Source organism: Variovorax sp. GW458-11-26-14-LB1, assembly GCF_059423965.1.
In genome coordinates, this window is record NZ_JBWKYW010000038.1 from 1 (window position 1) to 55,089 (window position 55,089).

58 protein-coding genes (1 of these 58 only partly in view) are annotated in these 55,089 nt (G+C 69.4%); 22 read left to right on the forward strand and 36 right to left on the reverse strand.

Going from position 1 to position 55,089, the window contains the following annotated elements; all coding sequences use genetic code 11:
- Positions 1–291 precede the first annotated feature (291 nt).
- From dxs to ispC, 10 genes are all read left to right on the forward strand, one after another.
- Positions 292–2,187 carry a 1-deoxy-D-xylulose-5-phosphate synthase gene (gene dxs, locus AC07YS_RS22245; RefSeq protein WP_495269896.1) on the forward strand — a complete coding sequence of 632 codons (1,896 nt, stop codon included), beginning with the start codon at positions 292–294 and terminating at the stop codon, positions 2,185–2,187.
- Positions 2,188–2,221: 34 nt separating this feature from the next.
- Positions 2,222–3,163 carry an SAM-dependent methyltransferase gene (locus AC07YS_RS22250; protein ID WP_495269897.1) on the forward strand — a complete coding sequence of 314 codons (942 nt, stop codon included), beginning with the start codon at positions 2,222–2,224 and terminating at the stop codon, positions 3,161–3,163.
- A 27-nt stretch (positions 3,164–3,190) separates the two neighbouring features.
- Positions 3,191–4,114, forward strand: coding sequence for an SAM-dependent methyltransferase (locus AC07YS_RS22255; RefSeq protein WP_495269898.1), 924 nt, complete (start codon positions 3,191–3,193; stop codon positions 4,112–4,114).
- 124 nt (positions 4,115–4,238) lie between these two features.
- Positions 4,239–5,111 carry a polyprenyl synthetase family protein gene (locus AC07YS_RS22260; RefSeq protein WP_495269903.1) on the forward strand — a complete coding sequence of 291 codons (873 nt, stop codon included), beginning with the start codon at positions 4,239–4,241 and terminating at the stop codon, positions 5,109–5,111.
- A 51-nt stretch (positions 5,112–5,162) separates the two neighbouring features.
- On the forward strand, positions 5,163–6,263 hold the full coding sequence (locus tag AC07YS_RS22265) for a Rieske 2Fe-2S domain-containing protein (protein ID WP_083259397.1): 1,101 nt from the start codon (positions 5,163–5,165) through the stop codon (positions 6,261–6,263).
- A 25-nt stretch (positions 6,264–6,288) separates the two neighbouring features.
- Complete coding sequence (gene ispH, locus AC07YS_RS22270; protein WP_495269899.1) at positions 6,289–7,242, forward strand: 4-hydroxy-3-methylbut-2-enyl diphosphate reductase; 954 nt, start codon at positions 6,289–6,291, stop codon at positions 7,240–7,242.
- Between the two features lie 55 nt (positions 7,243–7,297).
- A complete protein-coding gene (locus AC07YS_RS22275) occupies positions 7,298–8,446 on the forward strand; it encodes a Rieske 2Fe-2S domain-containing protein (RefSeq protein WP_216360110.1) in 1,149 nt (382 codons plus the stop codon).
- 35 nt (positions 8,447–8,481) lie between these two features.
- On the forward strand, positions 8,482–9,471 hold the full coding sequence (locus AC07YS_RS22280) for a terpene synthase family protein (RefSeq protein ID WP_070063787.1): 990 nt from the start codon (positions 8,482–8,484) through the stop codon (positions 9,469–9,471).
- Positions 9,472–9,548: 77 nt separating this feature from the next.
- A complete protein-coding gene (gene ispG / locus AC07YS_RS22285; protein ID WP_070063786.1) occupies positions 9,549–10,847 on the forward strand; it encodes a flavodoxin-dependent (E)-4-hydroxy-3-methylbut-2-enyl-diphosphate synthase in 1,299 nt (432 codons plus the stop codon).
- 10 nt (positions 10,848–10,857) lie between these two features.
- Positions 10,858–12,105, forward strand: coding sequence for a 1-deoxy-D-xylulose-5-phosphate reductoisomerase (ispC, locus tag AC07YS_RS22290; RefSeq protein ID WP_495269900.1), 1,248 nt, complete (start codon positions 10,858–10,860; stop codon positions 12,103–12,105).
- Between the two features lie 94 nt (positions 12,106–12,199).
- Here ispC and phnY read toward each other — a convergent pair whose 3' ends face one another.
- The 4 genes from phnY to psrA all read right to left on the reverse strand — a co-directional run bounded on the left by phnY (position 12,200) and on the right by psrA (position 17,496).
- Positions 12,200–13,657 carry a phosphonoacetaldehyde dehydrogenase gene (phnY, locus tag AC07YS_RS22295; RefSeq protein WP_492737068.1) on the reverse strand — a complete coding sequence of 486 codons (1,458 nt, stop codon included), beginning with the start codon at positions 13,655–13,657 and terminating at the stop codon, positions 12,200–12,202.
- A gap of 21 nt (positions 13,658–13,678) precedes the next feature.
- On the reverse strand, positions 13,679–14,926 hold the full coding sequence (gene phnA, locus AC07YS_RS22300; RefSeq protein WP_495269589.1) for a phosphonoacetate hydrolase: 1,248 nt from the start codon (positions 14,924–14,926) through the stop codon (positions 13,679–13,681).
- A 44-nt stretch (positions 14,927–14,970) separates the two neighbouring features.
- A complete protein-coding gene (locus AC07YS_RS22305; protein ID WP_095747023.1) occupies positions 14,971–16,287 on the reverse strand; it encodes an MFS transporter in 1,317 nt (438 codons plus the stop codon).
- A 114-nt stretch (positions 16,288–16,401) separates the two neighbouring features.
- Positions 16,402–17,496: an iron-containing alcohol dehydrogenase PsrA gene (gene psrA / locus AC07YS_RS22310; protein WP_495269590.1), complete on the reverse strand. Its 1,095-nt coding sequence runs from the start codon at positions 17,494–17,496 to the stop codon at positions 16,402–16,404.
- Positions 17,497–17,671: 175 nt separating this feature from the next.
- Here psrA and AC07YS_RS22315 point away from each other — a divergent pair, with 175 nt between their 5' ends.
- The 6 genes from AC07YS_RS22315 to AC07YS_RS22340 all read left to right on the forward strand — a co-directional run bounded on the left by AC07YS_RS22315 (position 17,672) and on the right by AC07YS_RS22340 (position 23,376).
- Positions 17,672–18,556, forward strand: a complete 885-nt coding sequence (locus tag AC07YS_RS22315) for a LysR substrate-binding domain-containing protein (RefSeq protein WP_070061914.1) — start codon at positions 17,672–17,674, stop codon at positions 18,554–18,556.
- An 87-nt stretch (positions 18,557–18,643) separates the two neighbouring features.
- Complete coding sequence (locus tag AC07YS_RS22320) at positions 18,644–20,197, forward strand: class I adenylate-forming enzyme family protein (RefSeq protein WP_495269606.1); 1,554 nt, start codon at positions 18,644–18,646, stop codon at positions 20,195–20,197.
- 4 nt (positions 20,198–20,201) lie between these two features.
- The gene (locus tag AC07YS_RS22325) at positions 20,202–21,323 is read left to right on the forward strand and encodes an SLC13 family permease (RefSeq protein ID WP_495269591.1); all 1,122 of its coding nucleotides are present in this window, start codon (positions 20,202–20,204) and stop codon (positions 21,321–21,323) included.
- A 38-nt stretch (positions 21,324–21,361) separates the two neighbouring features.
- Positions 21,362–22,054 (forward strand): helix-turn-helix domain-containing protein, encoded by a 693-nt coding sequence (locus AC07YS_RS22330; RefSeq protein WP_495269592.1) that lies wholly within the window; start codon positions 21,362–21,364, stop codon positions 22,052–22,054.
- Positions 22,055–22,118: 64 nt separating this feature from the next.
- Positions 22,119–22,970: a DMT family transporter gene (locus tag AC07YS_RS22335; RefSeq protein WP_495269593.1), complete on the forward strand. Its 852-nt coding sequence runs from the start codon at positions 22,119–22,121 to the stop codon at positions 22,968–22,970.
- A 79-nt stretch (positions 22,971–23,049) separates the two neighbouring features.
- The gene (locus AC07YS_RS22340) at positions 23,050–23,376 is read left to right on the forward strand and encodes a hypothetical protein (protein ID WP_062482731.1); all 327 of its coding nucleotides are present in this window, start codon (positions 23,050–23,052) and stop codon (positions 23,374–23,376) included.
- Between the two features lie 28 nt (positions 23,377–23,404).
- Here AC07YS_RS22340 and AC07YS_RS22345 read toward each other — a convergent pair whose 3' ends face one another.
- From AC07YS_RS22345 to AC07YS_RS22375, 7 genes are all read right to left on the reverse strand, one after another.
- Entirely contained in the window at positions 23,405–24,448 is a 1,044-nt protein-coding gene (locus AC07YS_RS22345) for an NADP-dependent oxidoreductase (RefSeq protein ID WP_369645443.1), read from the reverse strand.
- A 118-nt stretch (positions 24,449–24,566) separates the two neighbouring features.
- Complete coding sequence (locus tag AC07YS_RS22350) at positions 24,567–24,929, reverse strand: DUF3325 domain-containing protein (RefSeq protein ID WP_139705561.1); 363 nt, start codon at positions 24,927–24,929, stop codon at positions 24,567–24,569.
- 31 nt (positions 24,930–24,960) lie between these two features.
- A complete protein-coding gene (locus tag AC07YS_RS22355; protein WP_369645445.1) occupies positions 24,961–25,599 on the reverse strand; it encodes a DUF4198 domain-containing protein in 639 nt (212 codons plus the stop codon).
- Positions 25,600–25,657: 58 nt separating this feature from the next.
- A complete protein-coding gene (locus AC07YS_RS22360; RefSeq protein ID WP_495269594.1) occupies positions 25,658–27,832 on the reverse strand; it encodes a TonB-dependent siderophore receptor in 2,175 nt (724 codons plus the stop codon).
- Positions 27,833–28,003: 171 nt separating this feature from the next.
- Positions 28,004–30,499, reverse strand: a complete 2,496-nt coding sequence (locus tag AC07YS_RS22365; protein WP_495269595.1) for a TonB-dependent siderophore receptor — start codon at positions 30,497–30,499, stop codon at positions 28,004–28,006.
- Positions 30,500–30,586: 87 nt separating this feature from the next.
- Complete coding sequence (locus AC07YS_RS22370; protein WP_495269596.1) at positions 30,587–31,525, reverse strand: FecR family protein; 939 nt, start codon at positions 31,523–31,525, stop codon at positions 30,587–30,589.
- On the reverse strand, positions 31,518–32,057 hold the full coding sequence (locus tag AC07YS_RS22375; RefSeq protein WP_174250314.1) for a sigma-70 family RNA polymerase sigma factor: 540 nt from the start codon (positions 32,055–32,057) through the stop codon (positions 31,518–31,520). Before AC07YS_RS22375 ends, AC07YS_RS22370 begins: the two co-directional genes overlap by 8 nt.
- 179 nt (positions 32,058–32,236) lie before the next feature.
- On the opposite strand from AC07YS_RS22375, the gene AC07YS_RS22380 reads away from it, so the two are divergent.
- From AC07YS_RS22380 to AC07YS_RS22390, 3 genes are read left to right on the forward strand one after another with little or no spacing between them, the layout of a single operon-like run.
- Positions 32,237–33,430, forward strand: coding sequence for an efflux RND transporter periplasmic adaptor subunit (locus tag AC07YS_RS22380; RefSeq protein WP_495269597.1), 1,194 nt, complete (start codon positions 32,237–32,239; stop codon positions 33,428–33,430).
- Entirely contained in the window at positions 33,427–35,403 is a 1,977-nt protein-coding gene (locus AC07YS_RS22385; protein WP_495269598.1) for a MacB family efflux pump subunit, read from the forward strand. The genes AC07YS_RS22380 and AC07YS_RS22385 overlap by 4 nt, the downstream gene beginning before the upstream one ends.
- 8 nt (positions 35,404–35,411) lie before the next feature.
- A complete protein-coding gene (locus tag AC07YS_RS22390) occupies positions 35,412–36,785 on the forward strand; it encodes an efflux transporter outer membrane subunit (protein ID WP_495269599.1) in 1,374 nt (457 codons plus the stop codon).
- Here the strand turns inward: AC07YS_RS22390 and AC07YS_RS22395 are convergent.
- The 10 genes from AC07YS_RS22395 to AC07YS_RS22440 form a co-directional block, all read right to left on the reverse strand.
- Entirely contained in the window at positions 36,766–38,166 is a 1,401-nt protein-coding gene (locus AC07YS_RS22395) for a sensor histidine kinase (protein WP_095950133.1), read from the reverse strand. The genes AC07YS_RS22390 and AC07YS_RS22395 overlap by 20 nt on opposite strands.
- On the reverse strand, positions 38,163–38,861 hold the full coding sequence (locus AC07YS_RS22400) for a response regulator transcription factor (RefSeq protein WP_062478915.1): 699 nt from the start codon (positions 38,859–38,861) through the stop codon (positions 38,163–38,165). The genes AC07YS_RS22395 and AC07YS_RS22400 overlap by 4 nt, the downstream gene beginning before the upstream one ends.
- Positions 38,862–38,911: 50 nt before the next feature.
- Complete coding sequence (locus AC07YS_RS22405) at positions 38,912–39,292, reverse strand: hypothetical protein (protein ID WP_495269600.1); 381 nt, start codon at positions 39,290–39,292, stop codon at positions 38,912–38,914.
- A 5-nt stretch (positions 39,293–39,297) separates the two neighbouring features.
- Positions 39,298–39,789, reverse strand: a complete 492-nt coding sequence (locus tag AC07YS_RS22410) for a DUF4260 domain-containing protein (RefSeq protein WP_495269601.1) — start codon at positions 39,787–39,789, stop codon at positions 39,298–39,300.
- Positions 39,782–40,246, reverse strand: coding sequence for a Spy/CpxP family protein refolding chaperone (locus tag AC07YS_RS22415; RefSeq protein WP_095950136.1), 465 nt, complete (start codon positions 40,244–40,246; stop codon positions 39,782–39,784). The genes AC07YS_RS22410 and AC07YS_RS22415 overlap by 8 nt, the downstream gene beginning before the upstream one ends.
- An 89-nt stretch (positions 40,247–40,335) precedes the next feature.
- The gene (locus AC07YS_RS22420; protein ID WP_062478905.1) at positions 40,336–40,719 is read right to left on the reverse strand and encodes a hypothetical protein; all 384 of its coding nucleotides are present in this window, start codon (positions 40,717–40,719) and stop codon (positions 40,336–40,338) included.
- Between the two features lie 168 nt (positions 40,720–40,887).
- Positions 40,888–42,693 (reverse strand): phosphoenolpyruvate--protein phosphotransferase, encoded by a 1,806-nt coding sequence (ptsP, locus tag AC07YS_RS22425; protein WP_139700413.1) that lies wholly within the window; start codon positions 42,691–42,693, stop codon positions 40,888–40,890.
- Between the two features lie 10 nt (positions 42,694–42,703).
- A complete protein-coding gene (locus AC07YS_RS22430; RefSeq protein ID WP_062478901.1) occupies positions 42,704–42,973 on the reverse strand; it encodes an HPr family phosphocarrier protein in 270 nt (89 codons plus the stop codon).
- The gene (locus AC07YS_RS22435) at positions 42,942–43,397 is read right to left on the reverse strand and encodes a PTS sugar transporter subunit IIA (RefSeq protein ID WP_062478898.1); all 456 of its coding nucleotides are present in this window, start codon (positions 43,395–43,397) and stop codon (positions 42,942–42,944) included. Before AC07YS_RS22435 ends, AC07YS_RS22430 begins: the two co-directional genes overlap by 32 nt.
- A 188-nt stretch (positions 43,398–43,585) precedes the next feature.
- The gene (locus tag AC07YS_RS22440) at positions 43,586–44,122 is read right to left on the reverse strand and encodes a hypothetical protein (protein ID WP_495269602.1); all 537 of its coding nucleotides are present in this window, start codon (positions 44,120–44,122) and stop codon (positions 43,586–43,588) included.
- 102 nt (positions 44,123–44,224) lie between these two features.
- On the opposite strand from AC07YS_RS22440, the gene AC07YS_RS22445 reads away from it, so the two are divergent.
- Entirely contained in the window at positions 44,225–44,722 is a 498-nt protein-coding gene (locus AC07YS_RS22445) for a TlpA disulfide reductase family protein (RefSeq protein ID WP_070061896.1), read from the forward strand.
- Positions 44,723–44,873: 151 nt separating this feature from the next.
- On the opposite strand, the gene AC07YS_RS22450 is transcribed toward AC07YS_RS22445, so the two are convergent.
- Positions 44,874–45,320, reverse strand: coding sequence for a c-type cytochrome (locus AC07YS_RS22450; protein WP_307588257.1), 447 nt, complete (start codon positions 45,318–45,320; stop codon positions 44,874–44,876).
- 161 nt (positions 45,321–45,481) lie between these two features.
- On the opposite strand from AC07YS_RS22450, the gene AC07YS_RS22455 reads away from it, so the two are divergent.
- Both AC07YS_RS22455 and AC07YS_RS22460 read left to right on the forward strand, forming a co-directional pair.
- The gene (locus tag AC07YS_RS22455; RefSeq protein ID WP_062478887.1) at positions 45,482–46,189 is read left to right on the forward strand and encodes a cytochrome b/b6 domain-containing protein; all 708 of its coding nucleotides are present in this window, start codon (positions 45,482–45,484) and stop codon (positions 46,187–46,189) included.
- The gene (locus AC07YS_RS22460) at positions 46,186–46,776 is read left to right on the forward strand and encodes a GNAT family N-acetyltransferase (RefSeq protein ID WP_495269603.1); all 591 of its coding nucleotides are present in this window, start codon (positions 46,186–46,188) and stop codon (positions 46,774–46,776) included. The genes AC07YS_RS22455 and AC07YS_RS22460 overlap by 4 nt, the downstream gene beginning before the upstream one ends.
- A 109-nt stretch (positions 46,777–46,885) precedes the next feature.
- Here the strand turns inward: AC07YS_RS22460 and AC07YS_RS22465 are convergent, their stop codons facing one another.
- The 14 genes from AC07YS_RS22465 to rpsJ all read right to left on the reverse strand — a co-directional run.
- On the reverse strand, positions 46,886–47,392 hold the full coding sequence (locus tag AC07YS_RS22465; RefSeq protein ID WP_070061892.1) for a peroxiredoxin: 507 nt from the start codon (positions 47,390–47,392) through the stop codon (positions 46,886–46,888).
- Positions 47,393–47,475: 83 nt separating this feature from the next.
- On the reverse strand, positions 47,476–47,745 hold the full coding sequence (rpsQ, locus tag AC07YS_RS22470) for a 30S ribosomal protein S17 (protein ID WP_062478880.1): 270 nt from the start codon (positions 47,743–47,745) through the stop codon (positions 47,476–47,478).
- Positions 47,746–47,754: 9 nt separating this feature from the next.
- Complete coding sequence (rpmC, locus tag AC07YS_RS22475) at positions 47,755–47,964, reverse strand: 50S ribosomal protein L29 (protein WP_056577224.1); 210 nt, start codon at positions 47,962–47,964, stop codon at positions 47,755–47,757.
- A 55-nt stretch (positions 47,965–48,019) separates the two neighbouring features.
- Positions 48,020–48,436: a 50S ribosomal protein L16 gene (gene rplP / locus AC07YS_RS22480; RefSeq protein ID WP_007838137.1), complete on the reverse strand. Its 417-nt coding sequence runs from the start codon at positions 48,434–48,436 to the stop codon at positions 48,020–48,022.
- A 52-nt stretch (positions 48,437–48,488) separates the two neighbouring features.
- Positions 48,489–49,400 carry a 30S ribosomal protein S3 gene (rpsC, locus tag AC07YS_RS22485; protein ID WP_062478877.1) on the reverse strand — a complete coding sequence of 304 codons (912 nt, stop codon included), beginning with the start codon at positions 49,398–49,400 and terminating at the stop codon, positions 48,489–48,491.
- A gap of 17 nt (positions 49,401–49,417) precedes the next feature.
- Positions 49,418–49,750 carry a 50S ribosomal protein L22 gene (gene rplV, locus AC07YS_RS22490; protein WP_007838134.1) on the reverse strand — a complete coding sequence of 111 codons (333 nt, stop codon included), beginning with the start codon at positions 49,748–49,750 and terminating at the stop codon, positions 49,418–49,420.
- Positions 49,751–49,759: 9 nt separating this feature from the next.
- Positions 49,760–50,038: a 30S ribosomal protein S19 gene (gene rpsS, locus AC07YS_RS22495; protein WP_062478874.1), complete on the reverse strand. Its 279-nt coding sequence runs from the start codon at positions 50,036–50,038 to the stop codon at positions 49,760–49,762.
- Positions 50,039–50,048: 10 nt separating this feature from the next.
- Positions 50,049–50,873, reverse strand: a complete 825-nt coding sequence (gene rplB, locus AC07YS_RS22500; RefSeq protein WP_056576555.1) for a 50S ribosomal protein L2 — start codon at positions 50,871–50,873, stop codon at positions 50,049–50,051.
- 2 nt (positions 50,874–50,875) lie between these two features.
- Positions 50,876–51,211, reverse strand: a complete 336-nt coding sequence (gene rplW / locus AC07YS_RS22505) for a 50S ribosomal protein L23 (RefSeq protein ID WP_056576559.1) — start codon at positions 51,209–51,211, stop codon at positions 50,876–50,878.
- Positions 51,208–51,828 carry a 50S ribosomal protein L4 gene (gene rplD / locus AC07YS_RS22510; RefSeq protein ID WP_062478869.1) on the reverse strand — a complete coding sequence of 207 codons (621 nt, stop codon included), beginning with the start codon at positions 51,826–51,828 and terminating at the stop codon, positions 51,208–51,210. Before rplD ends, rplW begins: the two co-directional genes overlap by 4 nt.
- Positions 51,828–52,508: a 50S ribosomal protein L3 gene (rplC, locus tag AC07YS_RS22515; protein WP_062478866.1), complete on the reverse strand. Its 681-nt coding sequence runs from the start codon at positions 52,506–52,508 to the stop codon at positions 51,828–51,830. The genes rplD and rplC overlap by 1 nt, the downstream gene beginning before the upstream one ends.
- Positions 52,509–52,744: 236 nt before the next feature.
- The gene (locus AC07YS_RS22520) at positions 52,745–53,299 is read right to left on the reverse strand and encodes a hypothetical protein (RefSeq protein WP_495269604.1); all 555 of its coding nucleotides are present in this window, start codon (positions 53,297–53,299) and stop codon (positions 52,745–52,747) included.
- Positions 53,300–53,315: 16 nt separating this feature from the next.
- Positions 53,316–54,896 (reverse strand): hypothetical protein, encoded by a 1,581-nt coding sequence (locus AC07YS_RS22525; protein ID WP_495275731.1) that lies wholly within the window; start codon positions 54,894–54,896, stop codon positions 53,316–53,318.
- Between the two features lie 151 nt (positions 54,897–55,047).
- Positions 55,048–55,089 carry the final stretch of a 30S ribosomal protein S10 gene (gene rpsJ / locus AC07YS_RS22530; RefSeq protein ID WP_007838118.1) on the reverse strand. It continues 273 nt past the right edge of the window, so the window shows 42 of its 315 coding nt (coding positions 274–315); its start codon lies beyond the right edge, outside the window — the gene reads right to left on this strand; its stop codon occupies positions 55,048–55,050.

Consider the following 55,089-nt stretch of genomic DNA (forward strand, 5'->3'; position numbering starts at 1 on the left):
CCAAAAAACTGATTAAAACCTCGGGGGTAAATAACCTGGGGTATCAAAAAATTTGCAGCCGCATTCGCTTGCGTGCGCCAAATCCATCCCCTACGCTGACCTCCTGATTTCGCCCGACCCGGAATTAAAAACCCGGAGCCGACGCGCTTTCAGGCTCCCTCGGAGGCTTTGACAAGGAAATTGAACCGTCAATTTCCAAGGCATTGTTTCGCCCGAAATTAGCCAGTACCGCATCGCATAAAGAATTCAGTCGCCACGGCCCGCGCGTTTCCATCTCACGGAGAAACCGGAATGCATGCCCTGCTCGAAGCCATCGATTCGCCCCATTCGCTGCGCCAGCTCGGCATTGCGCAATTGCCGGGCCTTGCGGATGAATTGCGATCCTTCATCGTCGACAGCGTGTCCCGCACGGGCGGCCACTTCGCCTCCAACCTCGGCACGGTCGAGCTGACGGTCGCCCTGCACTACGTGTTCGACACCCCGCGCGACCGCATCGTCTGGGACGTGGGCCACCAAAGCTATGCCCACAAGATCCTGACCGGCCGACGCCAGGCCATGCCCACCTTGCGCCAATTCGGTGGTATTTCCGGATTTCCGAGGCGCACCGAATCCGAACACGATCATTTCGGCACCGCGCATTCCAGCACCTCCATTTCCGCCGCCCTGGGATTTGCGCAGGCCGCCCGCATTTCCAATTCGACCGACCACGCCATTGCGGTGATCGGCGACGGGGCCTTGAGCGCCGGCATGGCCTTCGAGGCCATGAACAATACGCAGGCCTGCGGCCGCTTATTGGTGATATTGAACGACAACGACATGTCGATTTCACCGCCCGTCGGCATGCTGCGCCTTTATCTGGGCGGATTGATTTCAGAACGCGCCTATGCCAGCGCCAATGAAGCCAGCCGGCAAAGGTTGCGCGCCATGCGCCCGGCGCTGGCCCCTTGCGAGCCCTCGGAGCTCGGCCTGTCGCCCGCCACCCTGTTCGAGCAGTTCGGCTTCCACTACACCGGCCCCATCGACGGCCACGACCTGGGCGCGCTGATTCCGGCCCTGCAGAAGTTGCAGGCACAGCCGGGGCCGCAGCTGCTGCACATCGTCACGCAGAAGGGCCACGGCTACCGCCCGGCCGAGCAGGACCCGGTCCTGTACCACGGCCCCGGCAAGTTCGACCCCGCCGCCGGCATCAAGACCGCCCCGGCAGCCGCCCCCGCCAGGCCGACCTACGCCCAGGTCTTCAGCGACTGGCTCTGCGACGAGGCCGAGGCCGATGCGCGCGTGGTCGCCATCACGCCGGCCATGCGCGAGGGCTCGGCGCTGATGGACTTCGAGCGCCGCTTTCCCGAGCGCTACTTCGACGTCGGCATCGCCGAGCAGCACGCCGTGACCTTCGCCGCGGGCCTCGCGGCGGCGGGGATGCGGCCGGTGGTCGCCATCTACTCGACCTTCCTGCAGCGCGCCTACGACCAGCTGATCCACGACGTGGCGCTGCAGAACCTGCCGGTCGTGTTCGCGGTCGACCGCGCCGGCATCGTCGGTGCCGACGGCGCGACCCACATGGGTGCCTTCGACGTCGCCTACCTGCGCTGCATTCCGAACATGGTCGTGATGGCCGCGTCCGACGAGGACGAGTGCCGCCAGATGCTGCACACCGCCCTGCGCCACGACGGCCCGGCCGCCGTGCGCTACCCGCGCGGCGGCGGGCCCGGCGCGCTGCCCGTGCGTGCGCTGCAGCCGCTGCGCATCGGCCGCGGCCAGGTGCGGCGCGAATCGACGCAGCCCATGGGCGCGCGCATCGCCATCCTGGCCTTCGGCACCATGGTCGCGCCCAGCCTGGCCGCCGCCGAACGGCTCGACGCTACGGTCGCCAACATGCGCTTCGTCAAGCCGCTCGATGCCGACCTGGTGCTCTCGCTCGCCGAGACGCACGACGTGCTCGTGACCGTCGAAGAAGGCTGCGTGATGGGCGGCGCCGGCGCCGCCTGCCTCGAATCGCTGGCCGCGCAGGGCGTGCTGATTCCGTCGCTGCACCTGGGCCTGCCCGACCAGTTCGTCGAGCACGGCGACTGCGCCCGGTTGCTTGCGGCCCACGGCCTGGATGCCGACGGGCTGGTGCAGTCGATCCAGGCGTTCTTCGATGCCAACGCCCCCGCGTTCCGCACGGCTCGCATGAGCCTCGTTTCCTGAAACCCACCGTGACCGCCAGCCACAGGAGAACCCGATGAGCACAGCCACCGCACGCCGCATCGACGCGCCCGCCCCGCCTTCGCTTCAAGTGATCCGGGGTGCCGAGGCCAACCCGTACCACGCCAAGGTCGAGTACACCTACCAGGACGACCCCGAGGACTGGCGCAAGGCCATCGGCGAGGACCTGATGTTCCAGTTCGGCGTCTACGACGACCCGCGCTCGGTGCCGCCGATCTCGCTCAACGAATCGGGCCTGCGCTACTTCGACCAGCAGATGGAAATCGCGGGCCTGGACCAGCCCCCGCCCTTTCCCATCCGGCGCATCCTCGACGTGGGCTGCGGCTGGGGCTTCGGCCTGCGCTACCTCGCGGAGCACTTTCCGCAATGCCGCCAGCTCGACGGCATCAACATCAGCGAGACGCAGCTCGCGCACTGCGCCCGCTACCACGCCCAGCAGCACCTGAGCGACCGCGTGAACCTGTACCTGTGCGACGCGCAGGACGTCGCCCTGCTGCCCAACCCCGACACGCCCTACGACCTGGTGACGATCCGCGGCGTCATCTCGCACTTCCCGAACGACCTGTACGAACGCTCGATGAAGCAGGTCGCCGCGCGCATGCGCCCGGGCGCCAAGGTCGTCATCTCCGACAACCTCTACAACATCCCGCTGGACAACTACCGCTCCGACATCGAGGACGAGGTCGACCGCCTCGCCTGCAAGCACCGCAAGACACCGGCCTACTTCCGCCGCGTGCTCGAAGAGAGCGGTTTCGCAGTCGAAGACATGCGCGTGCTCCCGCGCAACATCGACGTGGCGCGCTGGTTCACCGACGTGAAGGAAAACATCGAGAAGAACTTCACGCCGGACACCATCCCGCCGCCGCTGGAGGAGCTGCGCGTGATGGCGGTCAGCCTCTCGGTCGCGCTGATCAAGGACAAGTTCTCGACCTACAGCGTCATCGCGCGACGCGTCTGAATTTCCCCCACCAGGAGCGCCCACACCATGCAAGCATCCGCGCAAGCCGTCGGCATCGACGTCATCCACAGCCGCAGCCTCGACCACTACCAGGACAAGATCGAGCAGGTCTACGCCGACACGCCCGACCAGTGGCGCAAGGCGATCGGCAACGAGCTCTGGTACCAGTACGGCGTGTTCGACGACAAGATGGACCCGCACGACCTCCCGCTCGACGCCTCCGGGCGGCGCCACATGGAGCACCAGTTCGAGCTCGCCGAGCAGGCCGGCGCCGACCTCTCGCCGGCCACCGTGCACCGCGCGATCGACATCGGCTGCGGCTGGGGCCCGGTGCTGAAGTTCATTGCGCAGCGCTACCCGCAGTGCGCGCGCATCGACGGCGTGAACGTGAGCCGCCCGCAGCTGGAATGCGCGCGCGAACTCATCGCGCACGAAGGCCTGGCCGACCGCGTGCGGCTGTACCAGTGCAACGCCAAGGACATCGGCGAGCTGCCCGACGCGCGGGTGCCCTACGACCTGGCCATCCTGCGCGGCAGCCTGATCCACTTCACGCCCGAGGTGCTGGAGCAGGCCATGGCCGCGCTGTCGGCGCGCATGCGCACGGGCGGCACGGTCATCATTTCGGAGAGCCTCTACAAGGTGGACCTGGCGACCTACAAGTCGCACATCCCGGACAAGGTCGACCGCGCCGCATCGGGCTACCGCAAGACGCCCGACGGCGTGAAGCAGGTGCTCGAGCGCCACGGCTTCGCGGTGCTCGACCAGCGCGTGCTGCCCTCGAACGCGGAGGTGATCCGCTGGTACGGGCTGGTCAAGGACAACCTGGACGCGCACCACCCGACCAGCAAGACCGCCACGTTCACCGAGCTGCGCGACATCGCGGTGAGCTTCTCGGACGCGCTGCTCAAGGACAAGGCCTCGTCGTTCAGCTTCATTGCGCGGCGGACCTGAGTCCCGCGCACCGACCCGACCCCACCCCGGGAAGACCTGAGTGAACCAAGAAGCTCCGTGGCAGGACGAGGCACGCGCGGTCCCGCGCACCGGCATCGAACCCGCCGGTGCCTTCGACGCGTGGATGCGGGGCACCACCCGCCGCATCGAAACGGCCCTCGGCCTGCACCTGCCGCCGCCCGACACCCGGCCCACGCGCCTGCACGAGGCATTGCGCTATGCCGCGCTCGGCGGCGGCAAGCGCATCCGCCCCTTGTTGTGCCAGGCGGCGGGCGCCCTCGCCGAAGCGCCGCCCGATGCGCTCGACGCCACGGGCGCCGCCATCGAGATGGTCCACGTCTACTCGCTCGTGCACGACGACCTGCCCGCGATGGACGACGACGACCTGCGCCGCGGCAAGCCCACCGTGCATGTGGCCTACGACGAAGCCACCGCGATCCTCGTGGGCGACGCGCTGCAGGCGCAGGCCTTCTTCACGCTGAGCGAACTGCCGCTGCCGACCGAGCGTCGCATCGCGCTGGTGCGCGAGCTGGCGCAGGCCGCCGGCTCTCGCCACCTCGTGGGCGGCCAGGCCATCGACCTGCAAAGCGCGGGCCGGTCGCTGAGCCAGCCGGCGCTCGAACAGATGCACCGCATGAAGACCGGCGCGCTGATCCGTGCGGCCGTGCGCATGGGCGCGCTGTGCGGCCTGGCCGACACGCCGGCCAACGCCGCGCTGTACCGCGCGCTCGACGACTACAGCAACGCCATCGGCCTGGCCTTTCAGGTGGTCGACGACATCCTCGACGCGACCGCCGACACGGCCACGCTGGGCAAGACCGCCGGCAAGGACGCCGACGACGACAAGCCGACCTGCGTGTCGATGCTCGGCCTGGCGGCCTCGCGCGCGCTGGCCGGCGAACTGCGCGAACGCGCCCACGCCGCGCTTGCACCGCTCGGGCCCGGGGCCCGGCGTCTCGGCCAGCTGGCCGACCTGGTCATCCAGCGCGCGCACTGAGCCGCCCGCGCACAGGTGCGTCCCCCCGCCTTCGAACAAGGAGCCTCGGCCATGACTGAACCCTCGACTCGCCTCATGACCGGCCCCCACGCCGGCGAGCACGCCCCGCGGCTCGTGAGTGCCCGCAAGCCGCTGCTGCACACGCGCAGCGCCTCGGGCGACACGCGCATGCCGCTGCCCTACACCAACGGATGGTTCGCCGTGTGCTTCAGCCATGAAGTCAGGCCGGGCGCATTGATCACCGTCCCGTTCATGGGACAGGACCTGGTCGTCTACCGCACGGCGTCGGGCCTGCTTCGCGTCATCGAGCCGTACTGCCCACACCTGGGCGCCCACCTCGGGCACGGCGGCACGATCGACGGCGAGCACCTGACCTGCGCGTTCCACGGCCTGGTGTTCGGTCCCGATGGCGCGTGCGTGCGCGCCTGCCCGGGCCAGACCCCGCCGCGCACAGCGCTGACGAGCCGCTACGCCAAGGAAGCGAACGGCGTGGTCATGGTGTGGCGCCACAGCGAGGACATCCCGCCCGAATGGGACTTTCCGAGCCTCGACCTCGACGACCGCATCTACCCGCAGTACGGACAGCGGGAACTCGACGGCTACGGCGACGCCGTGGGAGAGAACAGCGTGGACATGATCCATTTCGGATCGCTTCACGGCCTCACCGAGGCCGCGATGACGCACGAGATGGAGCAGCACACGCTCACCGTCTCGATCAGCGCGCGCTGGAAGGGCAAGCGGCTGAACATGCGCCTGACCAACTTCGGCCTCGGGCACACCCGGGCGGAAAACGAGATGCCGGAGTTCGGCCTGCGGGTCACGACGCTGGTCTATGCCACGCCCATCGCACCGCTGCGCTGGACCTTCCGCTGGATCGACATCCCCAGCGTCGCGCGGTTCGACGGTTGGCCCTCGCCTGCCAGAAAGCTCGCCTACCGCGTGCTCAACCCCATGGCGCATCGCTGGCTGATCTCGTTCTCCAGCGAGGACATGCCGTTCTGGCGCACCCGCGCCTTCCTCAAGCGCCCCGCCCTCATGGCGGGCGACCGCTCCATCGCCGCCTTCCGCCGCTGGTCCGCGCAGTTCTATCCCGCCACCCCGCCCGGCGACGCGGACACCGAGCCGGTCCTGAGAGCGTCGGCGGAACGATGAACCACCCCCACCAGGAGCTCCCACCATGCGCGTCATCCTTGCCCAGCCCCGAGGCTTCTGCGCCGGCGTCGTGCGGGCCATCGACACGGTGGAGCACGCGCTGCGGCGCCACGGCACACCGGTGTACGTGCGCCACGAGATCGTCCACAACAAGCACGTCGTCGACGGCCTGAAGGCGCAGGGCGCGGTGTTCGTCGAAGAACTCGCCGAGGTGCCCGCCGACGCGGTCGCGATCTTCAGCGCGCACGGCGTGAGCCGCGCGGTGGAAACAGAAGCCCGCGCGCGCGGCCTGCGCGCGATCGATGCCACCTGCCCGCTGGTCACCAAGGTGCACGAGCAGGGGCGCCGCTATGCCGCCAAGGGCTATGCGCTGATCCTCATCGGCCACGCCGGGCACCCCGAGGTGACCGGCACGCTGGGGCAGATTCCCGCGCCGATCACGCTGGTGCAGACCGAGGCCGACGTGGACGCGCTGGTGCTCGATGCCGACACGCCGCTGGCCTACATCACGCAGACCACGCTGTCGGTGGACGACACGCGCGGCATCATCGACGCGCTGCAGCGGCGCTTTCCGCAGATCGTCGGCCCCGACACGCGCGACATCTGCTACGCCACGCAGAACCGGCAGACGGCCGTGCGCGAACTGAGCCAGCAGGTCGACGTGGTGCTGGTGGTCGGCGCGCAGAACAGCTCCAACTCGCAGCGCCTGCGCGAGATCGCAGCGCAGGCCGGCGTGCGCAGCTACCTCATCGCGCAGGGCAGCGAGCTCAAGCCCGACTGGGTGCGCGACGCCGGCGCGGTGGGCGTCACCGCCGGCGCCTCGGCGCCCGAGACCATGGTGCAGGACGTGGTCGCCGCGCTGCGCCGCCTGGCCGAGGTGGAACTGCTGACGCTGCCCGGGCGCGAGGAGCACGTGGTGTTCCGGCTGCCGGCCGAACTCGCCGCGGAGGCCGCCGCCGCCGAGGTGGCCACGCCATGACGCCGGGTGCGCGCATCGCCGCGCCCGCGCACGCCCACCGTCAACGGAGAAGATGATGACGAGAACTGCAGCCCTCCCCCAGGCCACGGCCAGCGACGTCGCCCCGCCCGCATCCGGCGGCATGCCATCGAACAGGCGCAGCACCGTGGGTGAAACACGCGCACCGCTGCCCTACCCCGACGGCTGGTTCTCGGTCTGCTTCAGCCGGGACCTCCCACCGGGCACCGTGCGCACCGTGCCCTTCATGGGCCAGGACCTGGTGCTGTACCGGACGGCCGCGGGGCGCGCCTGCGCCATCGACCCCTACTGTCCGCACCTGGGGGCCCATCTCGGCGTGGGAGGCAAGGTGCAGGGCGAGGAACTGGTCTGCCCGTTCCATGGCCTGGCGTTCAGCCCCGAGGGCGGCTGCGTGCGCACCGGGCAGGGCACCACGCCTCCCGATGCATCGCTCACGCTGCGCTACACGAAGGAAGTCAACGGCGCGGTGATGGTGTGGGCGGACCACGAGAACCGGCCGCCGAACTGGGAGGTGCCCGAGCGCGACCTGAGCGCGTTCGCATCGCCGCCGCAGCACAGCAGCCACGAGATGCGCGGCTATCCCCAGGACACTGGCGAGAACAGCGTCGACCAGGTGCATTTCGGCTGGCTCCACGGACTGACGGACACCGCCGCGACCTACGAGGTGGGCGACTGCTGGATGGAAACGCTGCTGACCGCGCGCTGGCACGGGCAGCCGATGCGCATGCGCATGCGGCAGTTCGGCATGGGCCATGTGCAGGCGGAAAGCGAGATGTCCCGCATCGGTTTTCGCGTGATCACGATGCTGTACTCCACGCCCACCGCGCCCATGGAATGGACCATGAGCTGGATCGACACCTTTGAGCTCGCGCTCTTCGAACGCCTGCCCCGGCCGCTGCGACGGGCCGCCTATGCGCTGCTGGGTCCGGTGGCCAAGCGCTGGCTGGCCAGCTTTGCCCAGATCGACTTTCCGATCTGGAACGCCCGCGCCTTCCTCGGCCGTCCCAAGTTGCTCCGGGGCGATCGCGGGATTGCGGAGTTCCGGCGCTGGTCTGCCCGGTTCTATCCGCCGTCGTCCACCGACAAGCGCGTCTTTCCCATCCGCCCGGTGCCGCCGGTCTCGTCGGCGGCCTCGGGTGCGGGAGCAGCCGGTGCATCGGCAGAGCCCCTCGCGCCTGTTTCCTGACCCACGGCCCACCCCAAGACCACCGGAACCCCACCATGAACTACCCCGACCGCATCGTCTTTCCCGAAGTGAGCTTCCATATCCCGGAGATGTTCTGCAGCGTGCCCCCGAAGATCCACACCGACTACCCGGTGATCGACGAGCGCAATGCCGCCTGGGGCCGCGAGTTCCTGCCGTTTCCGGACGAAGCGACGCGGCTGAAATTCCTGCGCCTGCACCTTCCGATGTGGGATTGCCTGCTGTTTCCGATCGGCTCGGCCGACCGCATCTTCCTGACCTCGTGCGTGACGGGCCTCATCCTGGCCATCGACGACATGCCGCTGGGCCGGCACGCGGTGTGCGGCGACGGCGACGTCGCGCTGCTGGAAGGCCACCCGCTGGCACGCGCGGCCGCGGACATCTTCGGCCGGCTCAGGCAGTCCATGTCGCCGCAGGTCTACCGCCGCTATTGCCTGGAGTGGAAGGCCTGGTTCGACAGCGTGGAAGTGGAGGCCGGGCTGGTGGCCGAAGGCAAGGTGCTGCCGTACGACGAGTTTCTTGCGCTGCGCCATCCCAACACGGGGCTGCTGCCCTACTTCCCGGTCTCCGAGTTCATCTACGACCTGGACCTGACCGAGCTGCTGGCGCAGGACGCCGACCTGCAGCGCGCCATCCTGGCCACCAACGAGCACGTCGCGCTGGTCAACGACCTGCTCTCCCATCACAAGGAGCATGCCGTGGGCGTGACCCTCAACGCGATGGAAAGCCTGCGCATGGCGCACGGCCACAGCCCGCAGGAGGCCGCGGACATCCTCTGCCAGCGCATCCGCGAGGCCGACCGCACGCGCGTCGACGCCTGCGAGCTGCTGCGCCGCCGCTACGCCCATCGCCCCGACGCCGATCGCTTCGGCCTGTACCTGGACAGCTTCGGCCTGATGTGCGCCGGCAACCTGCGCTGGATCCTGGAGAACGACCGCTACGTGGACAGCCGCGGCAACGGCTGGGACTGGACGCGCTCGCGCCACGTCGTGCTCGACCGCCCGTAGCGCCAGGGTGCCGCCACGATGGACCAAGGAGCCTCGACCATGCCCGGATCATCAACGCGCGTCGGCAAGGCCACGCCATGAAACCGCCCGTCGCACGCCGCCTCTCGCGGCAGGTGCGCGTCGGCACCGTGCGCATCGGCGGCGACGCGCCCGTGGCCGTGCAGGCCATGACCAACACCGACACCGCCGACGCGGCCGCCACCGTGGCGCAGGTGGCGGCGCTGGCGCGCGCGGGGGCCGAGCTGGTGCGCCTCACGGTCAACAACGAGGAGGCCGCCGCGCAGGTGGCGCCGATCCGCGACGCGCTCGCGCGCCAGCAGGTGCACGTGCCGCTGGTGGGCGACTTCCACTTCAATGGCCACCGCCTGCTCGCGCAGTACCCCGACTGCGCGCAGGCGCTGGCCAAGTACCGCATCAACCCCGGCAACGTCGGCCGGGGCGACAAGCGCGACGCGCAGTTCTGCCAGCTCATCGAGATCGCCTGCCGCCACGGCAAGCCGGTGCGCATTGGCGTGAACTGGGGCAGCCTCGACCCCGCGCTGCTGGCGCGCCTGATGGACGCCAATGCACAGGCGGCGCAGCCGCAACCGGCCGACGAGGTGATGCGCCAGGCCCTCATCGTCTCGGCGCTGGAGAACGCCGCGCGCGCCGAAGACGTGGGCCTGCCGCCCGATCGCATCGTGCTGTCGGCCAAGGTGAGCCAGGGGCAGGACCTGATCGCCGTGTACCGCGAGCTCGCCGCGCGCTGCGACTACCCGCTGCACCTGGGCCTGACCGAAGCCGGCATGGGCTCCAAGGGCATCGTGGCCTCGGCCACCGCGATGGGCGTGCTGCTGCAGCAGGGCATCGGCGACACCATCCGCGTGTCGCTCACGCCCGAGCCGAACGGCGACCGCACGCGCGAGGTGCTGGTGGCGCAGCAGATCCTGCAGTCGATGGGCCTGCGCGCCTTCACGCCCAGCGTGACCGCCTGCCCCGGCTGCGGGCGCACCACGAGCACCTTCTTCCAGTCGCTGGCCAGCCAGATCGAAGGCTGGCTGCACGCGCAGGCACCGGCCTGGCGTGTGCGCTTTCCGGGCGTGGAAGACATGCACGTGGCCGTGATGGGCTGCGTGGTCAACGGCCCCGGCGAGAGCCGGCTGGCGCACCTGGGCATCTCGCTGCCGGGCTCGGGCGAGCAGCCGGTGGCGCCGGTGTACATCGACGGCGAACGCGCGCTGACGCTCAAGGGCGAGCACATCGCCGACGACTTCACGCGGCTGGTCGAGACCTACGTGGCCGCGCGCTACGGCGCCGATGCCGAGGCGAGCGAGCGACTCGGTGCGTGGATGAAGCCGTCGTCGCGCGAGCGCGTCGTGCCGATCGCTGCCGTCTGAAGGCATCGCCATGGCCACGCAACGCCTCACCCTGCTCGGCGCCACCGGGTCGATCGGCGACAGCACGCTCGATCTCGTGGCGCGCCACCCCGACCGCTTCACGGTGCATGCACTGACGGCGCACCGCAACCTCGACAAGCTGTTCACGCACTGCGTCGCCTTCCGCCCCGAGGTCGCGGTGGTCGGCGACGCGCCAGACGCCATGCAGTTGCAGGCGCGGCTGCGCGCGGCCGGCCTGCGCACCGAGGTCATGTATGGCCCGCAGGCGCTGTGCGAAGTGGCGCAGTCGGCGGGCTGCGACACGGTGGTGGCGGCCATCGTCGGCGCGGCGGGGCTTCTGTCGTCGCTGGCGGCGGCGCGCGCGGGCAAGAAGATCCTGCTGGCGAACAAGGAGGCGCTCGTGATGTCCGGCGCGCTGTTCATGCGCGCGGTGGCCGCGCACGGCGCCACGCTGCTGCCGCTGGACAGCGAGCACAACGCGATCTTCCAGTGCCTGGCGGGCGCGCCGGCCGGCGGCGCGGGCGTGCAGCGGCTGGTGCTCACCGCGTCGGGCGGGCCGTTCCTGCACCGCCCGCTGGAGGCGCTGGACCGCGTCACGCCCGACGAGGCCTGCGCGCATCCCACCTGGCGCATGGGCCGCAAGATCTCGGTCGACTCCGCGACGATGATGAACAAGGGCCTCGAGACCATCGAGGCGCGCTGGCTGTTCGCGATGCCGCCCGAGCGCATCGAGGTGGTGATCCACCCGCAGAGCGTGATCCATTCGATGGTGGCCTATGCCGACCAGTCGGTGCTGGCGCAGCTGGGCCGCCCCGACATGCGCACGCCGATCGCGCACGCGCTGGCCTGGCCCGAGCGCATCGACTCGGGCGTGGCGCCGCTGGACTTCCTGCAGCTCGCCCACCTGAGCTTCGCCGCGCCCGAGCTGAAGCGCTTTCCCTGCCTGCGCCTGGCGCTGGAGGTGCTGCGTGAGGGGTGCGCGGCCAGCGTGACGCTCAATGCGGCGAACGAAGTAGCGGTCGATGCGTTCCTGCACGGGCGCCTGCGCTACACCGACATTGCGCACGTGGTGGAAGACAGCCTCCAGCACGCGCCTGCGTCCGCGCACGAAAACATCGACGACATCCTCGCGGCGGATGCGCATGCGCGCGTGCTGGCGGGTCAGGCGATCCAGCGTGCGGCGTCGCGGTCTGCATCGCCTGCGGTCGCGCTTTCCGAGTCGACCGCCTTGGCCGAAGGCATGGGCGCGCGGCTGTAGCGCGACAGCCACTTGGCCGCCACGGCCAGCGCCATCGAGGGTGGGGTTTCACGCACGGCGCGCGATGCGCCATGCGCCTCGTGCGCCGCGCCGCTCACCATGGCAGCGAGTAGGTTTTGGTGTTGGTGAAGCTCTTCATCGCCTCGAGCACGCCTTCCTTGTAGCCCAGGCCCGAGTCCTTGATGCCGCCGAAGGGCGTGAGCTCCAGGCGGTAGCCCGGCACCTCGCGCACGTTGACGCTGCCCACGTTCAACTCGCGGATGAAGCGCGTGATGTAGTCCAGGCGGTTGGTGCAGATCGAGGACGACAGGCCGTAGGCCGTGCCGTTCGAGATGCGGATCGCCTCGTCGATGTTCCTGAAGCGGATCACGGGCGACACGGGGCCGAAGGTCTCGTGCTTGGCGACGGTCATCTCGGGGTCGACGTGGTCGAGCACGGTGGGCGAGTACAGCGCGCCGCGGCGTTCGTTGCCGTACAGGAGCTTGGCGCCGGCTGCGATGGCTTCGTTGACGACCGCTTCGAACTGCTTGGCAGCCGCCTCGTCGATCACGGTGCCCATGTCGGTGTCCGGGTCCATCGGGTCGCCGTACTTCAGCGCGCGGGTCTTTTCCACCAGCAGTTCGACGAAGCGGTCAGCGACCGATTCGTGCACCAGCATGCGCTTCACGGCTGTGCACCGCTGCCCCGAGTTCTTGTACGACCCGTTGGCGGCCAGCGTCGCCGCCTCCTCGATGTCCGCGTCTTCCATCACGATGATCGGGTCGTTGCCGCCCAGCTCCAGGATCTGGCGCTTGTAGGTGGCCTTGCCCGCGATGTACTTGCCGATGGGCACGCCGCCCGTGAAGGTGACGAGGTCGACGTCGGCATTGGTCAGCAGCTCGTCGGCGATCTCCTTGGGGTCGCCCGTGAGCACCGACAGCATCTGCGGTGGCAGGCCCGCCTCGTACAGGATGTCGGCCAGCAGGAAGGCCGTGAGCGGCGTCTTCTCGCTGGGCTTCAAGACGATGCGGTTGTTGGTCGCAATGGCCGGCGCCACCTTGTGGATCACCTGGTTCAGCGGGTGGTTGAACGGCGTGATGGCGGTGATGGCACCCAGCAGCGGCTCGCGCATCGTGTAGACCTTGCGGCTCTTGCCGTGGTGCGTGAGGTCGCAGGAGAACACCTGGCCGTCGTCCACCAGCGCCTGGTTGGCGGCGAACAGCAGCACGTCGGAGGCGCGGCCCACTTCGTACAGCGAGTCCTTGCGCGACAGGCCCGACTCGAGCGTGATGGTGCGCGACATCTCGTCCAGACGCGAGGCGATGATCTCGCCGGCGCGCATGAGGATCTTGTAGCGCTCGTAGCGCGTGAGCGTGGGCTTGTAGTCGCGGGCGATGCGCAGGGCGTTGCGCACGTCGTCCAGCGTGGCCTTGGGCACGGTGGCGATCACCTCGCCGGTGTACGGGTAGGTGACCTCGATGGTGCGGTCGCGGTGGACTTTCTCGCCCGCGATGCGCAGCGCTTCGCGGTACACGGTGCCGGGCTTCAGGGCGGCGTGGTCGGACTTGCTCATGGAATGCTCCGTCAAATAAGTTCAGGCGGCGGCCACCAGCGGGCCTTGGGCGTGGTTCAGTGCGAGGTCGAGCGCGTCGAAGTTGCGCAGCCGGCGCGTGCTCGCCACGCCCGCGACGGGGCGGTTGCAGATCAGCGGCACCTTCTGCTCCGACACGCCACCGTGCGAACGCAGCGGCACTTCGAGCGCCGTGAGATCGTGGCGCGTGGCCGAGGTGCCGATGACGGTGCGCTGCTCGCTCACCACCACGATGTCGCCGATGCGGTCGGGTGGCAGCTCGAAGCGCTGCGCGGCCTCCTTGCGCGAGAGCACGAGCTGCATGCCGGGGATGCGCTGGATGCGGTCGATCCAGCCGGGCACCTCGTCCTCGCTCGGCACATACACGGTGGCGAACGAGCCGAGCGCGCCGTGGTGCACCACGTACGGATCGGTGATCGGCAGGATCACGCGCGCGCGGTCCGGTCCGTACCAGCCGTCGAGCACGTCCTGCAGGTAGATCACGTTCGGCGAGCCGTCGGCGCCATGCTTGTCGTTCATGCCGTGGTCGGCCGTGAGCACGATGGTGGCGCCGAGTGCATCGAGCTGCGCGAGGTAGCCGTCCATCATCTTGTAGAAAGCGTTGGCGGCGGGGCTGCCCGGCGCGGCCTTGTGCTGCACGTAGTCGGTGGTCGACAGGTACATGAGGTCGGGACGCTGCGATTCCATCAGCTTCACGCCGGCGGCGAACACGAACTCCGACAGCTCTGCGCTGTAGACCGAAGGCACCGGCATGCCGACCATGTCGAGCACGCTGTCGATGCCGTTCTCTTCCATCGTCACCTGGTCCGACTTTTCCGACGAGAAGCAGATGCCCTTCATCTTGTGGCCCAGCAGCTTGCGCAGCTTGTCCTTGGCCGTGACCACCGCGAGCTTCGCGCCTGCATCGGCAAACGCGGCCAGCACGGTGCCGGCGCGCAGGTACTTGGGGTCGTTCATCATCACTTCCTGGCCCAGCTCGCGGTCGAAGAAGTAGTTGCCGCAGATGCCGTGCACCGCGGGCGGCGCGCCGGTCACGATCGACAGGTTGTTCGGGTTGGTGAACGAAGGCACGACGCAATCGGCGAGCAGGTCGGCGCCGCCTTTGCGCATGGCCTCGAGGTACGGGGCCACGCCGGCCGCAATGGCCGCGTCGAGGTATGCGGGCTCGCAGCCGTCGACGCAGACGACGACCACCGGGCGGACCATCCAGCGGTAGCTGCGGCCGTTGACTTCGAGTCGATCGGATTTCATGAAGAGATGCTCCTTGGCAAGTTGGGTGTGGCGGTGCGCGGGCTTCAGCGGCGGATGAACAGCGCAATGAAGGCACTGATGAGGCAGCTGGCCGCGACGATGGGGAACACCACCGAGGTGCTGCCCGAGTGGTCCAGCATCCGGCCGATCAGCGGTTCGCCCAGGCCGGCCAGCAGGTACGAGAAGAAGTTCATGACACCGGTGGCGGTGCCGGCGCGCTTGGCGCCCACGAGGTCGGGGCACAGGGCCCAGAACGACGAGGCCGGGCCGTAGACGAAGAAGCCCGCCAGGAACAGCAGCCCCAGGCCGAGGATGCTGGTGGGCAGCAGGTACATGCCCATCGAGGCGATGGCGCCCAGCAGCATGTACAGCACGATGGCCTTGTAGCGCTTGGAGCCGAACACCTTGTCGGAGATCCAGCCGTTGGTGAGCGCACCGAAGGCCATGCCCACGGGCAGCGCCACCGAGATCCAGGCCGGGTCGATCATGCCGTCGGCGGCCTTGGCCCAGTCCTTGCCCAGGAAGTGCACGGGCACCCAGACGATGAGGCCGTAGCGCGCCGCGTTCTGGAAGCCGATGGCCAGCGCGGCGATCATCAGCTTGGGGTTGCTGAGCACGGCCTTGTAGCGCGACCAGGAGCTTTCCTGCGGCTCGCCGTCGGCCACGCCGGCCTTCTCGGCTTCCTGCGGGTTGTTGTTCGCCACGCCGGTATCGGGCGACTTGAAGCCCAGGTCTTCCGGCCGTTCGCGGGCGATCAGGTAGAAGGCGATGCCGCCCACCAGCATCAGCAGCACGGGGAGCCGGAAGATCCAGCGCCAATCGAGGTGCAGCACGTTGACGACGATGATCGAGGTCACGAACGACAGCACCGAGGCGCAGCCGGCGGCGAACACGTAGAAGCCGTAGACCTTGCCGCGCTCGCCCGCGCCCCACCAGTTCGACAGCAGCCGGCTGCCCGGCGCCCAGCCCAGGGCCTGGAAGTAGCCGTTGATGCCCCAGGGGATCGCCAGGCTCTTGAAGCCGACCGCGAAGCTCACGACCCAGTTGGCGGCGCACGAGAGGATGGCGCCGGCGGTCATCACGCGGCGTCCGCCGAACTTGTCGCCCAGGTTGCCGTTGATGGCCTGCCCGACGGCATAGCACCAGAGCAGCGAGGTCGAGGCCCAGCCCAGCATTTCCTTGGAGAGGCCGAACTCCTTCTGAATGCCGGGGATGGCGAAGCCGAAGGTCTGCCGCCCTGTATAGAAGAAGAAGTAGCAGAACATGGCCGCCAGCAGCATCCGCCACTGCGCCTTGCGGAACGAATTGTCGAGGGGGCGCGCGTAGGTGCCCGCCTGCAGGATGGGATTGGCCGCTTGCATGGTATGTCTCCTTGTCTTGACGGGCGTGGGGCCCGTGGGGCCGGCTCGATGGCCGGCATGCTGTCTGTCGTGTCTGGCTGTCTCTGTCTTTTCTCGCTGCGCAGTCCCTGCCTGTCAGGCCAACGCCGCCGCGCCGATGAAGTTCTTGCCGCGCGCCCCGTCCATGGCCCGCGCGATCATGGCCGCCGCTTCGCTGTCCGCCACGCCATAGTCGGCAAACTCGGTCTTCACGCCAAGCCCCTGCAGGAAAGCCCGCAGTCGCTGCGTGGCGGTCGCCAGGTCGGCGCCGAACAGCAGCTGCAGCGTCCGGTCGCGGTCGGGCGAGCGGGCCCAGGCTTTTTCCAGCACGAGGGGCAGCGTGAACGAGCACGCGATGCCGTGGGCCAGGCCGTGGCGCAGCGTCATCTCGTAGGAGATGGAATGCGCCAGCGCCGTCTTGGTGTTGGAGAACGCCATGCCGGCCTTCAGCGCGGCCAGCGCCATGCGCTCGCGCAGGTCGAGGTTGCCCAGGTCCTTCAGCAGCGCCGGCAGGCAGTCGAAGATGTCGCGCACGGCCGAGACGGCGAAGGTGTCGGAGACCGGGTTGGCGTTGACGTTCCAGATCGCTTCGAGCGCGTGCGAGAGCGCATCGAGCCCCGTCGACACCGTGGTGCCCGCCGGCACCGAGAGCATGAGCTCGGGGTCGACGATGGCGGCCTCGGGCCAGGTGGCGTCCAGGTGCAGCGAGTACTTCTTCTGGTTGCCGGCGTCCCAGATGGTGGCCCACGGCGTCACCTCGCTGCCGGTGCCGGCGGTGGTCGGCACGGCGATCAGCGGCTTGACGCTGGCGGGCACGAAGGGCTTGCCAGTGGCCAGCAGCGCGACGAGCTCGTCGAACTGCCCGTTGGCCGTGCCCACCATCAGGGCCTTGGCCGTGTCGATGGCGCTGCCGCCGCCGACCGCCACGATGGCGTCGCAGGGCGCGTCCGACTGCCAGAAGGTGTTGTACAGCTCGCGCAGGTGGGCGACATCGGGGTTGGGGCGCACGTCGTCGATGACGGTGACGAGCGCGTCGCCCAGCAGCGCCTGCAGGCGATCGACCAGCCCGAGCCCGCGGGCCTCGGGGAAGGTGACGAGCGCGACGCGGCGCCCCGCCAGGAGCGAGGGCAGCCGTGCGAGGCTGCCTCGCCCGGAATGAATGGACACGGGGTTGCGGTAGGCGTGGGGCATGTTTTTTGTCTCCGGTTTCTGTCTGGGCCGCAGTGTCGAAGCGGCGCACCGGGGCGTCCAATCGCATTTCGCGCGTGCGACCCGTCCAAAACCGATGGATGCCTTGGGGAAAGCCTGCATAGGCGCCAGCGCCGCATCTGAGGGAGGCTCGGCGCACGCCCCTCACGATCGCCCCATGTTTCACCAGTACTACAAGTGGATCCGCTGCTTCCACGCCGTCGCCAAGACCGGCGGCTTCACCACGGCCGCGCGCTACCTGCACATCGGCCAGCCCACCGTGACCGACCAGGTCAAGGCGCTGGAAGAGCGCTTCAACGTCGAGCTGTTCCTGCGCAGCGGGCGCGCCGTGCGGCTCACGGCCGCGGGCGAGCAGCTGTATGCGATCACGCAGGGCCTGTTCGGGCAGGAGGAAGAGGCGATGCAGTTCCTGCAGCGCGCCCACAAGCTGCGCACGGGGCTGGTGCGCGTGGGCGCGGTGTCGCCACCCATCGCGCTGGAGCTGGCGCGCAGCTTCAAGCGCAGCCACGCCGGGCTCGACCTGACGGTGTCGATCGGCTCCGAGGCTTCCACGCTCGGCGGGCTGCAGGACTTCGACATCGACGTGGGCATCCTCGTCGAGCCGCCCGAGATCGAGGGCCTGCACCAGGTGCCGTACCGCGTGGAGCGCATCGTGGCCGTGGTGCCCGCGAAGCACCCGTGGGCGAAGAAACGCACCATCGCCACGCGGGACATCGCGGGCGAGCCGGTGATCCTGCGCGAGCCCGGCTCCAAGACGCGCCACCGCGTGGAGCGTGCCTGCGCGCAGCAGGGCGTGCAGATGCACTGCGTGATGGAGATCAACAGCCGCGAGGCCATCCTGCACGCCGTGGCCAACGGCATGGGCGTGGGCTTCGTGACGCAGATCGAGTGCATTCCGCTGCCCGGCCTGAAGATGGTGGAGATCGACGACGACGAGCTCTCGATCAGCTACTCGCTGTGCTGCCTGGCGGTGCGCAAGGACCGGCCACTGATCCGTGCGCTGTTCGAGGTGGCGCAGCAGGGCGACGACACGGCCGACTGAGCAGGGTTTCGTCGCGGGCGGCACACCCTGCGGCGGGCTTCTTCGCTATCCTGCCGTCTGGCCCCAGACGAAGGATCGACCTTGAACTTGCACCCCGCCCTCCAGGACGCCGCCGCGCGCGACTTCGGCACCCTTGCCGACCTGGTCCGCCTCCACGCCCAGCACACCCCCGAGCGCCCCGCGCTGGCCGATGCCCAGCAGACGCTGGACTACCGCGCGCTCGACGCGCTCATGGACCGCATCGCCGCCGCCCTGCAGCGCGACGGCCTGCGCGCCGGCGACGCCATCGCGGTCTGCGCCGCCTCGTCGGTGCCCTACGCCGCCGTGTTCCTGGGCGCGCTGCGCGCGGGCGTCGCGGTGGCCCCGCTGGCCCCCGGCTCGGCGCCCGCCAGCCTGGCGCGCATGATCACCGACGCCGACGCGCGCCTGCTGTTCACCGACGCCTCGGCCGCCGAAGTGGTCGGCGCCGCGCAGGCCACCGGCCTGCCGCACATCGCGCTCGACGGCTCCAACGTCGGCCGCGCGCTCGACGACTGGCTCGCCGCGCCCGGCGCGAAGCCGGAGCCGGTCGACGCGCAGCCCGACTGGGCCTTCAACATCATCTATTCGTCGGGCACCACCGGCGAGCCCAAGGGCATCGTGCAGGGCCACGGCATGCGCTGGTCGCACATCCAGCGCGGTGCCAAGTACGAGTACGGGCCCGAGACGGTCACGCTGCTGTCGACGCCGCTGTACTCCAACACCACGCTGGTGGTGTTCTTCCCCACCCTCGCCTTCGGCGGCTGCGTGGTGCTGATGCCCAAGTTCGACGCGCTGGGCTACCTGCAGCTGGCCGAGAAGCACCGCGTGACGCACACGATGCTCGTGCCGGTGCAGTACCAGCGGCTGATGGCACACCCGCGCTTCGACGCGCACGACCTCTCGACCTTCCGCCACAAGTTCAGCACCAGCGCGCCCTTCAACGCGGCGCTCAAGGCCGACGTGCTCAAGCGCTGGCCGGGCGGGCTGGTCGAGTTCTACGGCATGACCGAAGGCGGCGGCACCTGCATCCTCGAGGCGCACCTGAACCCGACCAAGCTGCACACCGTGGGCCAGCCCGCGCCGGGCAGCGACATCCGCCTGATCGACGAGGAAGGCAACGAGCTGCCGCGCGGCGACACCGAGGTGGCCGGCGAGGTGGTGGGCCATTCGGCCGGCATGATGACCGGCTACCACCGCCAGCCCGCGAAGACGCGCGAGGCCGAGTGGTTCGACGCCACCGGCAAGCGCTTCATCCGCACCGGCGACGTGGGCCGCTTCGACGCCGACGGCTTCCTCACGCTGTTCGACCGCAAGAAGGACATGATCATCAGCGGCGGCTTCAACATCTACCCGAGCGACCTCGAAGGCGTGCTGCGCGGCCATGCGGCGGTGGCCGACGTGGCGGTGGTCGGCATCCCGTCCGAGCAGTGGGGCGAGACGCCCGCGGCCTTCGTGGTGCGCCGCGAGGGCGACGCCACCACCGAAGAGGCGCTGCTGCAGTGGGCCAACGCGCAGGTCGGCAAGACCCAGCGGCTGGCGCGCCTGCGCTTCATCGACGAGCTGCCACGCAGCGCGATCGGCAAGGTGCTCAAGCGCGAGCTGCGCGACCTGAGTGCCTGACCGAGTGACCGCCACAAGCACCGACACCGCCCCGCCCGAACACGGCGGCGGCAACGGCCTGCTGTGGGTGCTCGTGGCCGTCGCGGCCGTGTTCGCCTTCGTGCGCCCCCGCGCGCCGATGGACTGGCTGCGGCTGGTCGACTGGCAAACGGTGGGCGCGCTCGCAGGCCTGCTCGCCATCACCCAGGGCGTCGAGAAGAGCGGCATGCTGCAGGCCGCCGCGCGGCGCCTGCTGGCCCACACGCACAGCCAGCGCGGCCTGGCGATGGCGCTCACGGCCACGGCCGCGCTGCTGTCGGCGCTGGTCACCAACGACGTGAGCCTGTTCCTGCTGGTGCCGCTCACGCGCGTGCTGGCCGTGCAGGCGCACCTGCCGTTGGCGCGGCTGGTGGTGCTGCAGGCGTTGGCCGTGAACGCGGGCTCGGCGCTCACGCCCATCGGCAACCCGCAGAACCTGTACCTGTGGCACCGCTCGGGCGAGAGCTTCTTCGGCTTCATGGCCATGATGGGCCCGACCGTGGCGATCATGCTGTTCTGGCTCTTCGTGGCCGTGTGGTGGCTGGTGCCGCGCACGCCGATCGCGCTGCGCGAGGAGACCGAGGCCGCGCCCGTGCAGCCGCGCCTGCTGGCGCTGGCCGGCGTGCTGTTCGTCGGCTTCGTGGTCGCGCTCGACCGCCACTGGCTGCTGCCCGGCCTGGGCGCGGTGTTCGGCGTGCTGCTGCTCACCTACCCACGCGTGCTGCGCGGCATCGACTGGGCCTTGCTGGCGATCATCGCCCTGATGTTCGTCGACCTGCGCCAGGCCGCCGAGCTGCCCGCCATCGCGGCGCTGCTGGGCCACTGGCCCATCGGCGAGGGCTGGCGCGCCTACCTGGCGGCCATTGCGGCCTCGCAGGTCATCAGCAACGTGCCGGCGGCGATCCTGCTCGACCGCTACGTGCACGACCTGCCCGCGCTGGCGGCCGGCGTGAGCGTGGGCGGCTTCGGCTGCGTGCTGGGCTCGCTGGCCAACCTGATCGCGCTGCGGCTGGCCAAGCTGCCGCACGGGCTGCGCGAGTTCCACCGCATCAGCATTCCGTTCCTGCTGGTGTGCGCGGCCTCGGCGCTGCTGCTGCGGCTGGGGTGATGACAGGCGGCGGGGCGGCGCGGACAATCGCTCCCGCCATGCACACGCCCGCCCCCGTCCTCTCGCTGCGCGACTACACGCAATCTCGCGGCAGCCACGCGCACGACCACTTCCAGGTGCTGCTCGGGCTCGACGGCGTGCTCGAGATCGAAGTCGAAGGCCGCGGTTCGGGCATCGGCACGGGCCAGGCCCAGGTGGTCGCGCCCGGCGACCGCCACGACTTCGAGGCCCGGCGCGGCGGCAGCGTCTGCCTCGTGCTCGACACCCCGCACGCCCCGTGGGCGCGTTGCGTCGAACAGCCGCCGGCCGATGCGCCCCGGCTGCACGCGCTGGCCCGCTACCTCGCGCACTGCCTGCAGCAGCCGCAGCACGCAGCGCTCGCCCTGCAGCACGGGCCGGCGCTGCTGCTCGAGGCCTGGGGTGCCGTCGCCCCGTCGGTCGCGGACACGCGCCGCCGCCGCATCGACTGGCCGGCCCTCGCGGCCTGGGCGCAGGCGAACTGGCACCGGCCGCTGGGCGTCGCCGACCTGGCCGAGGTCGCCTGCCTGAGCCCCAGCCAGTTCGCGCAGCGCTGCCGCGAGGAACAGGGCCGCAGCGCGATGCTGTGGCTGCGCACGCTGCGGCTGGCCCATGCGCGCGAACTGCGGCTCGAGGGCCTGAGCGTGGCCGAGACGGCGCGCCGCACGGGCTACCGGTCGCCGTCGGCGCTCACGGCCGCGCTGCGCCGCTGACTCCGTCGTTGCGCGACGACGCACCGTCGGGCCGCGACGAGCGCGGCGCGTAGCCTCGGCATCCATGCCCGCCACCTTCTACGCCCTGCTCGCCATCGCGCTGTGGGCCACGCTCGCCACTTTCGGCACCGCGCTGTCGCACCTGCCGCCGTTCCTTCTGACCGGGCTGGCGCTGATCGTCGGCAGCGTGCCGAGCTGGCCGCTGGTGCTGCGCGACCGCCGCGCCTGGCGCGTGCCGCCGCGCACGCTGGCGCTCGGGGTGTACGGGCTCTTCGGCTTTCACTTTTTGCTGTTCATCGCGCTGCGACATGCGCCGCCGGTCGAGGCCAACCTCGTGAACTACCTCTGGCCGCTGCTGATGGTGGTGCTGGCGCCGGTGCTGCTGCCGGGCGTGTCGCTGCGCCCGCTGCACGTGGTGGCGGCGCTGCTGGGCTTTGCGGGCGCGGCCATCGCGATCCTCGGCGCGCGCGGCGGCAGCGCGGCGCTTCCCGGCGCGCCCGCCACCTACTGGGGCTTCCTGCCGGCGGCCGGCTCGGCCTTCATCTGGGCCAGCTACTCGCTGTGGACGCAGCGCGTCACGCCCTTCCCGACCTCGGCCATCGGCCTGTTCGGGCTGGTGTCGGGCGCGCTCTCGCTGGCCTGCCATGCGCTGCTGGAGCCGTCGGTGGCGCTGTCGGCCAAGGACTGGCTGCTGGTCGCGCTGTGCGGCCTGGGCCCGCTGGGCGCGGCCTTCTTCGTGTGGGACATGGCGCTCAAGCGCGGCGACGCGCGGCAGATCGGCATCCTGAGCTACCTCACGCCGCTGGCCTCCACCGCCCTGCTGCTGGCCGTGACCGGCCGCGCGCTCACGGCCAGCATCGCGCTGGCGGCGGCGCTCATCATCTCGGCCGCCGTGATGGGCACGCGTGCGAAATGAGACAAATCAGGGCGATGCCCGACAGAGCTTGTCGTTTTTTGTGGCTAGAGTGGAGGCTCAGGAAAAAGGAGTCACCCCCATGGATCAGAAGAACAACAAGACCGAGGATTTCGAGATCACGCCCAAGCTGGTGTTCGACATGAACCTGGCGCTGTACCTCGACCTGGTGGCCGCGCTGGAGGGCGCGGGCGCCGTCACCTACCGGCAGATGGCGGCGCGGGTCCTGAACATCAGCATGGACGCCCGCACCGACGGCGACACCAACCTGTCGACCGTGCTCGAAGGCATCGCCCAGGGCTTTGCAGGCCACGGCGACGGCCTCTCGATCGAACTGCTGAAGGCCGCGCGCGGCCTGCGAGAGGACGATGCGATGGGCGACATTCCGATGCGGCCCACCGACGATTGAGGTTCGGGGCGCCGCGGCGCCCCTTTGGTTATTCCTCGGCGACCTGCAGCACCAGCTTGCCGAAGTTCTCCCCCGCGAACAGCTTGTTCAGCGACTCGGGGAAGGTGTCGAGGCCCTTCACGATGTCTTCCTTGCTCTTCATGCGGCCGTCCTTCAGGTAACCGGCCATCTCGGCGATCGCGATCGGGTAGCGGTCCGCGTAGTCGAACACCACGATGCCTTCCATGCGCGCGCGGTTCACGAGCAGGCTCAGGTAGTTCTTCGGGCCGGCGGCCGGCATGCTGTTGGCGTTGTTGTACTGGCTGATGGCGCCGCAGATGATCACGCGGGCCTTGCGTGCCAGGCGCGCCAGCACCGCGTCCAGGATGTCGCCGCCGACGTTGTCGAAGTAGATGTCCACGCCCTTCGGGCAGTGGGTCTTGAGGCCTTCGCGCACGGCGCCCGCGCCGGCCTTGTAGTCGATGCAGGCGTCGAAGCCCAGTTCCTTGACCACCCAGTCGCACTTGGCGGCGCCGCCGGCGATGCCGACCACGCGGCAGCCCTTGATCTTGGCCAGCTGGCCCACGGTCTGGCCCACGGCGCCGGCCGCGCCCGAGACGACGACGGTTTCGCCGGCCTGGGGCATGCCCACGTCCATCAGGCCGAAGTAGCCGGTCATGCCGGGCATGCCCAGCACGTTGAGCCACTGGGTGATGGTGCCCACGCGCAGGTCGACCTTCACGAGGCCGTTGCGCTTGATCTGGTCCTGCGGGATCAGCATGTATTCCTGCACGCCCAGCGTGCCGTACACGGTATCGCCCACGGCGAACTGCGGGTTCTTCGAGGCCACCACGCGGCCGATGCCGCCGGCGCGCATCACCTCGTCGATGGCCACGGGCGGGATGTAGCTCTTGGCGTCGTTGAGCCAGCCGCGCATGGCGGGGTCGAGCGACAACGACAGCGTCTTGACCAGCACGCCGCCCTCGTCGGGCTGGGCCACGGGCTCGGTGCTGAAACGCCAGTGCTCGCGCGTGGCCGTGCCCTCGGGGCGCTTGGCAAGACGGACCTGGTGGTTGGTGAGGGCGCTGCTCATGGTGTCTCCTTGATGGGTGAATGTGCCGGGCATCGGCGACGCAGCCGCATCGTAGTCGCGGGCCCCGACCCCGCGCGTAGCGCAGGCGACAGCCCGCGCGCGCCCTCCGGGCGCCCTGCTATGGAAGCAGGAGCAGCCCGTACGCCGCCGCCGTGGCGACGCCCAGCACGGAGGCCACGGCGCCGACGCGCCGCGCCCAACCGGGCCGGTAGCTCACGAGGCCGACCACCACGAGCGCGGCGGCCGTGAGGGCGCCCAGCCACAGCACCCAGCCCATGGCCAGCCCGCGCAGCCGCAGCGCGGCGACCAGCGACAGCCCCAGCAGCGCCGCGCCGCCCAGCTGCTGCCAGGGCCGCGACGGCCCCGGCGTGCGGCCGCGCCCGTGGGCGTCTTCGTAATGCCGGTCCATCGCCAGGCTCAGCGTGACGAAGCCGCCGAGCGCCGACGCGAACAGGGCGCACACCAGCGCGAAGGTGCTCACGGGCAGCACCCCCGCGCCGGAAGCCCCGCCCTCACCGGACGACGAAGCTCAGCGTGGCGACGTGGCGCGTCTGCGTGTAGGGCTTGCCGTCCCAGCTGCCCTTGCCGTCCTTGTCGGTGTGGTTCACCTCGACCACGTACTGGCCGGGCCAGGGCGTCTGCAGCGTGACCTGGCCGGCGTCGTCGGTGGTGAACTTCTTCTCCCACTTGGGCGGGCCGAACACGACCACCTCGGTCTTGGGCAGCGGCTTGCCCGCGAGCAGCAGCGTGAAGCTGTTGCTGTTGGCGGCCTGCGGCACGAGCTCGAGCGTGTGGCGCGCGACGGTTTCGGTGCGGCCGGTGCGTGCCTGGTACAGGCTCGCCACGCCCTTGTCGCTGACGTAGGCACCCACGAGGCGCGCGTCGCCGCTGGCGTCGGCCTTGACCACGAAGTGGTCGGCATGGCGCGTGGCCGGCGTCTGCTTGCCGTCGGCGGCGATGCCGCGCGGCGCGCTGACCAGCTTCAGGTGGCCGGCCTCGGTCTCGCGCAGGTCGTCGGCCCATTCGCCGAAGTAGGCCTTGGCCTCGCCGCCCGCGGCGGGCTCGAGCCAGACGAAGTGGGCGTGCGCGGCGCCCGAGAAAACGAACGCGGCCGCCGCGAGGGTGGCAAGGGAGAACAGGGGTTTCTTCATGGTCGATGCTCCTAGGTTGATGGATGGCATGGTTGAGACGGAATGGAAGACGGCTTGTTCAGAACTTGGCGCGCAGGGTCAGGCTCACGTTGCGCGGCTCGCCCCAGAACACGCTGTCGTAGAAGCCCACGTTGCGGTAGTACTTCTTGTCGAAGACGTTGCGGATGTTCAGCTGCGCCGTGACGTTCTTGTTGATCTCGTAGCTGGCCATGAGGCTGAAGACCGCGTACGCCTTCTGCGAGATGCGCGGCAGCGGGTCCTTCATGCTGAACAGCGGCGGCTGGCCGTACCACGACTCGCCGTAGATGCCGCTTTGCGCCGTCATGTCGCCGCCGACCTTCAGGCCGCGCCAGGCGCCACTGAAGCGGTAGGCGGTCGACAGGCGCAGCAGGTGCCTGGGCTGGTTGGGCACGGCACGCGCGCCCTTGGCGGTCTTGGCATCGAGGTACGTGTAGCCGGCGGCCACGTTCCAATCGGGCGTGATCTGGCCCGACACGTCGAACTCCAGGCCGCGCGCCGTCACGCCGTCGCCGCTGGCCACGTAGGCCTGGCCGCCGTCGGGCAGGCGAAAGCCTGCGGGCACGCTGCGGTCCAGCTCGGCCAGGTTCTTCTTCTTGACCTGGAACACGGCCGCCGACGCATTGAGCGCGCCGCCGAAGTATTCGCCCTTCAGGCCCAGCTCGGCGCTGGTGCCGGTCTCGGGCGTGAGGTACTGGTCGTTGCGGTCCTTCGAGGTCTGCGGACGGAACAGTGTGGTGTAGCTCGCATACAGCGAGTGCTGCTTGTCCAGGTCATAGACCGCGCCGACATACGGCGTGACCTCGTCCTTCGACTCCGACTTGCCCGTGGTGCGCGTGTACTGCTGCGCCGTGTTGTAGGCGTGCGTGTAGCTGCGGTAGTTGCTCACGCGCGCGCCGACGATCACGCTCAGCGGGTCGGTGATGCTGAAGCGACCCGCCACGTAGCCGCCGTTGAGCTGCGTGAAGCCCACGGTCTTGGAGCCGTCGGCCAGGAAGATCGGGCGCGGGATGTTGCCGGTCCACGTGCGGTAGTCGGGAATCGACGCCGAATACGGCACGATCGAGCGGCCGCCCGGCGACGTGTAGGTCTGGTTGCCGCCGTTCCATCCGGCGATGAAGGTGTGACGCCGCCCGAACAGGTTGAAGGGGCCGGTGGCATAGAGGTCGAAGTTGTCGTTGACGTACTTGCCTTCGCCGTAGTTGCCGGTCCACAGCGACATGCCCTGGCCCGTGAAGCGGTTGGGGTAGCCGGCGCCGCCGTAGGCCACGGTGGTGTTGTTGGCGCTGGTGGTGCGCGCATAGCCCAGGTGCACCTTCCAGTCGTTGTCGAAGCGGTGCTGCAGCGAGACGAAGGTCGTGTGCTGCTTGTTGGCCCAGGTGCTCCACGGCGTGCTCAGGCTGGTGTTGCGCGGCAGGTTGGCGAGCGTGCCGTCGTGGTTCCAGTACGGAATGGCGCCCCAGGTCGCGCCCGTGGGCTTGTTGTCCTGGAAGTCGATGCCGGCGGTGAGCAAGGTGGAGCGCGTGAGGTCGGCCTCGACGATCACCATGCCCACGGTCTTGCGCTCGTGGTACATGTCCATGTGCGAGTCGCGGTCCTGCCAGGCCAGCGCGGTGCGCGCGCGGATGCGGCCGTCGGCGGTGAGCGGCACCGACAGGTCGACCTCGGCGCGCTTGTGGTTCCAGCGCCCGTAGCTGAGCGAGGCGCTGCCCTGGAACTCGCGCGTGGGGCGCTTGCGCACCGAGTTGATGGTGGCCGACGGGTCGCCCGTGCCGCCCATGAGGCCGGTGGCGCCGCGGATGACCTCGATGCGGTCGTACAGCACGGTGTCGGACAGCGGCGAATTCGGGCCGCGCGGCATGCCGTCGATCTGGAAGTTGTTGATCGAGAAGCCGCGCGCCGAGTAGTTCACGCGCTCGCTGTCGGCCTGCCCGACCATGATGCCGGTGGTCTGGCCCAGCACGTCGTCGATGCGGGCGCTGCCCAGGTCGTCCATGCGCTCGCGCGTGATCACGGTCACCGACTGCGGCGTCTCGCGGATCGACAGGTCCATGCGGGTCGCGGTGGAGGCCTGCTCGGCGGTGTAGGAGCGGCTGCCCTCGGTGCGGCCGCTGCGGTCGCCCGAGACAGTGACCTCGGACAGCGCCGCGCCGCTGGCGACGGGCTGTTGCTGTGCGCCGGCTGCGCCGCACAGGAGCAGGGCGACGAGGGCCACGGGAGACCGCCGGAAGCGGGCGCGTGAAAACGAATGCTGGTTCATGGCATGAAGAAAGGGGGCGACCCGACCCGTGAGATCGGCAACGCCCGTTGGCAAGAGATGGCTAGCGACGCACCCGGCCGCGAAGGGACCGGCAGCGACCTGGCTGCGGAGAAAAAACGCGGTGCGTCAGTAGGTGCCGCGCAAGGTCACGAGCAGGTGGCGCGGGGCGCCGTAGAAGCTGCTGCTGGTGCTGGTGCGGTAGCGCGTGTCGAAGACGTTGTTCAGCGCCACCGACACGGCAAGGTGCTTGTTGATCGGGTAGCGCGCCATGAGGTCGAGCGTGGTGTAGGCCTGCTGCGTGAAGCGCGCATGGCCCGAGGGACCCAGGCCCGTGCTGTAGGTGTCGCTCTGCCAGTTCAGGCCGCCGCCCACGGTGAGGCCGTTGCCGATGCCCGCAATGCGGTAGCTGGTGAAGAGCTTCAGCAGGTTCTTCGGCACCTGCGTGTTCAGGCGCCGGCCGGCGGCGTCGCGTGCCACGCTGTGCGCAAAGCCGCCGCCGACCTGCCAGCCGGGCAGCAGTTCGCCGGCCACTTCGAATTCGTAGCCGCGCGTGGTCGTGCCCTTGGCGGCGCGGTAGGCGGCCGAGCCGTCGGGCGCGAATTCGTTGTCCAGGCGCACGGCGAGGTTGTCCTGCTTCACCTGGAACACGGCGGCGCTGAGGTTGAGCCGGTCGTTGTGGAACGCGCCCTTCACGCCCGCCTCGTAGGCGTGTCCTTCGAGCGGATCGAGATAGGTGCCGCTGCGGTCCTTGCCGGCCTGCGGCTTGAAGATGCTGGTGTAGCTGGCGTAGGCCGACCAGTGCTTGTCGAGGTCGACCACCACGCCCGCGTACGGCGTGACGACGCCCTTCTCGCTGCGCGTGGTGAGGGTGGCGGCGCGCTGCAGGGGGACGGTGCGCGTCACGTCCTTCCAGTCGCTCGCGCGTGCGCCGACGATGACAGAGAGCGCATCGGTGGGCCGCAGCCGCACCGTGGCATAGGCGCCCGACTGGCGCGTGGCGGTTTCCTGGCGGCCGGTCACCGGCTGCTGCGGCTGGGCCGGCAGGTCGCCGTTCCAGCTGTTGAAGTTCGCGATCCACGGATCGAAGCCCGCCACGTTCCAGCCCGCGTACAACGGCGCGTCGCTGTGCGTGCGCGAGGCGTTGTAGCCCAGCACCAGTTCGTGGCGCCGGCCGAAGAGTTCGAAGGGGCCGCTGGCGTACAGGTCGAATGCGTTCTGCACCGGCACCGCGTTCCAGCGGTTCGTCCACAGGCCGAGCCCCGCACCGGTCGCGCGGTCCATGTAGCCGCGCAGCGCGTAGCCGATGACGTCGTCGTAGGCGCGGCGCGAGCGGTTGAAGGCGGCGTGCACGGCCCAGCCGTTGTCGAAGCGGTGGTCGAGCGCGGCGAAATACTGGCGCTGGTCCTGGTACGAGTGGGCCCAGCGCGCGGCGGCGCTGCGCGAGCGGCCGTAGTCGGCCTCGGTGCCGTCGCTGAAAAATAGCGGCAGGCCGGCGCGCGCCACGCCGTCGTTGTCGTGGCGCTGCAGCTCGAAGCCGGCGCTCAGCCGTGTGCTGCGCGCGAGGTCGGCCTCGACGATGCCGTAGAACAGGCGTTTCTTTTCGTGATGGCGCTCGATCCACGAGTCGCCGTCCTGCACGGCCGCGACCACGCGCGCACGCACGCGGCCGTCGGCGGTGACGGGCCCGCCGATGTCGAGTTCGGCGCGCTGCCGATTCCAGGTGCCCGCGCTGAACGAGGCGCTGGCCTGCAGCGCGTTGCCGGGGCGCTTGCGCACGAGGTTGACGGTGGCCGCCGGCGTGCCCACGCCGTTGAGCAAACCGGTGGCACCGCGCACCACTTCGACGCGGTCGTAGAAAGCCAGGTCACCCGTCTGCAGCAGCCAGGTGCCGGCCTGCGGGATGCCGTCGACCTGGTAGTTCTCGACCTCGAAGCCGCGCGCATAGACGGCGTTGGCGTCGGTGCCGGCGTTGCCGCTCTGCACGAAGCTCAGGCCGGGCGCCTGGCGCAGCACGTCGCTGATCTGGCCCAGGCCCTGGTCGTCGATGCGGTCGCGCGTGAGCACGCTGACCGACTGCGGCGTCTCGCGCAGGCTGAGTTCGAGCCGCGTCGCGGTGCCGATCGCGCCGTCGGTGGTGTAGGAGCCGGTGCCTTCGGTGACGGTGCCGGTGTCGCGACCGCCGGTGACCGTGACCTCGCTGAGCGCACCGCCCGCGGGCGCTTCGGCCTGCGGCTTCGGACCCGGCGGGCGCTGCGCCGCGACGCGCAGTGCGTAGCCGCCCGAAGCACCGCGCACCGCTTCGAGGCCGCTGCCTTCGAGCAGCTGCAGCAGCGCCTCGCGCGCCGTGTAGCGGCCCTGCAGCGCGGGCGCACGCTTGCCGCGCACGACCTCGGCATCGACGCCGAGCAGCAGCCCCGTGCGCACGGCGAGCGCGGTCAGCGCGCTGCTCAGCGGCTGCGCGGGCTGGTGCCACTCGAAGGCCGCATCGGCAGGCGGCGTTTGCGCGGCGGCCGGCACGGCGAGCAGCACCAGGCTCGCCAGCGCGAAGGCGCGGCGCAGGCGATGCCAGCGCTGCGCGCCGGCGTGCGCGGTCTCGGTCGGGTCTGCTGCAGGTCCTGTCATGGTGTGGTGAATCTCTTTTCACCACCTATGACAAGCGGGGACGGGAATCGGGTAGCGGCGCGCGCGGAAAAAAGTGCGGCCGCCCGGTCACGGCGGCGCCGTGGTCGTCACGCGCACCAGCCACGGCGACAGCGTCGACACGCGCAAGCTCGGCAGCGCGCTGGCGAGCAGCGCGAGCGCGGCGTCGCTCTGCTGGATCGGCAGCACGCCGGTGAAGCGCAGCGCGCCCAGGGCCTCGTCGTCGGCCAGCAGCAGGCCGGGCCGGTGCTGGCCGAGCTGGCGCAGCACCTCGGCCACCGGCGCGTCGTCGAACACCAGCCGGCCCTGCGGCCAGGCCAGGCCGCCGGGCGCGGCGGGCACGGTGTCGGTGGTGACGCCGCGGCGGTCGAAGCGCACCTGCTGCCCCGCCTGCACGTCGACCCAGCGGTCGTCGCCGCCCTCCAGCGGCTGCACGCGCACGCGCGACTCGGTGACGGTGACGAGCGTGTCGCTCGCCTCGCGCCGCACGGCATAGCGCGTGCCCAGTGCCTGTGCGCTGCCATCGCGGTCGACCACGGCAAAAGGCTTGTCGCCGTGCGCGACCTCGACGAAGACCTCGCCGCGCAGCAGCTGCACGCGGCGTACGCCGCCCGAGAAATCGATGTCGATGGCCGAGTCGCTGTTCAGCGCGACGCGGCTGCCGTCCTCGAGCGTGAGGTGGCGGATCTCGCCGGTGCCGGTGCGTTCATCCGCCAGCCAGGCCTGCCACGGCATCGCGGCGCCCGCCACGAGCAGGCAGGGCAGCAGCACGAGCGCGCCCAACGTCTGGCGCGACAGGCCACGGCGCGCAGGCTGCGGCGCGGGGGTGTCGGGCGTGACCGACTCCCACATGCGGCGCATCTCGGCCAGCAGCCGCGCATGGCGTTCGTCGAGCGCGCACCACGCCGCGCAGGCGGCGCGCGTGGCGTCGTCCACGCTGTCGTCGGCGAGGGTCACGGCCCACAGCGCCGCCTCCTCGCGCAGGCGCTCGGCGGCCGCGTCAGGCATGGGCCGGGGCGTCGGCGCTTTCCGCTTCGGGCACGGCCGCGGCCATGCGGCCGTGGCAATGCGCCAGCACCTTCGCGAGGTACTGCTTCACGCGCGTCTCGGACACGCCCAGCTCGGCCGCGATCTCGCGGTACGAGCGGCCTTCGACGCGCGCCATCAGGAAGGCGGTGCGGCTCTTCACGTCGAGCTCGGTCGCCAGGAGCGCCAGCACCTGGCCCAGCAGTTCGCGCGCGCAGGCCTTGTCCTCGGCGCTCGGCGCGCAGGCGTCCTCGGCCATCAGCGCGACGGTGCGCAGCACCTCGGCCTCGACCTGCATGCGGCGAAAGCGGTTGATCATCAACCGGCTGGCCACCACCTGCAGGAAGGCGCGCGGCTGGCGCAGCACCGGCTGCTGCGGCAGCTCGATGAGGTTGAGAAAGGTGTCGTGCGTGAGATCGGCCGCGGTGAAGCCGCAGCGCAGGCGGCCCAGCAACCAGCTGCGCAGCCAGCCCTGGTGGTCGACGTACAGCTGCCGGACTTCCGGATGGGACATGGTGTGAAGGGGCATCGCGGGCAGCGACGCAATTGAGAGTTATTCTCATTATAGATTTGTAAAGTTTGTCCTGTCCCCCGAAACGTCTCATTCCGCATGAGGCACCGCGCGGGCTACCCGTTTCCGCGCCTCGCACGTCTTAGCTGCATGACCCTCGCTTTCTTCTGCAGGGACGCCCGGTGACGGCGCCCGCTTCCCGTTCGCGCGCCGGCACACGCCTGCGCATCGCCGCCTTCGCGGCGCTGGCCCTGGCCGCCGTCGCGGTGGCCTACGTTTGGGCGAGTCCGCGCGACCCCGGCTGGGACACCGCCGTGCTGCGCCGCGGCGACATCGAAAGCAGCGTGACCGCCATCGGCACGCTGCAGCCGCGCCGTTATGTGGACGTGGGCGCGCAGGTGTCGGGCCAGATCCTGCGGCTGCACGTGCAGCCCGGCGACGCGGTGAAGAAGGGCCAGCTGATGGTGGAGATCGACCCCAGCGTGCAGCAGGCCACGGTGGACGCCGGCCGCGCCTCGCTCGCGGGGCTGCGCGCGCAACTGGCCGACCAGCATGCGCAGCACCGGCTGGCGCGCCAGCAGTTCGCCCGCCAGCAGCAGATGGCCGCCGAGGGCGCCACGCGCGCCGAAGACGTGCAGACCGCCGAAGCCACGCTGGCCTCGGCCGCCGCGAAGATCGCGCACCTCGAAGCCCAGATCGCCCAGACCCAGGCCACGCTGAAGGCCGACGAGGCCCGCCTGGGCTACACGCGCATCTACGCGCCGATGGCCGGCAGCGTGGTCTCGGTGCAGGCGCGCGAGGGCCAGACGCTCAACGCCACCTACCAGACGCCCGACATCCTGCGCGTGGCCGACCTGTCGAGCATGACGGTGTGGACCGAGGTCTCGGAAGCCGACGTGCGCCGCGTGAAGCGCGACATGGCCGTGTACTTCACCACGCTCGGCGCCGACCGCCGCCGCTGGGAAGGCACGGTGCGCCAGGTGCTGCCCTCGCCGCCCGTGGCCGCGGGCAAGGGCGGCGGCGACGCGCCGCAGGCGCCGGCCGCCAGCAAGGTGGTGCTCTACACGGTGCTGTTCGACGTGGACAACGCCGACGGCGAGCTCATGCCGCAAATGACCGCGCAGGTGAGCTTCGTCGCCGCGTCGGCGCGCAACGTGGTGGTGGCGCCGCTGCCCGCGCTCACGGCCGTGAAGGGCCAGGCCGGACGCTTCACCGCGCGCGTGCTCGGCCCCGACGGCCAGCCCGCGCCGCGCGAGGTGCGCATCGGCGTGCGCGACCGGCTCTCGGGCGAGGTGCTCGAAGGCCTGGCCGAGGGCGAGCGCCTCATCACCGGCGAGCGCGCGGCCGGCGGCGGCACGCGGAAGTTCCAGCTGTGAGTGCGACCGAGACGGACACGCCCCCGCTGATCGCGCTGCACGACCTGCGCAAGTCCTACGGCGGCCACGACGGCGCGCCGGCCGTCGAGGTGCTGCGCGGCATCACGCTGGAGTTGCATGCGGGCGAATTCGTCGCCATCGTCGGCAGTTCGGGCTCGGGCAAGTCGACGCTGATGCACCTGCTCGGCTGCCTCGACCGCCCGACCGGCGGGCGCTACCTGTTCGCCGGCCAGGACGTGGCCGGCATGGACGCCGACGCGCTCGCGCGGCTGCGGCGCGAGGCCTTCGGCTTCGTGTTCCAGGGCTACCACCTGATCTCCACCGAGTCGGCGCAGGAGAACGTCGAGATGCCCGCCATCTACGCCGGCGCGGCGCCCGCCGAGCGCGCCTCGCGCGCACGCGGGCTGCTCACGCGGCTGGGCCTGGGCGATCGGCTGGGCCACCGGCCGCACCAGCTCTCGGGCGGCCAGCAGCAGCGCGTGTCGATCGCGCGCGCGCTCATGAACGGCGGGCGCATCGTGCTGGCCGACGAGCCCACCGGCGCACTCGACTCGCGCAGCGGCGAAGAGGTGATGGCGCTGCTCGACGAGATGGCCGCCGCCGGCCACACCGTGATCCTCATCACGCACGACCGCGAGGTGGCGCAGCGCGCGCGCCGCGTGATCGAGATCCGCGACGGCTGCATCGTGTCGGACAGCGGGTGCGCGCCCATCGAAGCGCCACCAGAGCCACTTCCGCTGCTCTCGGCCACGCACACGGCCGACGCCGCCGACACGCCGCGCGCCCTGCTCTCCGAACTGCACGAGGCGCTGCGCGCGGCCTGGCGCGTGATGTGGATCCACCGCTTTCGCACTGGCCTGACATTGCTGGGCATCGTGATCGGCGTGGCCTCGGTCATCGTGATGCTCGCGGTCGGCACCGGCTCGCAGGAGGCGGTGATGAAGCAGATCTCGCTGTTCGGCGCCGACAAGATGTACGTGGCCGCCATTCCCGACAGCGCGCGCGGGCGCGGCGGCAAGCTCACGCTGGCCGATGTCGACACCATTCGCCAGCTGCCCAACGTGCGCGTGGCCATGCCCTACATCGAGGGCTTCGTGGTCGCGCGGCGCGGCAACGTGGACCACCGCACCGAGGGCGGCGGCGCCACCACCGACTTCGAGCAGGCGCTGAAGTGGCCGACCGCGCGCGGCATCTTCTTCGACGAAAGCGACGAGCAGAGCCTGGCCAAGGTCGCGGTGATCGGCGAGCGCGTGCAGGCCGCGCTGTTCGCCGACGGCACCGACCCCGTGGGCCAGCGCATCCTGCTGGACAACGTGCCCTTCGACGTGCTGGGCGTGCTCGCCGCCAAGGGCGCGGGCGGCGGCCAGGCGAGCGAGGACGAGCGCGTGATCGTGCCCTTCTCCACCGCCGCCGCGCGGCTGTACGGCAGCAACCACCCGACCTGGGTGGCCGTGGCCGTGCATGACGTCGACAAGGCCTCCGAGACGGCGGCCGAGATCGTCGAGGTGCTGGCCGCGCAGCGCCATGTGCGCGACGTGCAGGTGTTCAACCAGACCGAGTCGATCAAGGCGCGCGCGCAGACCCAGCGCACCATGACCGTGATGCTCGGGTTGATCGCGGCGGTGTCGCTGGTGGTCGGCGGCATCGGCGTGATGAACGTGATGCTCATGACCGTGCGCGAGCGCACGCGCGAGATTGGCATCCGCATGGCCACCGGCGCACGGCAGCGCGACATCCTTCGGCAGTTCCTCGTCGAGGCGGTGCTGGTCACCGTGACCGGCGGCGTCGCGGGCGTGGTGGGCGGGCTGCTCGTGGGCGCCGCGCTCATCGTGTGGAGCGTGCCGGTGATCTTTTCCCTCACGGCCATCGCAGGCGCCTTCGGCTGCGCCGTGCTCACCGGCCTGGTGTTCGGCTTCATGCCGGCCCGCAAGGCCGCCGCGCTCGATCCGGTCGCGGCCCTGTCTTCCGAATGACGACTGCCATGACGCGCCTTTTCTTCTCTCCCGCCGCGCTGGCCCTGGCGGCACTGCTGCTCGCGGGCTGCGCGACGCCTTCGACCGATGCGCCCGCCACTGCAGCCCCCGTCGCAGACCCGTGGTGGGGTGGCTTCGGCAGCACCGAGCTGCCGGCCTTTGTCGCCGCGGTCGATGCCGGCAACCCCGACGGCGATGCCGCCGAAGCGCGCCTGCGCCAGGCCGAGGCGCAGGAGCGCATCACCGGCGCCTCGGCCTGGCCCGAGCTGTCGGCCACCGCCGATGTGCAGCGCCAGGGCCGGCTCGGCGGCGATGCGAACGTGAGCGGCAACCGGCGCGCGCTCGGGCTCGATGCACGTTACGAGGTCGACCTGTGGGGCCGCCTGCGCGCGCAGCGCGACAGCGCCGGCGCCTCGCGACGCGCCAGCGCCTTCGACCGCGACGCGGTGCGCCTCGCACTGCGCGCGGGCGCGGGCGCGGCCTGGCTCGACGCGCTGGGCCTGCGCGAGCGCACGGCCATCGCGCGGCGCAGCCTGGACGATGCCGAACGGCTGCTGCAGCTGGTCGAGGCCCGTGCGCGCGCGGGCGCGGCCTCGCCGCTCGAACTCGCACAGCAACGCGGCATCGTCGCGTCGCAGCGGCGCACGGCCGCCACGCTGCGGCAGCAGTCGCGCGCGGCGGACATCCGCATGGCGCGCTGGCTCGGCCAGGCCGGCAGCGAGGTGCGGATCACGGCCACCAGCCTGCAGCAGCTCGCGCTGCCCGCGGTGGACACCAGCCTGCCGGCCGACCTGCTCGCGCGCCGGCCCGACATCGCACGCGCCGAAGCCGCACTGGCCGCGGCCGATGCCGACGTGACGGCGGCGCGCGCGGCGATGTTCCCCACGCTCACGCTGAGCGCCGGCCTTTCGGCGGCGGGGCCGCGCTTCGGCACGCTGTTCGATCACCCGGTGTACAGCCTGGCGGCGGCGCTCGCGGCGCCGGTCTTCGACGGCGGCCGGCGCGCGGCGGCGCGCGACCTGTCGACCGCACGGCGCGAAGAGCTGCTCGCGGCCTACCGCGCCGCCACCGTGGCCGCCTTCACCGATGCGCTGACCGCGCTCGACGCCGTGGCCGCGCTCGATACGCAGCGCACCGCGCAGGACGAGGAACTGGCACAGGCCGAGCGTGCGCGCACGCTCGCCGAGTCGCGCTACCGCGCAGGTGCCGAGACGCTGCTCACGCTGCTCGATGCGCAGCGCACGCTGTTCGCCGCGCAGGACGCACGCGCGCAGCTGCTGCAGGCACGGTTGCAGGCCAGCGTGGCGCTTTACCACGCGCTCGGCGGCGGCTGGTCTGCCGAAGCGGCAGCCCCCACGCGCCTCAGCCGAACCGCACGCTGATCTGCAGGCCGGGGTGCGCGTTGCGCACCGTGAGCCGCCCGCCGTGGGCTTCGGCGATGAGCCGGCACAGGTACATGCCGAGGCCGACACCACCGGTGGCGCGCGCCCGCGCGCCGTCGGTGCGATAGAAGGGCTCGGTCAGGCGTTCGAGCTGCGCGTCGTCCACGCCGGGACCGAAGTCGCGCACCTCCAGCTCGGCACCGCCGTCGGCCGGCGCGCGCAAGCTCACGGTCGGTGGCTGCGGTGCGCCGGCGCTGTAGCGCAGCGCGTTGTCCAGCAGGTTGCGCACCATCAGGCGCACGCGCATGCGGTCGACGGGCTGCGGCGCCAGGCCGTCCGCGAGGTCGAGTTGCACCGCTTGCGCGCCGGGCATCTCGGCCACGATCTCGCGCACCAGCGCGGCCAGGTCGACCGGCTCGCGCTGCAACGCGGCATGCGGGCTCGCGAGGCGTTCGCTTTCGAGCAGGTCGCTGATCAGGTCGCGCATCTCGTTGAGGTCGCGCAGCAATGCCTCGCGCTCGGCCTCGCCTTCGGGCGTGGCGGGCAGCAGCTCGGCGTTGAGCCGGGCCCGCGTGAGCGGCGAGCGCAGTTCGTGGCTCAGCGCCAGCAGCAGGCCGCGCTTGGCGTCGAGCATGGCCTGGATGTCGCTGGCCATGGTGTTGACGCGCTGCGCGAGGTCGCCCAGGTCGTCGTTGCGGCGGATCGGAATGGGCTGCGTGAACTCGCCGCGGCCGAAGCGCTGCGCGCCCTCGCGGATGTCGATCAGCGGACGCAGCAGCCGGCTCACCAGTGCGTAGGCCACCACCACGAGCAGCAGCAGCACGCACAGCGTGGTCCAGCCCGCCGCGCGCGGCGCGAGCTGCCACAGCCGGGGCGCCCAGCCGAAGATGACCTTGTGCCCGTCGGCCGTGGGGCGCACGAACCAGCGCTCGGTGGAGAACATCGACTCCTCGCGGTCGCGGTCGTAGAACCAGCCGCCGCGCGCGTGCATGTCGTTGCCGGGGTTCGACTCCCAGTTCACGCTGGGCCCGGTGATGCGGATCGTGATCGGCAGCCGGTCGACCAGCGCCTGCGCGCGCACCGTGTCGGGCGGCGTGCCGAGTTCGGCAACGAGGCGGTCGGCGTAGTCCATCAGCATCGGCTGCGCGGCCTCGGCCCAGGTGCTGGAGAAGGAGCGCTTCATGCCGCCCACGAACACCGCCGCCATCACAAGCGCGAGCACCACGAACATCATCACGATGCGCACGCGCACCGAGCTGCGCCAGCGCTGCTGCATGTGCGCGTGCATGCGCGCGTGCCAGTGCCGGCGGCGCTCCTTGCCGGGGCACAGGCCTTCGTTGTCGGCGGGCACGGCGCCTGCGCGCCTGCGGGGAAATCTCATGAAGAAGGCTCGCCCGGCGCCACGGCCAGCGCGTAGCCGGCGTTGCGCAGCGTCTTGATGCAGTCGAGCGGCTCGAGCTTCTTGCGCAGCCGGCTCACCACGATGTCGACCGCGCGCGTGAAGAGCTCGGCCTCGTGGCCGCGCAGCCGGTTCAGGATGTCGTCGCGGCTGAACACCTTGCCGGGCTCGCCGGCCAGCAGCGCGAGCAGGTCGAACTCGGTGCCGGTGAGCTCCACGCGCTCGCCGTGGCGCAACACCTGGCGCCGGTCGAGGTCGATCGAGAGCCCGTCGAACACGCGCAGCTGCGCGTTGGCGGCAGCGGCTGCCGGCGCGCTGCGCTGGCGGCGCAGGATGGTCTGCACGCGCGCCACCAGTTCGCGCGGCTCGAAGGGCTTGGGCACGTAGTCGTCGGCGCCGAGTTCGAGGCCGACCACGCGGTCCATGACCTCGCCGCGCGCGGTGAGCATCACGATGGGGATGTCGCTTTCCTTGCGGATCTCGCGGCACAGTTCGAAGCCGTCCATCTCGGGCAGCATGACGTCGAGGATGGCCGCGTCGTAGTGCCCCGCGCGCAGCTTGGCGATGCCTTCGCTCGGGCGCTTGGCGCTGTCGAGCGTGCAGCCGAAACGTGCGAAGTAGGTGGTCAGCGGCGCGGCGAGGTGTTCGTCGTCGTCGATCAGCAGGATGCGCGGCATGGCGGGATTGTGCCTCCTGGCAAAGAGAGCGCGAATGGCAAGGCTTGCAATCAATCCGGCCGGCATCGCACCGTCCAGACCAGGCCGGCGGTGAGGCCGGCGAGCAAGAGCACGTGGTAGACCACGTCGGGCACCGTGCGCGGGCCGATGCCCGCGACGATGGTGCCAAGGCCGACCAGCGTGCCCAGCAGGGCAAAGCCCTGTCCGGCGATCGCCGCCGTGCGGGCATGCGCGGGGCGGCGCCAGGTTTCGAGCGCCGCGAACACCAGCACGGTGGCGATCACGGCCTCGGCGGTGCGCGCCTGCGGATGCGCGTGGCCGGCCACGAGCCAGCCGCCATGCACCGCCGACGCGGCGGCGAGCGTGAACGCCTCGCCCAGCATCACGGTGCGCGCGAGCGCGGGGCGCATCAGGGGACGCGAATGGGCCACGGCACTCACCATGGATCGGCGCGGCCGATGCGGCCGAGGTGGGTGGAGGCAAAACCGGTCGCGTACTTCAGGCCGAAGCCCAGCGCATGGTCGAGCCCGACGCGGGCCAGCCAGATCAGGCCCCCGGCCACCGCCCACGGCTGCGCCGCGAACACGCCCAGCGCCAGCAGCAGCACCGGCCCGATCAGCGCGTGCGCCGCGTTGTACAGCGCCGCGCCGACGCGCGGCCCCGCGAGGTAGCCGAGCAGCGAAAGGTCGGGCGCGAACAGCCAGAGCGCGAACACGCCCCAGCCCATGCCGAACTGGGCATAGCCGACCAGCGCCACCGCGAGCACCACCGCGCCTTCGAAGCGCAGCACGGTGCGCACGCCGTTTACGGCCGGGGCTTCGGGTTCGCGGGACACCACGGAGGCGACGTGGTGCTGCGGCGCCCGTAGAGCAGGTCGATGCAGCGACACGAAGCGCCCCCAGCCCGGGGGCGAGCCCATTTCAGCCATGGCGGGACCAGCGGCGGCCGCCGCGCTCCATGAAGTCACGCACCTTCTGCTGTTGCGCCGGATTCAGGTGGTCGAAGAAATCGGCCGCGGCGGCGATGACCTCGGGGCTGCCGGTGCGCACCACGGCGGTCTTCTCTTCGATCAGGCGCGCGGCGCCGGCCTGGTCGAGCGTGTTGCCCGCGAACAGCGCCTTGAACTGCGAGCGCGGATCGCCCGATCCGCCCGCACCGCGCATCGCCTGGCGCTGCGCCTGCAGCTTCTCCGCCAGCACGGTGAGCTTCTGCTTCTGCGCGGCGTCGAGCTCGAGCTTGCTGCCGACACGTTCGACCATCTTGGCGCGGAACTCGGCGCTGTCGCCGCCCCAGCCGTGGCGATGGCCGGCACAGCCGGCGATGCTGCCGGCGACGACGGCCAGGCCGGCGAATCCGAACAGGGTTCGTTTGATCCAGTGCTTCATGGGGGTGCTCCTTCATGCGCCCCTGCGCGGGGCTGCTTCAGTGATGAACGTGGCGACGGCGGCGCCGCCCGGGGCGCCGCATCGTCGGCTCAGAGACGGTTGCCGCTGTCGCGCGCGGCGGCGGCACGCGCGTCGACGGGGTTCTGCATCGTCGAGATGACCTTGCTGTTCACGCGCGAGCCGGAGGTCACGTTCTGATCGGGGGCGGCGGCGGTGCGCACGGCTTCGGCGATGACGCGGGCGCGGTCGGTCGACACGGCCACGGTCTCGGGGCCGCGCGAACCGCGCACGACGTTCTGGTCGGGTGCGGCGGCGGCACGCACGGCTTCGGCGTTGACGTCGGCGCGGCTCATGGCCGACACGGGCGCGTGGACGCCCTCGTAGCTTTCAGCCTTGGCGCCGGCGGCGGCGAGCATGGCGAAGGAACCGACAGCGACGAGCTGCGCGAGGGAGAAGGACGACTTGACGATCATGATGCAGGCCTTTCTTTCAGGGGTTGGAAGAGGAGACCTGATGGTGCGCGTCAAGGCGCGGCGAGTCCTTTCACGCCCGTATCGCCGTATTTCGGTTTGTTTCATCCGCCCCGCGACCCACCGTTTTCACGGTGCATCACGAAGACAAAGGTATGCGAAAGCGCGGGCTCAGCCCGCGAGTGCGGCCGCGGGATCGTCCGCGTCGAGCACGCCCTGCGCCCAGGGCTCGAGCTTGCCGGTGTCGGCGCGCAGCACTTCTTGCTTCACGGCGAGGATGCGCGAGGGGTGCATGGAGAAGCTGCGCAGGCCTAGGCCCAGCAGCAGGCGCGTGAAGGCGACATCGCCGGCCATCTCGCCGCACACCGACACGCCCTTGCCCTGGCGGCGGCACTCGGTGATGGTGTCGGCCACGAGCTTGAGCACTGCGGGGTGTGCGGGGTCGTAGAGGTGGGCAACGGCCTCGTCGGCGCGGTCGATGGCCAGCGTGTACTGGATCAGGTCGTTGGTGCCGATCGACAGGAAGTCGAAGTGCTTCAGGAAGGTCTTGAGCGTGAGCGCGGCGGCCGGGATCTCGATCATGGCGCCAAGCTTGACCGGGCCGTACACCGCGCCGCGGTTGTCGAGTTCGGCGCGCGCGAAGTCGATCAGCGACAGCGTCTGGCGGATCTCGCTGGCGTGCGCGAGCATCGGAATGAGCAGGTGGATCTCGCCGTGCGCCGCCGCGCGCAGGATGGCGCGCAGCTGCGTGAGGAACATCGCCGGATCGGCCAGGCTCCAGCGGATGGCGCGCAGGCCGAGCGCGGGGTTCAGGTGCTCCTGCTTGCTGCCCGACTTGCCGTCCAGCGGCTTGTCGGCGCCCACGTCGATGGTGCGGATGGTCACGGGCATGCCCTGCATGCCCTCGACCGCGCGCTTGTAGGCCTGGTACTGCTCTTCCTCGTCGGGCAGGCGCGTCTGGCGCGCCGAGTTCTCGCGGCCCATGAAGAGGAACTCGCTGCGAAAGAGGCCCACGCCCACGGCGCCGGCCTTGACGGCGCCGGCCGTGTCCTCGGGCATCTCGATGTTGGCCAGCAGGTCGACGCGCTGGCCGTCGAGCGTGACGGCGGGCTTGTGGCGCAGCCGCGCGAGCCGCCCGCGTTCGAGGTCGCCCTGGCGCTGCTTGAAACCGTACTCGGCCAGGATGATCGGCGACGGGTCGACGATCATCACGCCGGCCTCGCCGTCGATGATGACCCAGTCGTCCTGGCGCACCAGCTGGCTCGCGGAGCGCGCGCCGACGATGGCCGGGATGTCCATGCTGCGCGCGACGATGGCGGTGTGCGAGGTGCGCCCGCCCACGTCGGTCACGAAGCCCGCGAACACGCTCTTCTTGAACTGCAGCATGTCGGCCGGCGAGAGGTCGTGCGCGATGAGCACCAGCGGCACGTCGAAGCCGTCGCCCGCGGTGGGGTCGTCGTCCTCGTCGTCGTGCGCGGCGGCGGCGCGCTTGCGCCGCGGCGGGCTGGGCGCGAGCACGGCGGCCGTGCCCTTCATGCGATGCAGCATGCGCTCGACCACCTGTTCGAGGTCGGCCTTGCGCTCGCGCAGGTACGGGTCCTCCATCTCGTCGAACTGGCGCGCGATGATCTCGAGCTGCGTGGTCAGCGCCCATTCGGCGTTGTACAGCCGCTCGCTGATCCAGTGCTTCACGCCGCCGCTGAGCACGTCGTCCTGCAGCAGCATCTGGTGCACCTCGAGCAGCGCCGCGAGTTCGTGCGGCGCGTCGTTGGGGCCCATCTGCGCCACGCTGGCCTGCAGCTTGGTGAGCTCGTCGGCCACCGCATTGCGCGCGGTGCGCACGCGGTCGATCTCGGTCTCGATCTCTTCAGGCTTGATGAAGTAGTGCGCCACGTCGATGCGGCTGGACACGACCAGCACCGCGCGGCCGATGGCAATGCCACGGGCGACCGGGAGACCGTGGACTGCGAAGGTCATGCGCGGGTCCTTATTCGCCTTCGCCGAACTTGTCGTCCATCAGTTGGACGATGGCGTTCATGGCTTCATCTTCCTGCGGGCCGTTGGTCTCGAGCTCGACGGTCACGCCGAGGCCGGCGGCCAGCATCATGACGCCCATGATGCTCTTGGCGTTGATGCGGCGGTCGCCGCGCGACAGCCACACCTCGCAGGGGAAGCTGCCGGCGAGCTTGGTCAGCTTGGCCGACGCGCGTGCGTGCAGGCCCAGCTTATTGCTGATGGTCACGGATTTCTTGATCACTGTGCTTTCTTTTCGCCTGGTTCTGGGGAGCCGCCACCGCCACCTGCATCACGCCGGCGGTGCCGCCCGCGAGGGCGCGCTGCACCAGGGTGTCGAGCGGTTCGTGGCGGTAGGTGACGGCGCGCAGCAGCATCGGCAGGTTGACACCGGCCACGAGCCGCGAGCGCACGCCGTCCACCAGCTTCTGCGCGACGTTGCAGGGCGTGGCGCCGAACACGTCGGCCAGCACCAGCACCTGTGAGCGCGGCGCATGCAGCTGCTGCGCGAGCGTGATGCGCGCGGCGGCCAGCGTTTCCTCGGGCGACACGTTGGGCAGCACGTCGAGGGCCACGACGGCCTGTTCGCAGTCGGGGAACACATGCAGCGCGCACTGCCGCAGCGCCTGTGCGAACGGGGAGTGGGCAATGATGAGGATGCTGTTCATGCGGCTCGGAGGACGACGCGTCGATTATGCGGGGGCGCCCAAAGGAAGTAGAGACATCGAGGACACAACGCGGCAGCCGGGGAAAGCGGCCATGGCGGGCGCGTGACCGGGGTGTCGGTTTGCGCCGCGGCAACAGCTATGAAAACGATAGCTGGCCCGCGCATCGCGGCCTGTCGGCCGGCCCCTGCTCATGGCAGGCGCAGGCCCTCGAAGAAGGTCTTGGTCGCCTCGGGCGAGGACGGCCGGCCGAGCACGGTGGCCTGGTAGAGCGACACGCTGCCGTCTTTCTGCGACTGCGCAAACCAGAGCACCTGGACCGGCGCCACGCCCTGCTGCGCCGATTGCCCGTCGAGCCGCACCGGCGCGGGAACAGCGGTGGCCCGCGGCAAGGTCATCGGCCCCTCGATCACCTGCGCCACGCCCAGCTGGCCGCGCGTGGCCGTGCGCCAGGCCGTGAGCCAGGCCTCGGCCTGCGCCGGGCTGGTGGCGGCGGCATGGGCCACGGCGAAGGTCGCGCCGCCGGCTTCGCAGCCGGTCATGTCGACCTGCACCGACTCGGCACCCAGCGGCAGCGCGCGCTGGGCGCGGTCGGCCTTGCAGGGCAGCAGCGCGACCAGGCCGGCGTCGGCGATCGGCACTTCGCGCCAGTTGAAGGTGGGGCTGCAGGCGCCCAGCGCGGCGGCCAGGGCCAGCACGGGCCAGGAGGGGGAAGGAAGCGAGGGCATCGGAGGACGATTATCGAGCGGCCTTCGGGGAATGAAGCGGGTGTGCCGGCGCGTTCCGGCACGCGGAACTAAAATCGCGCCGCCTCTCTCATTCAGGTGCCCATGAAAAAATACATCGCTGCTGCTGCCGTCGTGATCGCCCTGGCCGCCGGCGTGGGCGTGTACCTCGGTTCGGGCAGCACCGCCGCCCCGGCCTCGACCTTCGTGCTGCTCGACGGCACCACCAAGAGCACGGCCGACCTGAAGGGCAAGGTCACGCTGGTCAACTTCTGGGCCACGAGCTGCGTGACCTGCGTGGCCGAGATGCCCAAGGTGATCTCGACCTACGACAAGTACAAGTCCAAGGGCTATGACACGCTGGCGGTGGCCATGAGCTACGACCCGCCGAGCTACGTCGTCAACTTCGCCGAAACCCGCAAGCTGCCGTTCAAGGTGGCGATCGACAACACCGGCAGCGTGGCGCAGGCCTGGGGCGACGTGAAGCTCACGCCAACCACCTTCATCGTCAACAAGAAGGGCGAGATCGTGAAGCGCTATGTGGGCGAGCCCGACTTTGCCGAGTTGCACAAGCTGATCGAAAAGCTCCTGGCGGAAGCTTGACTCGCCCCCAGGCTGAGCGCACTTCGTGTCGCGCGCGCCTTCCCCCTGCCGGGGGCGATACCAGCGGCCCGGCAAAGCCGGTTTCGCGGTATCCCTGGAACGAAAAAGGCGCTCCTTGCGGAGCGCCTTTTTCATTGCGAAAGCCCGCGGCTTACTGGTTGCGGAAGCTGTCGTGGCAGGCCTTGCAGCTGGCGCCGGTCGGGCCGAACTGGGCCTTGAGCGCATCGATGTTGCCGGCCTTCGCGGCAACCACCAACTTGCCGGTCTCGGCGATCACCTTGTCCTGGTGCTCCTTGAACTTCGCGGCTTCCTTCCAGAGCTCGGGCTTGGCCTTGCCGCCCTCGGTGCCGGCGCCGAAGCCGGCCCAGGGCAGCTTGGCCATGTCGGCGACGATCTCGGCGTTGGCGGCAGCGGCGGCAGCGTCATAGGGCACGCGGCCGTTGGCCATGGCGCCGAGGCGGCTGAAGTGCTGGCCCATCACGAACAGCGCGCTCTGGCGGTACTTGATGGCATCTTCGGGCTTGGCGAACTGTGCCGCGGCGGGCAGGGACATCGCAGCGCAGGCGGCTGCAAGGGCGAACGAAGCAAAACGGGTCATCGTGGGTCCTTGTGTGGGGGTTTTGGGCACCGTCGAACGCGGTGCTGCAGGCAGTGTAGGGGCTGCCCGTGTCGGGCGCATAGCAACAACCCGGTGGAACGACCGGGCCGGACTTTGCTAATCTGCGCCTTCCGCAGCCTCGCGCCCCGGCGCCTTTTTCGATGACCGACACCCTTTCGGTGGCCCGCACACGCGTCTGGGACCTGCCGACCCGCCTCTTTCACTGGGCGCTCGCCTTCGCCGTGATCGGCCTGATCGTGACGGGCCTGAACGGCATCATGGAATGGCATTTCCGCCTCGGCTACACGGTGCTGGCGCTGCTGCTGTTCCGGCTGATCTGGGGGGTCGTGGGCGGGCGCTGGTCGCGCTTCGCGGCCTTCATCTACGCGCCGGGCTCGGTCATCGCCTACCTGCGCGGCAAGTCGCACCCCGACCACCTGATCGGCCACACGCCGCTGGGCGCGCTGTCGGTGTTCGCGGTGCTGGCGCTGTTGATCCTGCAGGTCGCCACCGGGCTGATGGCCGACGACGAGATTTCCGCGTCCGGGCCGCTGACCCGCTTCGTGTCGGGCGCCATGGTGAGCCTGGCGACGGGCTGGCACAAGGCGCAGGGCAAGTGGATCGTGATCGCCCTGGTGAGCCTGCATGTGCTGGCGGTGCTGTTCTATGTGCTGGTCAAGCGGCACCGGCTGGTCGGGCCGATGCTGTCGGGTGACAAGCTGGTGGTCGCCGGTGCGGCCTCCAACGGGAATGGCAATGGCAACGGCGTGGCTCCGAGCCGCGACGATGCGGTGTCGCGCACGCTGGCGCTGGTGCTGTTCGCGCTGTGCGCGGGCGTGGCGTTCTGGGTGGCGTCGTTGCGCGTATGAGCGGCTTTTCCGTCTCCCGCCCGCTGCCGCTGTCGGACACGCCGGCCGTGGTGCTGCTCACACCCGACGAACCGCACGAGGTCGATGCCGTGCGTGCGATCTTCCGCGACTACGCGGGCTCGCTGGCCATCGATCTCGACTTCCAGGACTTCGACGGCGAGCTGGCCGGACTGCCCGGCGAGTACGCCGAGCCGCGCGGCACCTTGCTGCTGGCGCTGGTCGATCCCGCCCACGTGAACGAGGACGCCGGCCGCGCCGCGCCCACGCTGAAGCGCGCCGACGGCACGATCGCCCACGTGGCGGGCTGCTGCGCACTGCGCCCGCTCGACACCACGGACTACGCGAACGCAGCGGAAATGAAACGGCTGTATGTGCGCCCCGGGTTCCGGGGGCTCGGGCTCGGCCGGCAGCTGGCCGAGGCCATCCTCGATGCAGCCCGCAGCGCAGGCTATGGCTGCGTGCTGCTCGACACCCTCGACGACATGGAGTCGGCGCGCGCCCTCTACGAAGACCTGGGCTTCGCGGAGGTGCCGCCCTACTATCACAACCCCGTCGCCGGGGCTCACTACCTCAAAGTAGAGCTCTAGGCTCGCCCCCAGGCTGCGCGCACTTCGTGTCGCTTCTCCAACCCCCTACCGGGGGCGGGCCGGCCGCTTCGGGCGGCCGTGCGCGGCGGCCCCCACGAAAGATCCGGGTTCAGCCGCGGGCTTGTGCGAGAAGCGTGTCGGCGTCGCTCACTTCGAACTTGCCCGGGCCTTCGACGTTCAGCGTCGCGACCTTGCCGTCCTTCACGAGCATCGAGTAGCGGTTGCTGCGCAGGCCCATGCCGCGACCGGTCAGGTCGAGCGTGAGGCCGGTGGCCTTCGCGAAGTCGGCGCTGCCATCGGCCAGCATGCGCACCTTGGCGCCGGTCTTCTGGTCGCGCGCCCAGGCGCCCATCACGAAGGCGTCGTTCACGCTCACGCACCAGATCTCGTCCACGCCGGCGGCCTTGAAGTCGTCGAAGTGCTGCACGTAGCCCGGCACGTGCTTGGCCGAGCAGGTGGGCGTGAAGGCGCCCGGCAGTGCGAACAGCGCGATGGTCTTGCCCGCCGTGGCCTTGGTCACGTCGACCGGGTTCGGGCCGATGCTGCAGCCCTCGCCCTCCACTTCGGAATATTCCTGCAGGGTGGCCGAAGGAAGGGTGTCGCCGACTTTGATCATGTGAATTGCTCCTGAAAAAGAAAAACGGCCCACATTGTGGGCCGTTTCCGGATGGGTTGCCTCGAGGGCGACCGAGTGCCTGATCAGACCAGGACGGCCTTCTCGACCAGACGGGTCACGACCCAGTTCTTGGTCTTCGAGATCGGACGGCTTTCCGTGATCTCGATGGTGTCGCCGAGGTGGTACTCGCCCTTTTCGTCATGGGCGTGGTACTTGCTCGTCTTGGCCACGATCTTGCCGTAGAGCTCGTGCTTCACACGGCGCTCGACCAGCACGGTCACGGTCTTGGCACGCTTGTCGCTGACCACCTTGCCGATCAAGGTGCGCTTGAGGGATTTTTTAGCTTCCGTCATGTTCACTCCTTACTTGGCGGCTTGGGTCTCTTGCTCTTTCTGAGCAAGAATGGTCTTGGCGCGAGCGATGTCGCGACGCGTCACGCGCAGCGTCGTGGTGTTCGACAGCTGTTGCGTGGCCTTCTGCATGCGCAGGCCGAAGTGGGCCTTCTGCAGATCCTTGATTTCGGCTTGCAGGCCTGCGACGTCCTTCGTGCGCAGGGTTGCGGCCTTCGTCACCTTGGCCGAAGCCGCGGTTTCTTTCTTCTTACGTGTTGCCATGGATGTTCTCCTCTCAGGCGCCGAGCTGGCGAGCGACGAACGTCGTGCGCAGCGGAAGCTTGGCGGCGGCCAGGCGGAACGCTTCGCGGGCGAGTTCTTCGGGCACGCCGACGATCTCGAACACGATCTTGCCAGGCTGGATTTCAGCGACGTAGTACTCGGGGTTGCCCTTACCGTTACCCATCCGCACTTCAGCGGGCTTGGTAGAGATCGGCTTGTCCGGGAACACGCGGATCCAGATACGGCCACCGCGCTTCACGTGACGCGAAATCGCGCGACGAGCGGCTTCGATCTGGCGCGCCGTGAGGCGACCGCGGTCGGTGCATTTGAGACCGAAGTCACCGAACGCAACCGAGTTACCCGTGGTTGCGATGCCGGTGTTGCGGCCCTTTTGTTCCTTGCGGAACTTTCTGCGTGCAGGTTGCAGCATGTTTTGTTACTCCGTGAGGGCCCCAGGCACTTGCGTGCCCGGGAGCGACCGATTACTCGGTCTTGGCACCGTCCGCTGCTGCAGCGGGCGCGGCTTTGCGGACGCGCTTAACGGCGGGTTTCGAGTCTGCACCGGCACCGCCGGTTGCTTCTGCGGGCTTGTCGCTGCCATCGGCCGGAGCGGTGTTGCCACCGATCGGACCACGGGCACCGGCACGGGGGCCGGGACCACGACGGTCGCCACCCGGACGGTCGCCAGGGCGACCATCACGGCGGGGACCACGCGGGCGGCGCTCTTCGTCCGGACGCGGCGTTTCGACGGCCGGCAGGTCGTTGCGACCCAGCGTGTCGCCCTTGTAGACCCAGACCTTGACGCCGATGACGCCGTAGGTGGTCTTGGCTTCCGAGGTGCCGTAGTCGATGTCGGCGCGCAGGGTGTGAAGCGGCACGCGGCCTTCGCGGTACCACTCGGTACGTGCGATTTCGATGCCGTTCAGGCGGCCAGCCGACATGATCTTGATGCCCAGGGCACCCAGACGCATGGCGTTCTGCATGGCGCGCTTCATGGCGCGGCGGAACATGATCCGCTTTTCGAGCTGCTGCGTGATGCTGTCGGCGATCAGCTGCGCATCGATTTCGGGCTTGCGCACTTCTTCGATGTTGACCGCAACCGGCACGCCGAGCTGCTTGCCCAGTTCGCGCTTGAGGTTCTCGATGTCTTCGCCCTTCTTGCCGATCACGACGCCCGGACGAGCCGAGTAAATCGTGATGCGTGCGTTCTTGGCGGGACGCTCGATCATGACGCGCGACACCGAAGCGTTCTTCAGCTTCTTCTTCAGGTATTCGCGAACCTTGATGTCTTCGGCCAGCATGCCCGCGAAATCGCGGTCGCTTGCGTACCAACGGCTGGACCAGTTACGGGTGACCGCAAGGCGGAACCCGGTTGGGTGGATTTTCTGTCCCATATTTCTTCCAGGCCTTCTTAGTTGCCAACCGTCACGTACACATGGCACGTGGGCTTGCTGATGCGATTGCCGCGACCCTTGGCGCGCGCCGTGAAGCGCTTGAGCGTTGCACCTTGCTCGACGTAGATGGTCTTGACCTTCAGCTCGTCGATGTCGGCACCGTCGTTGTGCTCGGCGTTGGCAATCGCCGACTCGAGCACCTTCTTGATGATCACAGCGGCCTTCTTCTGCGTGAATTGCAGAACGTTGAGCGCTTGATCGACCTTCTTGCCGCGGATCAGGTCCGCGACCAGACGGCCCTTGTCGACCGACAGGCGGACACCGCGGAGGACTGCACGTGTTTCAGACATGGTCGTTCCTTACTTCTTCTGGACTTTTTTGTCCGCGGGGTGCCCCTTGAACGTGCGCGTGAGCGCAAATTCGCCGAGCTTGTGGCCGACCATCTGGTCGGTGATGTACACGGGCACGTGTTGCTTGCCGTTGTGCACAGCGATGGTCAGACCGATGAACTCGGGCAGAACCATCGAGCGGCGCGACCAGGTCTTGATCGGCTTCTTGTCCTTGTTCGTCACGGCCTTGTCGGCCTTGGCCACGAGGTGGTGGTCGACGAAAGGACCCTTTTTGAGAGAGCGAGTCATTGGCTATCCCTTACTTCTTGCGACGCGACACGATGAAGACCTGCGTGCGCTTGTTGTTACGGGTGCGATAGCCCTTGGTCAGATTGCCCCACGGGTCGACAGGATGGCGGCCTTCGCCAGTCTTGCCTTCGCCACCACCGTGCGGGTGGTCGACCGGGTTCATCACCACGCCGCGAACGGTCGGGCGAATACCCATGTGACGCTTCACACCGGCCTTGCCGAGCTGGCGCAGGCTGTGTTCTTCGTTGGCCACTTCACCGATGGTCGCGCGGCATTCGATGTGAATGCGACGGACTTCGCCCGAACGCATGCGAACCTGGGCGTAGACGCCTTCACGGGCCAGCAGCGTGGCCGAGGTACCGGCCGAACGTGCGATCTGCGCGCCCTTGCCGGGTTGCAGTTCGATGCAGTGGATCGTCGAACCCACGGGGATGTTGCGGATCGGCAGGGTGTTGCCGGCGCGGATCGGGGCTTCGGCGCCCGACATCAGGGTTGCACCGGCTTCCAGACCGCGCGGGGCGATGATGTAGCGGCGCTCGCCGTCGGCGTAGCAGACCAGAGCGATGTGGGCGGTGCGGTTCGGGTCGTACTCGATGCGTTCGACCTTGGCCGGGATGCCGTCCTTGTTGCGCACGAAGTCGACAATGCGGTAGTGGTGCTTGGCACCACCGCCACGATGGCGGATCGTGATGTGACCGTTGTTGTTACGGCCGGCCTTCTGGAACTGGGGTTCCAGCAGGGCTGCGTGAGGCGCACCCTTGTGCAGGTGGTCACGCGAAATCTTCACCGCGCCGCGTTGGCCCGGCGAAGTGGGTTTCATCTTGATGACGGCCATGATTAAGCGCCTTCCCCGACGAGGTTGAGCTCTTGACCGGCCTTCAGCGTCACATAAGCCTTGCGCACGTTGTCGCGGCGGCCGATGGACTTGCCAAAGCGCTTGGTCTTGCCCTTGGTGTTGAGCACCGACACGCCCTGGACTTCGACCTTGAACATCAGTTCGACAGCGGCCTTGATCTCGGGCTTGGTGGCGTCTTGCAGCACCTTGAAAGTGACAGCGTTCGACTTCTCGCCGACCATCGTGGCCTTTTCGGACACGATCGGTGCGACCAGCACGTTCATGAGACGGCCTTCGTCGAACTTACGTTGTGCAGGGGTGGGGTTCACGCGGCTCATGCGAACATCTCCTTGAGCTTGTCGACGGCACCCTTGGTGACCAGCACCTTCTTGTAGTGAACCAGCGACACCGGATCGGCGTAACGGGGTTCGACCACGAGGATGTTGACCAGATTGCGCGAGGCAAGGTACAGGTTTTCGTCGACTTCTTCGGCGATCACGAGCACGGACTCGAGATTCATTGCCTTGAAACGGGCTGCCAGCGGCTTCGTCTTGGGCGAATCCACGGTCAGCGAATCGACCACGGCCAGACGGCCTTCGCGAGCGAGCTGCGAGAAGATGGAGGCCATGCCGGCGCGGTACATCTTCTTGTTGATCTTCTGCGAGAAGTTTTCGTCAGGCATGTTCGGGAAGATCCGGCCGCCTCCGCGCCACAGGGGCGAGGACGTCATACCGGCGCGGGCGCGGCCCGTTCCCTTTTGCTTGAAAGGCTTCTTGGTCGAGTGCTTGACCTGTTCGCGGTCCTTCTGGGCGCGCGTGCCTTGACGGGCGTTGGCCTGGAATGCAACGACGATCTGGTGGACCAGGTCTTCGTTGTAGTCACGGCCGAACACGGTCTCGGGGGCGTCGTACTTCGACGCGGCCTGGCCTTGTTCGTTCAGGAGTTCGAGTTGCATTACTTCGCTCCTTCAGCCGCTTGCGGCTTGGCCTTGATGGCGGGACGCACGGTGACGAAGCCACCCTTCGAACCCGGGATCGCGCCCTTGATGAGCAGCAGCTGACGTGCTTCGTCGATGCGGAACACGTCGAGGTTTTGCGTCGTGCGGGTGACGTCGCCGAGGTGGCCCGTCATGCGCTTGCCGGGGAACACGCGACCGGGGTCTTGTGCCATGCCGATCGAGCCGGGCACGTTGTGCGAACGGCTGTTACCGTGCGACGCGCGCTGCGAGCTCATGTTGTGACGCTTGATCGTGCCGGCGTAGCCCTTGCCGATGGTCGTGCCTTGCACGTCCACCTTCTGGCCCACGGAGAACACGCTGCTCGCCGCGATCACGCCGCCAGCCTTGTGCTGACCTGCGGTATCGGCGGTGACGCGGAATTCCTGGATGATTTCACCAGCTTCGACACCTGCCTTGGCAAGGTGGCCGGCTTGGGGCTTGGTCACGCGCGATGCTTTGCGCGAACCGAACGTCACCTGCAGGGCGACGTAGCCATCGGTCTCTTGGGACTTGATCTGGGTCACACGGTTGTTGGACACATCCACCACCGTGACAGGAACTGCGTCCCCGTCATCGGTGAAGAGACGCATCATCCCCACCTTGCGGCCCAGCAACCCGAGGGAGTTGCTCAGACTCATTTGTTTTCTCCAAAAATGGAAGACTTCCTTCGCCGCTGCCACTTCAATTGGCGACAGCGTTTGGCTGGTTTCCCGGCCTGCGAGAGAAGGTTGATAAATCTCCGCCAGAACGGCGCCCGAACGGACGCAACAAGGGCAGAGCCAGAGATTATAGCCCGCAGTCGAACATGGGCGCAAGTGGCCCTTTCCGGTCCGGATTCAGGGGCTTCCGGCCCCGTTTCGGGCGGCTTTCGAGCCTATTTCGCGGGCAGCGAGATGATGTTGTCGCCGCCTGGCAGCGACTTGATCTCGCCATTGGCCTTCATGGCGGGCGCCGCCGCGCCAGTCTGGATCGGGATGGAAATGGCACTGGTCCGACCAGCCTGCTTGATGAACACATTCAGGTAGGCCAGACCCTCACCCTGGCTGACCACCGTGACAGAAGTGTCGGAGCGCTGTCCCGGCGGCAGGCTCAGCGACGCGCTGCCGGACAGCGTCAGGCCCGCATCGACCGTCAGCGTCACGCTGGCGCCCGCGGGGTCGCTGACGCCGTCGAACTGCAGAACGACGACCGTCGGCTTGCCGGCCTGAGGCGCACCGCCCAGCCGGTACTGCAGCTTGACGCCGGAGTCATTGGGTTTTCTCGATGCGGTCACCCAGGGGGTGGCCGCATCCTTCGAGGCTGCAGCCGACAGCTTCGCAGTGGTGCGCGCCGGTGGCATGCCGTCGGCCAGGGCAGAGACCGGGAGCGCGGACAGTGCAAGTCCCGCCGCCAACGCGGCAGCCAAAGAGAGGCGAGTGTTCAGGATCATCGCGAGCCTTCCCTTCCTATTGAACGAGCACGCTGAGGCACAGCGGCGAAGCAGAGGTGCTCGTCATTGCAGCATCCCGCACTGCCAGAACGTACTCACCCGCGCTCAGGCTGACCCGGTTGCCCGACCGGGCGATCTCTCCGCCTCGGAAGACGTCGAAGTCCGGCAGCGTGGCGCCCCCGACCGTGACTTGGTAGTCCCGGTTCGCCGGCGCGGTGAAGCGCAGGTAGGCAATGCTGCCGTGCTTGTTGCCGGTACCCGCCGCATTGGAGACGCAGGCACTGCTCGGCGCCGGACCAACCGTCAAGGCTCCGTACATCGGCAGCGCTCTTGGCACCCCGCCGTCGTTCGATTCGCCCGTGCCGAATGCATCGCTGGAGGTGATGCCCTGCCCAGCCAACAGGCTGTTCAGCGCCGAGGCGTTGCCAGGCGACGTCGCATTGAACGCGGCGGCGAACGCGTGGATGGACGTGACCGGCGCGCCGCTTCGAAACTGGAAGCCGGTCAAGGTGTCGTGGATGGGCTTGAAGCCGGCTTGCCGGTTGAGGTTCCACAGGATGGCCTGGACCGACAGTTCGCGGAACCAGCCCGGGTTGCCGGTCGGGGGCCCGGCGGACAGATCCAGCCGCCCACCGTCGCCCTGCTGCGCACCCGTCGAGTCCACGTAGTTGCTCCGGTTCAGCGCGATGCCCGACCATGCATTGCCCCAGCCCTCGGAAAAAGCGAGCCGCCGGTCGAGACGATCCGTTCCGTCATGCTCGCCCCCCATCGAATCGTCGCGGCTGAACGCCGACTGGTAATAGTGCCCCCACTCATGCGCGATCACCGGTGCGTCGAACTCGTCGGTGTCGACGTTCTCCTTGCCCAGCACATAGATCTGCCGACCGCTGCTTCCGTTGTTGAAGAAGAAGGTCGTGCCGATTTGCCCTGTCGCGAGGTTGATCGACGTGGACGGCGCATTGTCGGCACTCCAGAAAACCTTCAGCACAGGAAACGCCGAAGCTGGCGCCACCGACAGCACCTTCTGCATGGAGGTGTAGATCGTGTCGAGCACGGCGAACGGCGCTGCGACGCGCGTCCCGCTGTAGCCAGAACCTCCCCAGCCGCTGTCCGCACGCAGGTCGCGCGTCAATGCCACGCTTCCCGACGAAAAGCTCGCCGACTGCATCGAGTACAGCGCGTCGCTGCGGGTGTTGTCGCGCACCGTGACATCCCAGGTCGCGCCCGGGCCGGTCCGGGTCAGCTGGGCCCGGACGCGCACGGTGATGTTCGTGTTCGCCGGCACCGAGACCGCGTAATTGCCACCGTCATCCGTGGCGGTCAACGCGAGCTGCGCCGATGTGTTGGCATCGAGCACTTCCACCGTGGCGCCGCGCACGGGCTTGGCTGTGGTGTTCGCGTACAGGAGGGGCCCGCTGTTGTTCGGCACCGAGTCGTAAGTGGCTTTCCCGCTCAGGGTGACCGGGTTCAGCACGATCGGCAGGCCGATGGGAAACCCACCGCCGCCTCCGCCACCACCGCCTCCCCCACCGCAACCTGCCAGCAATGCCGCTGCGATGCACGCCGCACCGAATGCAAAAGAGAACTTCTGGCTCATCACGTGTGCTGCCCTCATTTCAGCCCCGGCGCACTGCGTCCCGCAGGCCGGTGCGCGAGGATGCCACACTTGAGAAACAAACGTGAAGCACAAAAAAGCCCGCCTGCATTTCTGCAGGCGGGCTGTGCTCGGAATGCGACGCGAGGTCGAATTACTGCAGCTTGATCTCGACGTCGACGCCGGCCGGCAGGTC

Excerpts from the sequence above, each read along its gene's own strand:
- dxs (WP_495269896.1), top strand. The coding sequence starts at position 292 with ATGCATGCCCTGCTCGAAGCCATCGATTCGCCCCATTCGCTGCGCCAG.
- AC07YS_RS22250 (WP_495269897.1), top strand. The coding sequence starts at position 2,222 with ATGAGCACAGCCACCGCACGCCGCATCGACGCGCCCGCCCCGCCTTCG.
- AC07YS_RS22255 (WP_495269898.1), top strand. The coding sequence starts at position 3,191 with ATGCAAGCATCCGCGCAAGCCGTCGGCATCGACGTCATCCACAGCCGC.
- AC07YS_RS22260 (WP_495269903.1), top strand. The coding sequence starts at position 4,239 with ATGCGGGGCACCACCCGCCGCATCGAAACGGCCCTCGGCCTGCACCTG.
- AC07YS_RS22265 (WP_083259397.1), top strand. The coding sequence starts at position 5,163 with ATGACTGAACCCTCGACTCGCCTCATGACCGGCCCCCACGCCGGCGAG.
- ispH (WP_495269899.1), top strand. The coding sequence starts at position 6,289 with ATGCGCGTCATCCTTGCCCAGCCCCGAGGCTTCTGCGCCGGCGTCGTG.
- AC07YS_RS22275 (WP_216360110.1), top strand. The coding sequence starts at position 7,298 with ATGACGAGAACTGCAGCCCTCCCCCAGGCCACGGCCAGCGACGTCGCC.
- AC07YS_RS22280 (WP_070063787.1), top strand. The coding sequence starts at position 8,482 with ATGAACTACCCCGACCGCATCGTCTTTCCCGAAGTGAGCTTCCATATC.
- ispG (WP_070063786.1), top strand. The coding sequence starts at position 9,549 with ATGAAACCGCCCGTCGCACGCCGCCTCTCGCGGCAGGTGCGCGTCGGC.
- ispC (WP_495269900.1), top strand. The coding sequence starts at position 10,858 with ATGGCCACGCAACGCCTCACCCTGCTCGGCGCCACCGGGTCGATCGGC.
- phnY (WP_492737068.1), bottom strand. The coding sequence starts at position 13,657 with ATGAGCAAGTCCGACCACGCCGCCCTGAAGCCCGGCACCGTGTACCGC.
- phnA (WP_495269589.1), bottom strand. The coding sequence starts at position 14,926 with ATGAAATCCGATCGACTCGAAGTCAACGGCCGCAGCTACCGCTGGATG.
- AC07YS_RS22305 (WP_095747023.1), bottom strand. The coding sequence starts at position 16,287 with ATGCAAGCGGCCAATCCCATCCTGCAGGCGGGCACCTACGCGCGCCCC.
- psrA (WP_495269590.1), bottom strand. The coding sequence starts at position 17,496 with ATGCCCCACGCCTACCGCAACCCCGTGTCCATTCATTCCGGGCGAGGC.
- AC07YS_RS22315 (WP_070061914.1), top strand. The coding sequence starts at position 17,672 with ATGTTTCACCAGTACTACAAGTGGATCCGCTGCTTCCACGCCGTCGCC.
- AC07YS_RS22330 (WP_495269592.1), top strand. The coding sequence starts at position 21,362 with ATGCACACGCCCGCCCCCGTCCTCTCGCTGCGCGACTACACGCAATCT.
- AC07YS_RS22335 (WP_495269593.1), top strand. The coding sequence starts at position 22,119 with ATGCCCGCCACCTTCTACGCCCTGCTCGCCATCGCGCTGTGGGCCACG.
- AC07YS_RS22340 (WP_062482731.1), top strand. The coding sequence starts at position 23,050 with ATGGATCAGAAGAACAACAAGACCGAGGATTTCGAGATCACGCCCAAG.
- AC07YS_RS22345 (WP_369645443.1), bottom strand. The coding sequence starts at position 24,448 with ATGAGCAGCGCCCTCACCAACCACCAGGTCCGTCTTGCCAAGCGCCCC.
- AC07YS_RS22355 (WP_369645445.1), bottom strand. The coding sequence starts at position 25,599 with ATGAAGAAACCCCTGTTCTCCCTTGCCACCCTCGCGGCGGCCGCGTTC.
- AC07YS_RS22365 (WP_495269595.1), bottom strand. The coding sequence starts at position 30,499 with ATGACAGGACCTGCAGCAGACCCGACCGAGACCGCGCACGCCGGCGCG.
- AC07YS_RS22370 (WP_495269596.1), bottom strand. The coding sequence starts at position 31,525 with ATGCCTGACGCGGCCGCCGAGCGCCTGCGCGAGGAGGCGGCGCTGTGG.
- AC07YS_RS22375 (WP_174250314.1), bottom strand. The coding sequence starts at position 32,057 with ATGTCCCATCCGGAAGTCCGGCAGCTGTACGTCGACCACCAGGGCTGG.
- AC07YS_RS22390 (WP_495269599.1), top strand. The coding sequence starts at position 35,412 with ATGACGCGCCTTTTCTTCTCTCCCGCCGCGCTGGCCCTGGCGGCACTG.
- AC07YS_RS22395 (WP_095950133.1), bottom strand. The coding sequence starts at position 38,166 with ATGAGATTTCCCCGCAGGCGCGCAGGCGCCGTGCCCGCCGACAACGAA.
- AC07YS_RS22400 (WP_062478915.1), bottom strand. The coding sequence starts at position 38,861 with ATGCCGCGCATCCTGCTGATCGACGACGACGAACACCTCGCCGCGCCG.
- AC07YS_RS22410 (WP_495269601.1), bottom strand. The coding sequence starts at position 39,789 with ATGGCTGAAATGGGCTCGCCCCCGGGCTGGGGGCGCTTCGTGTCGCTG.
- AC07YS_RS22415 (WP_095950136.1), bottom strand. The coding sequence starts at position 40,246 with ATGAAGCACTGGATCAAACGAACCCTGTTCGGATTCGCCGGCCTGGCC.
- AC07YS_RS22420 (WP_062478905.1), bottom strand. The coding sequence starts at position 40,719 with ATGATCGTCAAGTCGTCCTTCTCCCTCGCGCAGCTCGTCGCTGTCGGT.
- ptsP (WP_139700413.1), bottom strand. The coding sequence starts at position 42,693 with ATGACCTTCGCAGTCCACGGTCTCCCGGTCGCCCGTGGCATTGCCATC.
- AC07YS_RS22435 (WP_062478898.1), bottom strand. The coding sequence starts at position 43,397 with ATGAACAGCATCCTCATCATTGCCCACTCCCCGTTCGCACAGGCGCTG.
- AC07YS_RS22440 (WP_495269602.1), bottom strand. The coding sequence starts at position 44,122 with ATGCCCTCGCTTCCTTCCCCCTCCTGGCCCGTGCTGGCCCTGGCCGCC.
- AC07YS_RS22445 (WP_070061896.1), top strand. The coding sequence starts at position 44,225 with ATGAAAAAATACATCGCTGCTGCTGCCGTCGTGATCGCCCTGGCCGCC.
- AC07YS_RS22450 (WP_307588257.1), bottom strand. The coding sequence starts at position 45,320 with ATGACCCGTTTTGCTTCGTTCGCCCTTGCAGCCGCCTGCGCTGCGATG.
- AC07YS_RS22455 (WP_062478887.1), top strand. The coding sequence starts at position 45,482 with ATGACCGACACCCTTTCGGTGGCCCGCACACGCGTCTGGGACCTGCCG.
- AC07YS_RS22460 (WP_495269603.1), top strand. The coding sequence starts at position 46,186 with ATGAGCGGCTTTTCCGTCTCCCGCCCGCTGCCGCTGTCGGACACGCCG.
- AC07YS_RS22465 (WP_070061892.1), bottom strand. The coding sequence starts at position 47,392 with ATGATCAAAGTCGGCGACACCCTTCCTTCGGCCACCCTGCAGGAATAT.
- rpsQ (WP_062478880.1), bottom strand. The coding sequence starts at position 47,745 with ATGACGGAAGCTAAAAAATCCCTCAAGCGCACCTTGATCGGCAAGGTG.
- rplP (WP_007838137.1), bottom strand. The coding sequence starts at position 48,436 with ATGCTGCAACCTGCACGCAGAAAGTTCCGCAAGGAACAAAAGGGCCGC.
- rpsC (WP_062478877.1), bottom strand. The coding sequence starts at position 49,400 with ATGGGACAGAAAATCCACCCAACCGGGTTCCGCCTTGCGGTCACCCGT.
- rplV (WP_007838134.1), bottom strand. The coding sequence starts at position 49,750 with ATGTCTGAAACACGTGCAGTCCTCCGCGGTGTCCGCCTGTCGGTCGAC.
- rpsS (WP_062478874.1), bottom strand. The coding sequence starts at position 50,038 with ATGACTCGCTCTCTCAAAAAGGGTCCTTTCGTCGACCACCACCTCGTG.
- rplB (WP_056576555.1), bottom strand. The coding sequence starts at position 50,873 with ATGGCCGTCATCAAGATGAAACCCACTTCGCCGGGCCAACGCGGCGCG.
- rplW (WP_056576559.1), bottom strand. The coding sequence starts at position 51,211 with ATGAGCCGCGTGAACCCCACCCCTGCACAACGTAAGTTCGACGAAGGC.
- rplD (WP_062478869.1), bottom strand. The coding sequence starts at position 51,828 with ATGCAACTCGAACTCCTGAACGAACAAGGCCAGGCCGCGTCGAAGTAC.
- rplC (WP_062478866.1), bottom strand. The coding sequence starts at position 52,508 with ATGAGTCTGAGCAACTCCCTCGGGTTGCTGGGCCGCAAGGTGGGGATG.
- AC07YS_RS22520 (WP_495269604.1), bottom strand. The coding sequence starts at position 53,299 with ATGATCCTGAACACTCGCCTCTCTTTGGCTGCCGCGTTGGCGGCGGGA.
- AC07YS_RS22525 (WP_495275731.1), bottom strand. The coding sequence starts at position 54,896 with ATGAGCCAGAAGTTCTCTTTTGCATTCGGTGCGGCGTGCATCGCAGCG.